Annotated in this window: 32 protein-coding genes; 26 read left to right on the top strand and 6 right to left on the bottom strand. The window is 32.3% G+C overall.

Translation table 11 applies throughout. The features are described 5' to 3' along the window. The first annotated feature begins 513 nt into the window (after window positions 1-513). Window positions 514-2,748 (top strand): FUSC family protein, encoded by a 2,235-nt coding sequence (locus AC13CQ_RS01740; RefSeq protein WP_456865557.1) that lies wholly within the window; start codon window positions 514-516, stop codon window positions 2,746-2,748. Window positions 2,749-3,764: 1,016 nt separating this feature from the next. On the opposite strand, the gene AC13CQ_RS01735 is transcribed toward AC13CQ_RS01740, so the two are convergent. Together AC13CQ_RS01735 and AC13CQ_RS01730 are read right to left on the bottom strand one after the other, a co-directional pair. Then, on the bottom strand, window positions 3,765-5,570 hold the full coding sequence (locus AC13CQ_RS01735; protein WP_474507166.1) for a TonB-dependent receptor: 1,806 nt from the start codon (window positions 5,568-5,570) through the stop codon (window positions 3,765-3,767). 10 nt (window positions 5,571-5,580) lie between these two features. Beyond that, window positions 5,581-8,604 (bottom strand): tetratricopeptide repeat protein, encoded by a 3,024-nt coding sequence (locus AC13CQ_RS01730; RefSeq protein WP_474507165.1) that lies wholly within the window; start codon window positions 8,602-8,604, stop codon window positions 5,581-5,583. A 447-nt stretch (window positions 8,605-9,051) separates the two neighbouring features. Here AC13CQ_RS01730 and AC13CQ_RS01725 point away from each other — a divergent pair, with 447 nt between their 5' ends. Next, window positions 9,052-9,735: a cell division ATP-binding protein FtsE gene (locus AC13CQ_RS01725; RefSeq protein ID WP_008612492.1), complete on the top strand. Its 684-nt coding sequence runs from the start codon at window positions 9,052-9,054 to the stop codon at window positions 9,733-9,735. 161 nt (window positions 9,736-9,896) lie between these two features. On the opposite strand, the gene AC13CQ_RS01720 is transcribed toward AC13CQ_RS01725, so the two are convergent. Continuing rightward, the gene (locus AC13CQ_RS01720) at window positions 9,897-10,130 is read right to left on the bottom strand and encodes a YgjV family protein (RefSeq protein WP_335589016.1); all 234 of its coding nucleotides are present in this window, start codon (window positions 10,128-10,130) and stop codon (window positions 9,897-9,899) included. Between the two features lie 182 nt (window positions 10,131-10,312). Between AC13CQ_RS01720 and ppgK the strand changes: the two genes are divergently transcribed. Continuing rightward, window positions 10,313-11,068, top strand: coding sequence for a polyphosphate--glucose phosphotransferase (ppgK, locus tag AC13CQ_RS01715; protein WP_008612490.1), 756 nt, complete (start codon window positions 10,313-10,315; stop codon window positions 11,066-11,068). Between the two features lie 173 nt (window positions 11,069-11,241). Here ppgK and typA read toward each other — a convergent pair whose 3' ends face one another. After that, window positions 11,242-13,047, bottom strand: a complete 1,806-nt coding sequence (gene typA / locus AC13CQ_RS01710; RefSeq protein ID WP_008612489.1) for a translational GTPase TypA — start codon at window positions 13,045-13,047, stop codon at window positions 11,242-11,244. A 333-nt stretch (window positions 13,048-13,380) separates the two neighbouring features. Between typA and kdsA the strand changes: the two genes are divergently transcribed. Further along, window positions 13,381-14,199 (top strand): 3-deoxy-8-phosphooctulonate synthase, encoded by an 819-nt coding sequence (gene kdsA / locus AC13CQ_RS01705; protein WP_335588673.1) that lies wholly within the window; start codon window positions 13,381-13,383, stop codon window positions 14,197-14,199. 72 nt (window positions 14,200-14,271) lie between these two features. Further along, window positions 14,272-15,462, top strand: a complete 1,191-nt coding sequence (locus AC13CQ_RS01700) for a mechanosensitive ion channel (protein ID WP_008612487.1) — start codon at window positions 14,272-14,274, stop codon at window positions 15,460-15,462. On the opposite strand, the gene AC13CQ_RS01695 is transcribed toward AC13CQ_RS01700, so the two are convergent. Continuing rightward, on the bottom strand, window positions 15,463-16,449 hold the full coding sequence (locus AC13CQ_RS01695; protein ID WP_008612486.1) for a helix-turn-helix transcriptional regulator: 987 nt from the start codon (window positions 16,447-16,449) through the stop codon (window positions 15,463-15,465). It lies immediately after the preceding gene. A gap of 82 nt (window positions 16,450-16,531) precedes the next feature. Between AC13CQ_RS01695 and AC13CQ_RS01690 the strand changes: the two genes are divergently transcribed. From AC13CQ_RS01690 to htpG, 11 genes are all read left to right on the top strand, one after another. Then, window positions 16,532-18,889 (top strand): TonB-dependent siderophore receptor, encoded by a 2,358-nt coding sequence (locus AC13CQ_RS01690; RefSeq protein WP_335588674.1) that lies wholly within the window; start codon window positions 16,532-16,534, stop codon window positions 18,887-18,889. Between the two features lie 201 nt (window positions 18,890-19,090). Then, on the top strand, window positions 19,091-21,544 hold the full coding sequence (locus AC13CQ_RS01685) for a TonB-dependent siderophore receptor (protein ID WP_474507164.1): 2,454 nt from the start codon (window positions 19,091-19,093) through the stop codon (window positions 21,542-21,544). Between the two features lie 11 nt (window positions 21,545-21,555). Further along, the gene (locus tag AC13CQ_RS01680; RefSeq protein ID WP_008612483.1) at window positions 21,556-22,272 is read left to right on the top strand and encodes a DUF4198 domain-containing protein; all 717 of its coding nucleotides are present in this window, start codon (window positions 21,556-21,558) and stop codon (window positions 22,270-22,272) included. Between the two features lie 87 nt (window positions 22,273-22,359). Beyond that, a complete protein-coding gene (locus tag AC13CQ_RS01675) occupies window positions 22,360-22,689 on the top strand; it encodes a DUF3325 family protein (RefSeq protein ID WP_474507163.1) in 330 nt (109 codons plus the stop codon). 4 nt (window positions 22,690-22,693) lie between these two features. Then, window positions 22,694-22,999: a hypothetical protein gene (locus AC13CQ_RS01670; protein WP_335588676.1), complete on the top strand. Its 306-nt coding sequence runs from the start codon at window positions 22,694-22,696 to the stop codon at window positions 22,997-22,999. A gap of 1 nt (window position 23,000) precedes the next feature. Beyond that, a complete protein-coding gene (locus tag AC13CQ_RS01665; RefSeq protein ID WP_474507162.1) occupies window positions 23,001-24,554 on the top strand; it encodes a PepSY-associated TM helix domain-containing protein in 1,554 nt (517 codons plus the stop codon). Between the two features lie 155 nt (window positions 24,555-24,709). Continuing rightward, complete coding sequence (locus tag AC13CQ_RS01660; protein WP_008612479.1) at window positions 24,710-25,366, top strand: hypothetical protein; 657 nt, start codon at window positions 24,710-24,712, stop codon at window positions 25,364-25,366. 181 nt (window positions 25,367-25,547) lie between these two features. Beyond that, the gene (locus AC13CQ_RS01655) at window positions 25,548-26,588 is read left to right on the top strand and encodes a DUF481 domain-containing protein (RefSeq protein WP_474507161.1); all 1,041 of its coding nucleotides are present in this window, start codon (window positions 25,548-25,550) and stop codon (window positions 26,586-26,588) included. A 34-nt stretch (window positions 26,589-26,622) separates the two neighbouring features. Then, on the top strand, window positions 26,623-27,240 hold the full coding sequence (locus AC13CQ_RS01650; protein ID WP_474507160.1) for a hypothetical protein: 618 nt from the start codon (window positions 26,623-26,625) through the stop codon (window positions 27,238-27,240). 149 nt (window positions 27,241-27,389) lie between these two features. Beyond that, on the top strand, window positions 27,390-27,992 hold the full coding sequence (locus tag AC13CQ_RS01645; protein WP_335588679.1) for an HdeD family acid-resistance protein: 603 nt from the start codon (window positions 27,390-27,392) through the stop codon (window positions 27,990-27,992). Between the two features lie 694 nt (window positions 27,993-28,686). Beyond that, window positions 28,687-30,570 (top strand): molecular chaperone HtpG, encoded by a 1,884-nt coding sequence (gene htpG / locus AC13CQ_RS01640; protein WP_337901197.1) that lies wholly within the window; start codon window positions 28,687-28,689, stop codon window positions 30,568-30,570. Window positions 30,571-30,765: 195 nt separating this feature from the next. On the opposite strand, the gene AC13CQ_RS01635 is transcribed toward htpG, so the two are convergent. Further along, window positions 30,766-31,293: a DUF4494 domain-containing protein gene (locus AC13CQ_RS01635; protein WP_474507159.1), complete on the bottom strand. Its 528-nt coding sequence runs from the start codon at window positions 31,291-31,293 to the stop codon at window positions 30,766-30,768. A 326-nt stretch (window positions 31,294-31,619) separates the two neighbouring features. On the opposite strand from AC13CQ_RS01635, the gene AC13CQ_RS01630 reads away from it, so the two are divergent. The 10 genes from AC13CQ_RS01630 (at window position 31,620) to AC13CQ_RS01585 (ending at window position 40,097) form a co-directional block, all read left to right on the top strand. After that, a complete protein-coding gene (locus AC13CQ_RS01630) occupies window positions 31,620-32,102 on the top strand; it encodes a hypothetical protein (RefSeq protein WP_008612473.1) in 483 nt (160 codons plus the stop codon). Between the two features lie 14 nt (window positions 32,103-32,116). After that, a complete protein-coding gene (gene rlmF, locus AC13CQ_RS01625) occupies window positions 32,117-33,064 on the top strand; it encodes a 23S rRNA (adenine(1618)-N(6))-methyltransferase RlmF (protein ID WP_474507158.1) in 948 nt (315 codons plus the stop codon). 414 nt (window positions 33,065-33,478) lie between these two features. Beyond that, window positions 33,479-34,258 (top strand): HipA family kinase, encoded by a 780-nt coding sequence (locus AC13CQ_RS01620; RefSeq protein ID WP_335588683.1) that lies wholly within the window; start codon window positions 33,479-33,481, stop codon window positions 34,256-34,258. Further along, window positions 34,248-34,634 carry a DUF3037 domain-containing protein gene (locus tag AC13CQ_RS01615; RefSeq protein WP_008612467.1) on the top strand — a complete coding sequence of 129 codons (387 nt, stop codon included), beginning with the start codon at window positions 34,248-34,250 and terminating at the stop codon, window positions 34,632-34,634. The genes AC13CQ_RS01620 and AC13CQ_RS01615 overlap by 11 nt, the downstream gene beginning before the upstream one ends. 112 nt (window positions 34,635-34,746) lie before the next feature. Then, window positions 34,747-35,481 carry a hypothetical protein gene (locus tag AC13CQ_RS01610; protein ID WP_157136664.1) on the top strand — a complete coding sequence of 245 codons (735 nt, stop codon included), beginning with the start codon at window positions 34,747-34,749 and terminating at the stop codon, window positions 35,479-35,481. A 13-nt stretch (window positions 35,482-35,494) separates the two neighbouring features. Further along, window positions 35,495-35,803, top strand: coding sequence for an antibiotic biosynthesis monooxygenase (locus AC13CQ_RS01605; RefSeq protein ID WP_474507572.1), 309 nt, complete (start codon window positions 35,495-35,497; stop codon window positions 35,801-35,803). Between the two features lie 526 nt (window positions 35,804-36,329). Beyond that, window positions 36,330-37,916, top strand: coding sequence for a ribosomal protection-like ABC-F family protein (gene abc-f, locus AC13CQ_RS01600; RefSeq protein ID WP_008612464.1), 1,587 nt, complete (start codon window positions 36,330-36,332; stop codon window positions 37,914-37,916). Between the two features lie 238 nt (window positions 37,917-38,154). Continuing rightward, window positions 38,155-38,991 (top strand): class D beta-lactamase, encoded by an 837-nt coding sequence (gene blaOXA / locus AC13CQ_RS01595; RefSeq protein ID WP_474507571.1) that lies wholly within the window; start codon window positions 38,155-38,157, stop codon window positions 38,989-38,991. Between the two features lie 161 nt (window positions 38,992-39,152). Continuing rightward, window positions 39,153-39,623 (top strand): hypothetical protein, encoded by a 471-nt coding sequence (locus AC13CQ_RS01590; protein WP_474507570.1) that lies wholly within the window; start codon window positions 39,153-39,155, stop codon window positions 39,621-39,623. 183 nt (window positions 39,624-39,806) lie between these two features. Then, window positions 39,807-40,097: a DUF3861 domain-containing protein gene (locus AC13CQ_RS01585; protein WP_474507569.1), complete on the top strand. Its 291-nt coding sequence runs from the start codon at window positions 39,807-39,809 to the stop codon at window positions 40,095-40,097. Window positions 40,098-40,680 lie beyond the last annotated feature (583 nt).

Here is a 40,680-nt window from a genome sequence, read left to right as displayed (position 1 = left end):
CACGCTAAATTTACCACTTTCAAAATCTGCAACAATAGATTTTTTATACGCTTCAGAAAACTTACGGGATTTCTTAATTAATTTTATAGTTGCTTTCATATAAATTGACTTTAAGTGGTCAACCTATATCAGGGAAGTACATACTTCCTACTTCGGACTTCGGACTTCGGACTTCGGGCTTTTCCAATCCTTCAATCTTTTCAATAAAAAGAAAAGTGCTCAGTAGGCGTACATTTTCAATCAAGAGTCAAGAATCAAGAGTCAAGAAAAATCTATATTCTTTTCTCTATATTCTATATTCTTCTCTTTAACTCATTAACTTTTTTACTTCCTACTTCGGACTTCCGACTCCCGACTTTTTCAATCCTTCAATCCTTCAATCTTTCAATCTTTAACTCATTAACTTTTCACTTTTTGACTCAACAGAAACAAGACCGCTTCGCTACAAGAAAACGACGTAAAAATTAAACTGCAAAAACTAATAATGTACCTTTGCAAAATAAGATGCATTGAATGGTACAGAAAGTTTTACAGTTTCTAAAAAGCTACAATTTTACAAAAGGATTAATAATAAGTACTACCGCTTTTAGCGCTGTTACTTTTTGTTATTTCTTTTTGAATATGACTATTGGAGCAGGCGTTGCATTTGGAGTTTTACTCGCTTCAGCAAGTGATATTCCCGGAAATAAAAAACACCATATTTACGGAATTTTTATTTCTTTATTCCTCGCCGTTCTTAGTTATGTAGTAATTCATCTTACTATTCCGTACCCTCTACTATTAATTCCATCATTGGCTATTTTAGTCTTTCTCAATTCGTATATTTCGGTATATGGTTTTAGAGCTTCTCTCATTGCTTTCTCTGGATTATTAGCGGTCTCTTTGAGCTTTGCCCACCCGCTCACTGGAATTGAAATTTTCTATAATGCACTTTATATTATTTGTGGCGGAATTTGGTATTTATTAATTTCTCTGATTTTTGAAAGTGTAAGAACTAAACAATATAGTGATGAGTTACTTACAGAATGCATGCAGCTTACTGCTGAATATTTAAGCACTCGTGTTGCACTTTTATCTGCTACAGATAGAGAGAATGCCCTAAATAGACAATTACGATTACAGAATGAGTTAAATGAAAAACACGAAACACTAAGAACTATTTTATTAAGGCAACGGCAGCGTTCTGGCTCTATGAAATCCAAACGCCAGCAGTTACTTCTTTTTATTGAACTTATAGACATTTTAGAGTTTGCCGTTGCAAATCCGCTTAACTATCAAAAATTTGATAATAGTAGTGATGCTTTTAAAAAGGTTGCTGTAGAAATAGCTACCACTATGGAAGCCGTAGCAAATAGACTTATAGAAATTTCCAACCACCGATTAAAAGGTAGAAAAATTTCTGAAAGCACAACAATTTCAAAACAATTAGAAGTTTCTAATGAAAAGATTGAAGAGCTAAAACTTCAATTAGACCTTAAAAAAAATAGAGAAGAGATATTAATCCTCAGAAATTTATACGACTATACAGAACGGCAGTTTCATAAAGTAAACACTATTGAGAATATTGTAAATAATAACTTGCATAACGAAATCTCTATTCTTAAAAGAACAGACCGCCTAAAATTTATTACCACACAAGATTATAGCTACAAAATACTGCTTGAAAACCTCACATTAAAATCGCCCATTTTCAAACATTCGTTGCGCTTGGTTGTAACAGTTTTAATTGGTTACACTATCGGAAGTTTTTTCGAACTCCAAAATGCATATTGGATTTTACTAACCATTATTGTTATTATGCGTCCTGGATATGTGCTTACCAAAGAACGATCACAACAACGTATTATTGGAACTTTAATTGGTGGCGCTATTGCAGTTGGAATTGTTTTGCTCACCAATAATTTAGGGGTTTACATTGCTGTTACTTTTGTTGCAATGACGCTATCCTTTACTTTTATTCAGCAAAACTATAAAGCATCGGCTGTATTTATTACACTTACCATTGTATTTGTTTATGCCATGCTATCTCCAGATGCTCTCACCATTATCAAATTTAGAGTTATTGATACGCTTATTGGGGCTATTATAGCAAGCATTACAAACTTAATTTTATGGCCGTCTTGGGAGAGCGAGAATATTACTAATTTAATTACTGATGCTGTTACCACCAATAAAAAATATTTACAAGAAGTAAAACACCTCTATCACGACAAAGAAACCGTAAAAACACCTTATAAAATTTCTAGAAAACATGCTTTTATTGCTATCGGGAATTTACATGCTGGCTTCCAAAGAATGACACAAGAACCAAAATGGAAACAGCAAAATTTAAATAAATTATATGAAATTGTAGTAACTCAAAACACGCTCTTATCTGCAACAGCATCATTGGGAACTTATATTCAAATTCATCATACCACAGATGCTTCCAAATATTTTGATGCTTATATGACCGCTATAGACAATCAATTAGCATGCAGTGAAGCTACCTTAAAAAATGAAACTTTTACAGAAATAGAAACCCTTAATTTAGAAGAAACTAAAAATTACCTCCAACAAGTTTTTGAAAGTTTATCGCAAAAAAGAAATAGTGAAATTGATGCAGGAATGCTAGAAATCAATTCCGAATTGAGAGAACAATTAAAAGAGGTTCGAATAATTTCTGAGCAACTTGAATGGCTCCATAATTTATCAAAAAACCTCCATACTGCTATTAATGGGTATATAGAGAGGGTTGAAAATTTGTAGAGTGGAAATGAGGAAGTAAAAAAGTCGGGAGACAGAAGGCAGTATTCAGTAGGCAGTTTTTCTTTGTAACATCATAACTCCATAACAGCATAACTTTTTAACTCAAAGATGCACAGCATGAGGCAGTAAGCATTAGGCGGTAGGCAGTTCAGTAGGCAAGGTAGTTTTTTCTTTGTAACATCGTAACTCCATAACAGCATAACTTTTTAACTCAAAGATGCAAAGGGCAGTAAGCATTAGGCGATAGGCGGTAGGCAGTTCAGTAGGCAAGGCAGTTTTTTTCTTTGTAACATCATAACTCCATAACAGCATAACTTTTTAACTCAAAGATGCAAAGGGACAAAGAGACAAAGTTGTAAATGTGTCAATTTGAAGATCTGGAAATGTGGATGTAAAAAAGTTGGGAGACCGAAGTCGGGAGACAGTAGGCAGTGTTCAGTAGGCAGTTTTTTCTTTGTAACATCATAACTCCATAACAGCATAACTTTTTGACTCAAAGATGTAAATGTGTTAATTTGAAGATTTGGAAATGTGGAAGTAAAAAAGTCGGAAGACAGTTTTTTCTTTGTAACATCGTAACTCCATAACAGCATAACTTTTTAACTCAAAGTGGCAAAGGGACAAAGTTGTGATTGTGTAAATTTTCAAATTCTTTAATCTTCCGACTTCGGACTTCGGACTTTTTCAATCAAGAATCAGGAATCAAGAGTCAAGAATGCAAAAAACCTATATTCTCTTCTCTTTATTCTTATTTCTTTCCAACTTCCGACTTCAGGCTTCGGACTTCGGACTTTTTCAATCAAGAATCAGGAATCAAGAATGCAAAAAATCTATATTCTCTTCTCTTTATTCTTGTTTCCTTCCAACTTCCGACTTCGGGCTTCGGACTTCAGACTTTTTCAATCAGGAATCAAGAGTCAAGAATACAAAAAGCCTATATTCTCTTCTCTATATTCTATATTCTTCTCTTTAACTCATTAACTTTTTTACTTCCTACTTCGGACATCCGACTCCTCCTACAAATCAAATTTATAAGCTGCTCCTGCTAAGATTTGAAATCCTTGTACAGGATAATTTACTAATCTATCGTATTGTGAGCCAGTTATATTATTTGCTTTAATAAAAGCAGACCACTGCTCTGTAATATCATAACCGATATTTGCATTTAAATCAAAATACCCATCTAAATTCCTAACTATAGGGCCTTCAGAAGGAAGTAAATTTGGCGAATTAATATAATCTTTTCTTTCTCCTATATAAAAAGCATTTACTCCAGCCGACCATTTTCCTTTAGCATAGTTTCCAAATAAGGATCCTTTAATTGTAGGTAAATTCCATGCCTCAGCTTCATCATCTGTAGAATAATCTGAAAATTGTCCATTAATCCCTAGGGTAAAATCGCGCGTTAAATCCACATTTATTTCACCAAAAACAGAAATAGTAGTAACATCATCATAAACCACTTCAAAAGAATTTCCAAAAGCATACCCCTCATCATTCACAATTCCGCTATCTGAACCTGTATTGTACGAGTTTGAACGATATAAATATTTATTATTTTCTTTGATATAAGACCCCTTGATATTATAACCAACATTAGGCAAAAAACGCCCTTTTAAACCAGCAAAACCATTGTACTTCTGGTCGGTTGGTATCATATTTATTGTTGGAGAAACATATGGATTCTCCTGAGCATACTCGTAATACGAATTCTGTTTCAAATCTCCTTTAATACCTCCATATGCCGCAACATATTCTTCCACAATGTCATAGGAAACATCTACTTCAGGATAGAAAAACACATCTCCATCACTATTTTCAAGATCCTGATTATAATAAACAGAGGCTCCTAAATTAATTGCCAATCTATCGGTTAAAATCTGAATGCTTGGTGTAACACCCCCAAATATATTACTGTAATTAATCTCGTCTGTATTTGCGTATTGACGATCAAAATTTCCTCCTACATAATCTACCTCTACATCCAAACTGAGTAGCTCCTCTCCTACTGGAAATTGAAATTTAGGTTTTAAAACTGCCCTGTTTTCTCCAGAGCTAAATCCATCCCAAAAACGACGGTAATAGATTTCTCCTCCTGTAAAATAAGAATCCACAAAATCCATATTCGCTCCTACAAATCCTGTATAATAGCTCTGTTTTTCGTCGATACTATTAATTTGAGTTTCGCTATATACCCCTTGCGGAATTCCGTACCAATTATAGATTTGATGTTTAAAGCCTCCATTTACACCCCAACTCATATAACGATCTCGCTGACGATAATACGCTTCTAAGGAAGTATTATAAAACTTATCATCTAAAACTACATTATCAATTCCTCCTTGAGAAGAATGATGATTCAACATCACATCTAAACTTTCGTCTCTACTAAAATCGTGACTCGTATAAAAGTCTAATTTAGCAGAATTGTAATTCCCAAGACCAAGCGATAAATACGAATTATACAAACGCTCTTTTACAGCTTTTTGAAGCCCCGTAGCCTTCCCCTTTGCAGGTGTAAAAGTAGAAGCTACTGGTACCGAAAAGATGTTATAAATAATTGTTTTTTTTGCAGTAGTTATAGAATCGTTTAGCGAAGGTTTTTCCTGAATTTTATTAGCATCAGAAATTGTTGGCGTATATGGTTTTACAACATTTACAACCTGTGTTCCTATGTTTTCATCTTGCTTTTCATCAGTTTCCTTTTCCTGCGCCATCACAGTATAACTGCTTGATAAAATGAGAAGTGCACTTATTATTAAATTCTTGCGCATTGTATGTCGTTGTATGTTATTATCTTTTTTTATTTGAATAGTTTGCATAAATCCTTACTTAATTTTGATTAGGATTAACAGAAGAGTTTCTTTCAGATTCCTTAGCTTTCATAATAGAAAGTTGTGTTTTTGCCTCTTCCACAATTGCTGGATATTGCGAAAAATTATCAATTACACTTTGCAAAATATAGGTTGCCTGAAAAGCATCGTCCATAGCAAAGAAATTCTTTGCCATAATAATTAAACCTTTTCCTCCTGTTTCTTTATACGCAGAGTAATCTTTTGCTAAACGCTGAGCCGACGCATTTGATGCCTCGTAATTTTTTTCTTTGTTTTTAAAATAAGCATCGTAATACAGTGCTTCCGCAGCTAATTCTCCTGTTGCTATTTTTTGAACTTCAGCATATGCCTTTTTCGCTTTTGTTTCATCTCCTGTAGCAATAGCAGAACGTGCAATCATGGTATAAGCATCACTTTTTATTCTATCATCTACTTTTGAAGTATTCAATACTTTTTCAGCATATGTAATAGTTTGCGGATAATTTTTCAGCTCATAACTCGCTTTCATAATATTAGATTGGGCAAAAATGATATTCTGCTGAAAATCTGCTCCTTCTTCTAATGTTTTTAATACGGAAATTGCTTTGTTATAATTTTTGTTTTCTAAATAAATCTCTCCTGCTCTAACGTAGGCTTCTTCTGAAAATTCATTTCGCTTTTCATTCACTATATATTCATAATGAGATAATGCCTTTTGTTTATCTCCGCTTTTGTAATAAAGTTGCGCTAGATAAAAATGCGACTTCAAAGCATTGGAACCCTGAGGGAATTCATTTAAATAATTTTCAAAACCTTTAATTGCTGAAGTAGATTTATTCTGAACATACTGGCGCTCGGCAGATTCAAAAGAAGCACTTTCCAATTCGCTCTCTGTTACATTTACAAAACCTAAACCTTTAACCCAAGAAGCATATTCTCCAACGCGACCTTCATCTACATAAACCTGTTTTGCCGTACTTACCGCCTGAAGTGCTTCTGGAGTGTTTGGATAGGTATTTACAACCGCTTTAAATTTTGATAAAGCCTTTTCATTCTGACCGCCATTATAATAAACTAAACCTTCTTTTAGCATTGCTTTTGGCACAAAAGAACTCATTCGGTACTCCGATGCTAATTTTGCATATGCTTCAATTCCCTTTTCTGTTTGGTTGCTATTTATAAAGGTATTTCCTAACTCATAATACGCATCATCTCTTAATGGAGAAGTTGGAAATTGATTCACAAACGCCTGTAATTCGCTTATCTTTTTCTCATTTCTATCTACAAAACCATAGCTTATAGCTTTTTGAAAATGCGCATAATCTGCATCTGCTCCGCCAAGTTCAATAGCTTTATTGTACGCTTCCATTGCTGGCCAATATTGACTATCGGCAAATTGACTATCGGCAAGTCGTAAGTAACTATCCTTTATTCTAGCTACATCTTCACTATTAGCATTAATATACTTTTTAAAATGAGTAGCGGCATTGCTATAATCTTTCTGTTTAAAATAAGTATATGCCAAATTATAGTTTAAATTCTTGTATTCTGGAGTCTGCAATGCCATTGTAGACTGTTCAAACTGCTTAAATCCTATAACCGCTTCCTCATAATTTTCTAACAAATAATCTACTTCTGCATTCCAAAAAGTAGCTCTCGCAGTAAAAAGTGGATCTTGTTGCTCTTTCTTAGATTTGCCAAAATATTCTTTTGCCTCTGTATAATTCCCTTCATTAAAAAGCTCTAATCCACGGTAAAACGCAACTTTCTGGTAGGTAGTTTTAGAACTGTAATTTTTATTACTTTCAAGCAATTCTAAAGCAGCATCATAATTTTTTGATGTAATGTAAGAATCCACTAATAGCTCTTGTATCTCTTGAGTATTTTCACTCTTTGGATATTCCTTTAAATAATTAGTAAGCACTAAAGGTGCGCTTTGATATGGATTCCCTATTTCATAACTCAACCGTGCATAATTTAAAAATGCATCTTTTTTAATCTGCTCATCATAAGGCATTTGAGAGGCATTTCTAAACGCATTTAATGCTTGTTGTTTCTTATCAGTCTTTAAATAACATTCCCCTAAATGGTAATATGCATTTTGCGCTACGGAATTACTTCCTTCTACAATTTTATTAAACTGATTAATAGCCAATTCATATTCTCCTTGCTTATAATAGGCATATCCTAGCTGATAAAAATCGGTGTTATTCCATTTACCGTTTTTCCCCTGATATTCTTTTAAGTATGGAATAGCGGCTTCATATTCTTTTTTATTGAAGTAACTCTCTCCAATAATTTTGTTTAATTCTGAAGCTTCATTTCTATCGGCGGTTGCCAACTGTTCTTTTCCTAAAGCAATAGCCTCATCAAATTTTCCAAGTTTAAAATTCATATCCGCTTGGTAATACGACAAATTCTTATTGAGCGCTTGGTCTCCAGATACTTGATCAAAATATTGATTAGCCTCATTATAATCATCGCCTTGATATGCCATATATCCAATATAATATTTGGCTTGAGAACCATACTTTTGAGAATTAGAAACCCGCTCTAAATATTCTCTAGCAGGGGCATATTTTTTTGCCACAAAAAGCGAATATCCTTTTTTAAAGTTAAATTCGTCTCGCTCTGCATTACTCATTGATTGCTCTTCAGCAAGATCATACCAACGCAGTGCATTAGAATATTTAGCCTGATTAAAATAATAATCGGCCACATCCATGTATGCAGAATTACGCTTTGTAGATGTAGGATAATTAGTTACAAATTCCTCCATCAACCTATCTGCTCCTAATTGATTTGTCCGAATGGCAGCATTGGCAATATAGTAAGCCGAGTTAGCCTCCGTTTCTTCATCAACAGTAGTTCTTTTTACATTTTGAAAAATTACCTGAGCGGTTTGATATTGTTTCTTATTATATAAATCTATAGCTTCATGATAATCCTTTTCGTTATACGTATAAACTTTCGATTCTTGTGCGTAAGAAAATGTACTTCCAAGTACAAAAAGCACGGCAAATCCTTTATTGGTTAGATTCATAAAAATTAGTTTAATCCCTTAAATCGGTTTAAGCAGCCAACAACAGTGTTGTTACTTGTTATTTTTTAATTTGTCTTTCTCCCTCAAAAACTCAGTTTGAGGAGATCCATCCCTTTAGTCAAAAATACATGAATGAACCTATTTATAACGCAGATTTTTTGTTATAATTATCCTAAAGGAAGAAATTATGCTTACAAGCTTTTTTCAGGAACTTTCTTACATTACTTATTAGATCTTTTAGCTATTCAATCAAAATAATTTAAGACTTGAACCGATAAAAATTACATATTATATTTACCTTTACACGAAGTTTTTCTTAATCAATTAACCTAAAAGGTAAGCTTTAAGGGTGTCAAAAGAAATAACTCAATCAATTTCAGCGTAAGTGTTGAAGCATTGCATCTCGATTATCGAGGATAACAAATATTAATTCTGAGAACTTAAAATATGAGTGAAGTAATTTTAGAGCTAAGAGACGTTGCTATTTATCAAAAAGAAAATTTGGTTTTAAGTGAAATCAATCTTAGTATTTCAGAAGGAGAATTTGTTTACTTAATCGGGAAAACTGGGAGTGGGAAAAGTAGTTTTATGAAAACACTTTATGGAGATCTTCCGCTAACCCAAGGGTCGGGAAACATTGTTGAATACGACCTTCGCACTTTAAAAGAAAAAGACATTCCTTTTTTAAGAAGAAAATTAGGAATTGTTTTTCAAGATTTTAAATTACTTCCAGACAGAACTATCAACGATAATTTATTATTTGTACTGAAAGCTACTGGATGGACAGATAAAAATAAAATAACTTCTAGAATAGACGAAGTCCTTACCAAAGTAGGAATGGCTACAAAAGGCTTTAAATTCCCGCATCAATTATCTGGAGGTGAGCAACAACGTGTAGCTATAGCAAGGGCTTTGCTAAACGACCCAGAGCTTATCCTTGCCGACGAGCCTACTGGAAACTTAGATCCGCAAACCAGTGTTGAAGTAATGAAGGTTCTACAGGATATCAATAAAAATGGACGAACTATTTTAATGGCTACCCACGATTATGCACTGCTCTTAAAATTCCCTTCTAAAACACTAAAATGCGACGGTAGCAAGGTATTTGAAGTAGTACAGAAGAATGTATAGTTATTAAGTCGGAAGTTTGTAAAGTAAAAAGTTAATGAGTTAAAGGAGACAAGAATAAAGAATCAAGATTTTTATTGTTTCTGGGGAAAAGTTACGTTGTTACTAACAAAAAACTGCATACTAAACACTGTTTACTGTTACTGCCAACTGAACACTACAAATCAACTTTTCACCTTCCTAACAAATAAATAATAGAAATTAACCCCTAAAATAGCTGCATTTGTAATAATTATTGGAATAGAAGGCAACATAATCCCATAGATTACAAAAAAAATACATCCTATAGAATTTACTATTCTGAGTTTGGTTATTTCTTTCATAAAAAAAGAAAGTAATATCCCTAATGAAGCCACATAACCTATTAATTCTGTGATAGATGTATCTATAAATTCCATATCTAATTTAACAAATTATTCCCCCTTTTACCTAATAAGCTAAAGACACATACTTTAACTTTTTATAATAAATATACCTTAAAAGTAGATTTATTTTTACAAAATATTCAAAAAACATGGAATAATTCTAACAATCTATTATTTTTACATCAAAAGCTATCATAATAAGAAAAATATAATAGATGGAAATTTTAGGTATAGACATTGGTGCATCTGGAATGAAAGGAGCCATTGTAGACATAGAAAAAGGCGAATTATTAACGGAGCGTTTCCGAATAGAAACTCCAAGGCCAGCCACCCCTGGCGCTATGGCTGCCGTAATAAAAAAGATTGTTGCTCATTTTAAATGGAACGGACCAGTAGGTTGCGGCTTCCCTACAGCTATTAAAAATGGTGTAGCTCTTACTGAAAGTAATCTACACAAGAAATGGGTAGGCGTAAATGCTGAAGAATTATTTGAAAACGAAACAGGACTCCCGTTTATAGTTGCCAATGATGCTGATGTGGCTGGAATTGCCGAAATGAATTTTGGTGCTGGAAAAGGTAAAAAAGGATTCGTTCTAATTATTACGGTAGGAACTGGCTTGGGGTGTGGTGCATTTTACAACGGACAATTAATTCCGAATTTTGAACTAGGACAGATGTACTACAAAAAATATAAAAATGTAGAAAAATATGCTGCCAACTCTGTTCGAAAGAATAAAAACATGAGTTTTAAAAAATGGGGTAAGCGTTTTAATAAATTCTTAAACTATGTTGATTTAATTCTTTGTCCTGATTTATTTATTATTGGCGGCGGAGGAAGTAAATATTTTGAAGAATTTGAAGAATATTTAGACATGAAAGTCCCTACTATTCAAGCTGAAACATTAAACGAAGCTGGAATTATTGGTGCCGCTTATGCAGCTAAAGAATTGGCTACTGAAAAATCTCAATAAACTGACTAAAGCAGCTATATGTTTTCAAAAAGCTTCTCGAAGTTTTATCTTCTTGATACTAAATACCTTTTTACAAAGTCAGAAAAACATTAAAGTATCATTCTAAAACAACAAAAAGCGGATAAAGATTTAATCTCTATCCGCTTCTTTATATAAATTTTTCGCTTTGCGAATTATCCTATTTGTTTTCCAAAACGCTTACGATCTGTTTCTTTTAAATAAATCTTACGGATACGCATAGTTTTTGGAGTTACCTCAACATACTCATCTTTTTGAATGTATTCTAAAGCTTCTTCCAAAGAGAATTTTATTGCAGGAACAATTTTCGCTTTATCATCTGCTCCAGAAGAACGTACGTTAGATAATTTTTTAGTCTTAGTAATATTAACGGTCATATCATCACTACGAGAGTTTTCACCTACAACCTGTCCTTCATAAATTTCCTCATTTGGATCTACAAAGAATTTCCCTCTATCTTGTAATTTATCAATAGAATAAGGAATTGCTTTTCCATTCTCCATAGAAATCAAAGACCCATTATTTCTTCCAGGAATTTCCCCTTTATATGGTTGATATTCTAAGAAACGGTGATTCATAATAGCCTCTCCAGCAGTAGCAGTAAGCAATTGGTTACGTAACCCAATAATACCTCTTGAAGGAATATTAAATACAATATTCATTCGGTCTCCTTTAGGTTCCATACTTAACATTTCCCCTTTACGAAGCGTTACCATTTCTACAGCTTTTCCAGAAACACTTTCTGGTAAATCTATAGTCAACTCTTCAATTGGCTCACATTTTGCACCATCAATTTCCTTGATAATAACCTGTGGCTGACCAATTTGCAGCTCATAACCTTCTCTACGCATGGTTTCAATCAAAACTGAAAGGTGTAATACCCCACGCCCGAAAACTAAGAATTTATCCGCACTATCAGTTTCATTAACTCTAAGCGCTAAGTTCTTTTCTAATTCCTTATTTAAACGATCTTTAATATGACGAGATGTTACAAATTTACCATCTTTCCCAAAGAAAGGAGAGTCGTTAATTGTAAACAACATACTCATTGTAGGCTCATCAATAGCAATGGTTTTTAAACCTTCAGGGTTTTCAAAATCGGCTACAGTATCTCCAATTTCAAAACCTTCTAATCCAACAATTGCACAGATATCTCCTGTTTGTATTTCGTCTACTTTTATACGTCCAAGACCTTCAAAAACATGAAGTTCTTTAATTTTATTTTTCACTACAGAACCATCACGTTTTACCAACGAAATGTTTTGCCCTGCTTTTAATTCTCCTCTAGTTAAACGCCCAATAGCAATACGCCCAGTAAAGCTAGAGAAATCTAGAGATGTAATAAGCATTTGCGTATTTCCTTCTGGTAATTTTGGAGCTGGGATATGCTCAATAACCATATCCAACAATGGCTCTATGTTTTCTGTTTGATTTTTCCAATCGGTACTCATCCAGTTATTTTTAGCTGAACCATAAACCGTTGGGAAATCTAACTGCCACTCCTCTGCCCCTAATTCGAACATTAGATCGAATACTTTTTCATGAACTTCTTCTGGCGTACAGTTTTCTTTATCTACTTTATTAACAACCACACATGGCTTTAAGCCTAAATCGATTGCTTTTTGTAGTACAAAACGCGTTTGCGGCATTGGCCCTTCAAAAGCATCTACTAAAAGTAAAACCCCATCGGCCATATTTAAAACACGCTCTACCTCACCACCAAAATCGGCGTGACCAGGAGTATCGATAATATTAATTTTTGTGTCCTTATAAATAACAGATACATTTTTAGACGTAATGGTAATTCCACGCTCACGCTCTAAATCGTTATTATCAAGAATTAAATCTCCTGTATTTTCGTTTTCACGAAATAACTGACAGTGATACATTATTTTATCAACCAACGTAGTTTTTCCGTGGTCAACGTGCGCAATAATTGCTATGTTTTTAATAGAAGTCATATTATACCCTCGCTTTTAAGGGCGCAAAGGTAATGTATATTTATTTTAGATGAAGCATAAAATCAAAAATATTTAATTATTTGATTATTAACTCATTACAATCGTTTTAACAAATTCCCATCGTATCTATAACCAGCAAAGTATCAATGCTTTATTCTAAATAAAGAGAATCTCATTAATCTTTAATTAATCAGCAAACAAATTATTTCATAAAAGAGTATCTTTGTTTTATAATTCTTATTGAAATGAAACATCCATGTCTAAATTTTAGACACACATTGAAATGATTATTTGGATGTTCCATGTGACCGTTAAAAACAATAAAATAAACACATGAAATTAGAGAACATTCCACAGATAAAACATATAAATAGCAACAATTTCTTTTTATTGGCAGGTCCATGTGCTATTGAAGGAGAAGAAATGGCAATGCGAATTGCAGAAAAAGCAGTTGCTATTACCGATAAACTCCAAATTCCATACGTTTTTAAAGGAAGTTTCAAAAAAGCTAATCGTAGTCGTATTGACTCTTTCACGGGAATTGGCGATGAAAAAGCACTTAAAATACTAAGAAAAGTTTCTGAAACTTTTAATGTGCCCACAGTTACAGATATTCATGAAATAAGTGATGCTGAAATGGCCGCCGAATATGTGGATGTTTTACAAATTCCAGCTTTTTTAGTGCGCCAAACCGATTTGGTAGTTGCTGCTGCCAATACAGGAAAAACCATCAACTTAAAAAAAGGACAATTTATGAGTCCTGAAAGCATGCAGCATGCCGTACAAAAAGTATTAGATTGCGGCAATGAACAAGCTGTAATTACAGACCGCGGAACTATGTTTGGATACCAAGACATGATTGTAGATTTTAGAGGCATCCCAACCATGAAACAATATGCGCCTGTTGTATTAGATGTTACACACTCTCTACAACAACCTAACCAAAGCAGTGGCGTAACAGGAGGACGTCCAGAAATGATTGGAACTATTGCAAAAGCTGGAATTGCAGCAGGTGTAAATGGTTTATTTATGGAAACTCATTTTGACCCTGCAAATGCAAAAAGTGACGGAGCAAATATGCTCCATTTAGACTTACTAGAAAACCTCTTAAATCAATTAGTTGCTATTAGACAGACCATAAATAATTTTTAAAATAATAGTATATTTAACTTGAAATAGAATATATTTTCTGCTATATTGTCAATTAATTAAAAAATAATTGACATGAGAGAAACTATACACTTAATTACTGAGAAAATTTTAAGTTTCATGCCCAGTATTCTGGGAGCCATAATCGTTTTATTTATTGGATGGTTAATTGCTCGTGGAGTAAAAGCTGTTGTTATAAAAATACTAAAGAAAACTTCTTTGGATGAAAAAATTCTGAGTAAAACTGACCTCGGCAATACCAACATTTTTTTAGGCAATATATTTTATTATGTTATCATGATTATTGTAATTATGGTGGTACTGGAACTACTAGGCGTAAGTCAAGTACTTACTCCGCTTGAAAATATGGTAGCCGAAATTTTAAGTTTTATTCCGAGTATTATTGCAGGATTCCTAATTGCTTTTGCCGGTTACTTATTAGCAAAATTCGTTTCAAACCTTATCAATTTAGGAGGATCATTTCTTGATAAATTGATAGATAAAACAGGATTTAAAGACACAGAAATGCTTGTTAATATTGTTCAAAAAGTAATCTTTATTTTAATTTTTGTACCCTTTTTAATTCAAGCTTTCCATGCATTAAATATTAAATCCATATCGGAACCTGCTAATAACATTTTATTAAAATTTACCAATTTAATCGGAGAAGTATTAGTAGCATCTGCCATTCTAGTTCTTTTTATTTGGGGAGGAAAATACCTTACCAACCTTATTGAAGATTTACTTAAAAGCTTAAAACTTGACAGCCTATCAGAAAAAATTCAGCTGCATAAAATCATAGGAGAAAAACAATCATTAGCAAAAATAGTATCTAATGTTTGTTACTTTTTTATTGTTTTCTTCGGAATTATTACTGCTGTAGAAATTTTACAATTAGACCATCTTACCTATATTTTAAATGAGATTCTAACCCTTACTGGACAAATTATTTTTGGCCTTTTAATTCTAGCCATTGGTAATTACATCTCGTTGCTTATTTATAATATGGTTTCAAAATCAAACAATAATAATTTTATTGCTGGAATTGTTAGAGCTGCATCTTTAGCATTATTCATTACCATTTCCTTAAGAGCCATGGGCATAGCTAACGAAATTGTAGAAATTGCCTTTACTTTTATTATTGGAGCATTGGCAGTAACAGTTGCTTTAAGTTATGGGCTTGGAGGAAGAGAAGCTGCAGGCGAACATTTTAAGGAAATTCTTCAAAAAATGAAATCTAAATCTCCTTCAAACAAAGAGGAATAACTACAAACTACTCCTATATTTTTTAGGGGTTTTCTTATAAAAACGCTTAAATGCCGCACTAAAATGTGTGGCATTTTTGTATCCAATTTTTTCAGCTATTTCATAAATTGGAAGTTGTGTTGCTATTAATAAATCGGAAGCTTTATTCATCTTCTCTTTTGTATAATACTCATTAATAGCGCACCCAAAAACTCTTTTAAATTCCTTTTTAAAAACATATTCATTAAGTGCTAAAACCCTCGACATCTCTTTAATAGAATAATTTTTATCGATATTTTCTTCCATCAATTGCTTAGCCGCATATAATTTCTTTAAAATCTTATCCTGACTCGTTCCAACTTTTGCTACAACACCATTTTTGTAGCGCTCTATTTGTATTGCTAATAACTCAATAACTTTAGACTCTAAATACAAACGCCTACTAATACCATTCATTTCGGTCTCTTGCATACTCATTAAAATAGACAATATATTATTGGCTATGGGCTGGATTATATTTGTATCTGTAAAAGAGTTAAAAACCGATATATCTGTAATTCCTCGCTTTTTTAAATACGTTATCGGAATTGTAATTCTAATTTCCCTAAAAGGCTTTCCTCCTGTTAAACGGACATAGCCTTTAAACTGCTCAATTCTAGAAGTATAGCATTCCTGACTTTCATTTAAAATATCAGTATTCCCTCGTAATGAAATAATTTTTTCTCCATCAATTAAATAAGACATTTGTAAAACATCCTCTTGATATTCATCATAAAAAACAAGATCTCTTTCAAGCTCTATATTGCTAGCATGTATAGAAACTCCATCTATTTTTGTATATAAAATAGACCCCTTTCCATATTTAGGATGTAATTTATATTCTGAATATTCATAATCAAATTCGTTTTCCGATAAAGAACTGAAAGCAATTATATCCTTAAAGCCCTTTTCTTCTTTTAAAAGATTGATTAATTCACAATTAATAAAATCACGTCTTTTTTTTTCCATATCGCGTCACTAATGCTGCGTTTGCTTTTCTAAATTTGCCTTCAACTTTATTTAGACCAAATATAAATAACTAATCTAAAAGATGAAACATCTATTTACCATTTTATTCATAGCACTCTCAATGCTTTCCTATGCACAAGAAGGAAACATTAAAGGAAAAGTTACCACAGAAAATGGCACTCCAATTTCTATGGCAAATATAATGCTCAAAAATACTAACAAAGGGACAGAAACCAACTACAATGGTGCTTTTAATTTAAAAGCTATAGCTGCAGGAAATTATATCCTAGTGGCAAAATACATTGGTTTTGTTAGTAAAGAAATTGAAGTAAACGTTCAAAACGACAACACTACACAGCTAGGAACAATTGTTCTTCAAGAATCTACAGAAGCCTTAGATGAAGTAGTTGTAAATGGAAACGGGCATGCAGATTTCCTAGTAAAACAACCATCTTCTTCCCTCCGTTTAAAGACAGAAGTTTTGGATTTACCTCAAAACATTCAAATAATTAGCAATCAACTAATCAAGAATCAAAACTTAATTAGTATGATGGAAAATGTTACTAGAAACGTGAGTGGAGCTCAAATGATAGAACATTGGGGAACTTTTGCACGTATTAATATGCGTGGATTTAAGCTTCCTGCTTTTAGAAATGGAATGAATGTAGAGTTGCCTTGGGGACCATTATCTGAAGATATGTCTATGGTGCAAAACATAGAATTTGTTAAAGGTCCTGCTGGATTTATGTTATCTGCTGGAGAGCCTGGAGGTTTTTACAATGTTGTTACTAAAAAACCTGTAAAAGAGAGCATTAACGAAATATCTTTTACTGCTGGAAGCTTTAATAGTTATAGAGGCACTTTTGATTCTGGTGGTTCTTTAACTACAGACGGAAAACTACAATACCGTTTGAATGGAATGTATGAGAATAACGAGTCTTTTAGAGAGTACGAAGAAAGTAGTCGATTAAGTATCGTGCCTTCTCTTAAATATGAAATTTCTGATAAAACATCTGTTACTACTGAATTTACTTACCAAGAGTCTGATCAAATAACTGGAGCAGCATACATATTTGCCCCAGTAGAAGATGGTTTTGGAAGTTTAGACCAAGATTTTACTTTTTTAGATGAAGATTTCCCACAATCTGAAATAGTAGAATTAAGCATTTTAGCAAATGTAACACATAACTTTAACGACAAATGGTCAATCCAAGGGCAATATATGTATATGGATTATACGGTAGAAGGATCTTCAGCTTGGCCTACTTCTGTTCCTGGAAATGGCGATTTCTACAGAGGTGTTTCTATTTGGGATGCCGTAAGTACTAACGAATTAGCCCAAGTTTATTTTAACGGAGAGTTTAATACAGGAAGTATTAAGCACAAAGTAATGGGAGGTTTTGATTATAGATATTTACAATATTGGGCCGATTGGGGACAAGGAGGTACTTTTGATGTAAATGGTCCTTTTAATATCTACAACCCTGTATATGGAAATGCAGTATATCCTGAATTTGATAGAACGCAATCTGTAAAAGAAAGAGGGAAAGGAAACTACCAAGGAAATAAATACAATGCGTTTTATTTACAAGATGAATTATGGATGTTTAAAGACCGTCTTCGTTTAACTCTAGCAGCACGCTATAACGATGCTTCTATTTTTGCTTACGGAAGTCAAAGTCAAGATGCTAAAATAACTCCTAGAATAGGTCTAAATTTCGAAATATTACCTGGATTTACAGCTTACGGTTTGTATGATGAGGCTTTCACTCCACAATACGGACAAAGCTATGACAATAAGAAATTCGATCCATTAGAATCCTCAGATATTGAAGGAGGATTGAAAAAAGAATGGTTTAATGGTAATCTTAACACAAGCTTTTCGGTATATCAAATTACTAAAAACAATTATTTAGTTCAAGATATAGAACATACAGATGAAAATGGAAACTACAGATTCTCAACACAAACAGGACAAGTGCAGTCTAAAGGTTTTGAATTTGATATGCAAGGACAGATTTCTCCTGCTATTAACGTAGTATTAAATTACGCAAATACTAATGTAGAGATTACAAAAGATACCGATCCTACAAATATAGGAACTCGCGTTGCAGGACACGCAAAACACATTACCAATGGATGGGTAAATTATACCTTCCAACCCGGAACTGCATTACAAGGATTTGGAGCTTCTCTTGGATACCAGTATCAAGTAGATCGTGCTACATGGGCATGGGCTGCCGATAATGAATCTGAATTACCTAACTATTTTAGAATGGATGGGGGCTTATTCTGGACTAATGATCATTTTAGAGTGAATTTGAATATTAATAATATTTTAGACGAATATCTATATTCTGGTTCCGCGTATGCAGATTACCTGTATTGGCAAAGTGAACCAGGCATAAACGGAAGAATAACTATTGCTTATAGGTTCTAAAAAATAATTCTAAAGCCATATTTTAAGAATCTATATCTAGCTACTACATCAGTATACCAATATCGGTTTTAAAAGATTATTAATATCATAATTAATAAAATCACGTCTTTTTTTATCCATATCGCGTCACTAATGATGTAGTAGCTTTTTTAAATTTGCGGTCTAGTTTATTTAGACCAAATACAAATAATAATTGAATACATGAAAAATATAGTTACTATACTATTCTTAACTATTACCTCTTTTGTTTTTGCTCAACAAGGGCAAATTAAAGGGCAAGTAATTTCCAACAGCGGGGAAGTTATTCCTGGCGCAAATATAATTTTAACAGGAACAAATATTGGAATTAACACAGATGAATCTGGTTATTTTGAAATTGAAAACGTTCCAGCAAAAAGATATAAAATAAAAGTATCCTATATTGGGTTTAGAACCACTTCAAAAGATATTCGTGTTTACAACAACCAAACTACCAATATAGGTACTATTGAAATTATTGAAAAGAGTGAAGAGCTTGGAGAAGTAGTTTTAGAAGGATATAAAAAGAATAAATTTTACAGATCAGAAAGCACTGTTGTCTCTAAACTTCCTCTAAAAGACATTGAAAACCCACAAGTATACAATACCGTTTCGAGCAAGTTATTAAACGAACAAGTTATTACAAATTTTGAAGATGCGTTAAAAAATGCACCTGGTATATACAAACTTTGGGAATCTACAGGTCGTGGTGGCGATGGTGGCGGTTATTACTCTTTAAGAGGTTTTGCGGTACAACCAACCATGATGAATGGATTACCTAGTTTAACCAACGGAACTATGGATCCTGCAAATATTGAAAATGTAGAAATTATAAAAGGCCCATCGGGTACTTTATATGGGAGTAGTTTAATTTCTTATGGTGGATTAATAAATGTAAACACAAAGCGTCCACATTTTGACGGATTTGGAGGAAGTATTTCTTATACTGGAGGAAGCTATGGATTAAACCGTGTTACTGCAGACATCAATACTTTATTAAATGAAGAAGAAACTGTAGCGCTTCGTATTAATACTGCCTATCATACCCAAAATAGTTTTCAGGATGCAGGCTTAAAAAAATCTATATATGTAGCTCCATCTCTAGCTTACAAAGCAAACGACCGATTGACTTTCAATATCAACACTGAATTTTACAGTGGAGAAAACACTAACCAAACTATGTTATTTCTAGATAGAGGTGCAGAATTAAGGGTGCATAATATTGATGAATTAGGCTATGATAATAACCGTTCTTACACCAGTAACGATTTAACAATTAAAAACCCTACGTTTAGTGTTCAAGGGGAAATGCGTTACAAATTGAGCGATAATTGGACTTCACAAACAGCTATATCGAGTTCGAGTGCAAAATCTGATGGATATTATTCCTATTTATATGAAATAACAAATACCGTAGATCAAGTTTCTCCAATTAACGATGGGATTATCCTTTCTCGTTATACAAGCAAACAAAATTCAGAAAAAACAGGAGTAGATATCCAACAAAACTTTATTGGAGAATTCAATTTAGGAAACTTGAAAAACAAAATGGTTGCAGGATTGGATTATTACAATCAACGTATTATTAACAATAGTACAGGGTATGCAAACCAAGGATTTGTTTATATAGGTACTAATAATGACGAGTTTGCTGCTGTTGCTCCTGCTCTTCACCAACAATTTGGAACTCCAATGAATGATGGTTTTGTTGACGATACAGGTATTTTAACACAAGCTGGTGCAGATGCTAGTATTGCTACATTAGGAAATCCAAGCGCTCAATACAGCGAGACGAAACAAGAAATATACAGTGCATATGTTTCTGATGTTATTTACTTTCTGCCTCAGTTATCTGCAATGGCTAGTTTAAGACTTGATCATTTCTCTAATGATGCACACGAACAAACTGCGCTGTCTCCTAAATTCGGATTAATTTACCAACCAATCTTAGACAAGGTTTCAATTTTTGCTAATTACATGAATGGATTTAGCAATGTTGCTCCAAGAATTGTTCAAGATGGAGAAACAACTACAACACTAAGTTTTGATCCTGAAAAAGCAAATCAATTTGAAGTTGGAACAAAACTAAGTCTATTTGAAAACAAGCTTGCCGCCACTTTAAGTTACTATGATATAAAAGTAAGTAACATTGTTTTAAGCACAAGTCCTACCACCTACTCTCAGGGAGGAGAACAGTACAGTAAAGGTTTTGAAACAAGTATTACTGCCAACCCTATTGAAGGATTAAATATCATTGCTGGTTATAGCTATAACGACAGTAAAGTTACCGAAGGTGCGGAAGATTTTGTTAATAAACGACCAGAACAAGCAGGACCTCAAAATTTGGCTAACTTATGGGCTAGCTACCATTTTTACAATGGTTCTTTAAAAGGTTTTGGTGCAGGTTTTGGAGGAAACTATGCTAGTGATAATATGATTTTTAACAGAAACTTAGCCGGTACATTTACAGTTCCTGAACATACAGTTTTAAATGCGTCTATATTTTACGAAGTAAAAGACTTTAGCATTACTCTTAAATTAAACAATATTGCAAACGAAGAATATTACACTGGTTGGTCTACTGTGAGTCCGCAAATGCCAAGATCATTCTCTGCAAACTTTACTTATAACTTTTAATTAAATATACCATGAAAAAAATAATAGCAATCGCAATTTTCTTACTTGCAACTACCAATACTTTTGCACATTACCTTTGGATTGAAACAAATACCAATGGAGAATTAGGAAAAGAACAAGAAGTAAAAGTACACTTTGGTGAATATACGTATGGCGTTATTGAAAAAGTTGAAGGAGACGCCTTTTCAAATGTAAATAAATTTACTGTTTGGTTAGTTTCTCCATCTGGAGTAAAAACTCCTTTGGAAACTTCAGCTAAAGAAACTTTTTACTTAACCGCTTTTACTCCTACAGAAGAAGGAACTTACACCATCCTTTTAAATAACAATGAAGTTGACGTAATTGATTATACGCAGTACGACTTCGGAATTTTTAAAACTCATTATCATTCTGTAGCTAATGTAAACGTAGGAAACAACAGCAACGACACTGCAGCGCAAAATGAAGAAGGAATTACCGTAAAAAGAATAGCTTCTAATGATGAAGAAGTAAAACTTCAGGTGCTTTATAAAAATAAGCCTTTGGCAAAAAATGAAGTAACCGTTTTTGTTTCAGACCAATGGTCTAAAACTTTACATAGTGATGAAGAAGGATATATTTCTTTCAAACAACCATGGGATACAAAATACATTTTAGAAACTACCTACAAAGAAGAAGTTCCTGGCTCTTATAATGGAGAGGATTACCAATTTGTATGGCATTGTGCTACCTATTGTATTCCAGAATAACCATATTTGACTTAGCAAAAACAACTCTGAATTACCCTCAGAGTTGTCTTTGTTTACACCAAAAAACAAACCATAAATAATAAACCAATGACTACTTTAACTATTTTATTTATTTTTTTAGGGTTTTACACACTATATAGCAGTTCTAAAAGAGCAGCTTTAAATAATTCCAAAATTGACCTTTGGATACAACAGCGCTATAAACCTCTAAAGTTAACAGGTGTATTTTTGCTATTAATAGGGTTAGGATTATCTATTCTAACGGAAGGGTTTGCAACTGGTACATTTTTATGGTTTATTGTTTTAATGACACTTGGTAGCTTAGTTATTTTATTAACTCCATTAAAACTTATGACCTACAAAACTCTTTTAGTGGTTTTTGTTTGCACTTTGGTAATAGAAAATTTTATTATTTAAACTTATGCCAGCTAATAAAAAATATTTAACGAGCTCTCCATGGCAACGTTTGGCTAAAATATCTGCAGGTTTTATTGGCGGCTATATGGTTACCATTACTTTTCATTTAGCATTAGCAGTCTGGTTAAACCACGTCAATGTAATGATCTCTTCAACTTTCACAGGGTTCATCCTTTGGGCTACCTTAATGATAGTAGCTTTTCTAGCTAAAAATGGCTTGAAAATATGGGCACTATACCTCTTATTGAGCGGAGTATTTTATGCAATCCTGTATTTAGGAAAAATATATAACCCTATTATTCAACCATAAAATGAACAAGCGTTCCTATAATATATTTTTTCATTTACATACTATTAGTGGTATTATTATTAGTGCCGCTCTGTTTGTTATTTTCTTTACTGGTTCATTTTCTTTTTTTAGAGATGAAATTGCCAACTGGCAAAAAAATGAAGAAGTTACTCCTATAGAAACTGGAATTACCTTAAATATTGATAAGGTTATAGATTCCATAGAAAAAAATTACACGCTCTACGGAAGAGATCTCGAAATAGGAAAGCATTATAACGAACGTAGGCTAGATATTAATATGTCGGCTTCCAAAGATTCCTTAGCTACAGAAAATGCAAAAACGGGAGCTTTCTTTTATCTAGACACCAAAACATTTAATACTTATAATTATATAGAATCTTATACCTTAGGGGAGTTTTTATATCGTTTGCACTTTTTTGCTCAGATCCCCTACCCTTTTGGATATTACCTTTCTGGATTTATTGCTTTCTTTTTTCTATTTGCAATTATAACAGGCGTCCTTATTCATTGGGATAAAATTGTTTCCAATTTTTACATCTTCAGACCAAAAACAAAACTTAAAACAATTTGGACAGATGCACACACTGCATTAGGATTAATTGGGCTTCCTTTTCAATTTGTATATGCAGTTACTGGAGCCTTTTTTATGCTGAGTTTACTCATGGCGGCACCTAGTGTTATGCTTCTTTATGATGGAAATCAACAAAAATTATATGAAGACCTAGAATATTTTGACAAACCTGTTCCTCTTGCTTATAAAGAATTAGAAACAGTTCCTTCCGTAGAAAAATACATAGAACAAACAAGGCAAAAATGGAACAATTTCAATATTTCTCATGTTCATATTTATAACTTTGGAGATGCAGACATGAGAATTGCTGTTGAAGGAGAGTTAGACAGGAATAAGAAATTTACTGGAAACGGCAAAATAATATACCAAGCAACTAATGGAGAGGTTCTTGCAGAGAAAAATCCGTTTACAGATACTTCTTATTTGGATGGGGTGAAAAACATAATGTATCGTTTGCATTATGGAGATTATGGTGGTTTTTCTATTAGGATTATTAGTTTTATTTTGGGGCTTATTTCTTGTTTTGTAATTATCTCTGGAGTACTAATTTGGCTAGTTGCTAGAGATAAAAAAAATGTTCCAGAGAAAAAGCGAAAATTCAATACTGCCTTAGTAAATATTTATTTGGCTATCAGTATGGCTATGTATCCAATTACAGCATTAACATTTATTGCAGTAAAAGCTTTTGGTCCTGTTGATCAAGCTTTTATTTATCAGTTCTATTTTATTGGATGGCTTATAATTTCTCTAAGTTTTATTTTTAGAAAGAGTCTTTATTTTACTAATAAATACGCCTTACTTTCTGGAAGTATTATAGGTTTTTTCGTACCCATAACAAATGGAATTGTAACAGGGAACTGGTTTTGGTTAGCATATAATAACGGACAATTTCAGTCTTTCTTTATTGATGTTTTTTGGTTAATTCTTGCAATAATTACGCTATTAGTAACATTTAAGATTAAGAAAAAAGAAACATCACATTAAAAATAATGGAACTCTAAAAGTAAGTTTCAAAAAAACTGAATGCATTTTTTGAAGATAATTTCATATCTTCATGTAAGAAAAGTAATAACTATTCATCATTTTAAATTTAGTATTTTAGAAAAAATAAATCTAAATTAGCATAAAAATTATTCGTTATGAACAAAAAATTTATCGTTCCAATTTTAGCGCTTGTATTAGTATATGCTTGTGGAACTACTACAGACATTACAGCTTCTTGGGCAAATAAAGAAGCTTTTGCTACTAAACAATATAAAAGTGTTTTTATAGCAGCTATTACAGGAAACGTTCCTAATAAAACAATTATTGAAAATGAATTAGGATTTCAAATGACCCAAAGAGGAATTACAGCCACTAAAAGTCATGATGTATTTCCTGGAACTTTTACAAAAGATAACAAACCTTCAAAAGAAGTTTTATTAGATGGAATTAAAGCATCTAAAAGTGAAGCTATTTTAACGGTAACACTACGTCATGAAGAAGATGAAACTAGATATGTTCAAGGTTCTACTAATGCGTATGGTTTATACAACCCAATGGGATATGGTTACTACGGAAACTTCTACGGGTACTATAACTATGCATATGGTTTTGGATACGACCCAGGATATTATACAACAGATAAAGTTTACTACATTGAAACAAATATTTATGATGCGCAAAGCCAAGAGTTAATCTGGTCTGCACAATCAAAAACATACAATCCTAATAACATTGAAGATTTTACAAAAGGGTACACCGATGCTATTGTAGGAAGATTACAAAAAGATGGAATCCTTGCTAAGTTGAAATAACTTTTTTAAAAAACAATACAATATAAAAACGGTTATGGTAATTAATTACCATAACCGTTTTTTACATTTAAAAATATCTGCTATATTTATAGTACCGTAGAAAAAAAGAATCTTTTCTCGGTAAAATTCTTTCCCCCTCCCTATCCATAAAAGGTAAATTAATTTAATTTTTATTGAAAATATGCATACAACTAACCATATGCTTATAAAATTTTTAATCGCTTTTTCTGTTTTTATAAGTTTTCAAATCAGTTACGCTCAAACGTCAGACACCCTTGCGCTAGACAATGGGGATATTATTGTTGGAGAAATTAAAGAAATGAAAAATGGAGTGCTTTCTATAGAAACAGATTATAGCGACAGCGATTTTACAATTAAATGGATTAAGGTTAAAAAAATAAGTAGTAGCCAATATTATTTAGTAACACTTAACAATGGTGTAAGACTTAATACAGATCTTCATACAAAAGCAAAAGATACTGGGGTTGTAGATCTAACAAGTATCAACGAAAAAGTAACTGTAAATATTAGTGATATTGTTTATATAAAAGCAATAAAAACCAGTTTTTTCTCAAGACTTAGCGCTTCTCTTTCGGTTGGTTACAACTTTACAAAAAGCAATAATTTGAGTCAGTTTACAGTTCGAAGTACCCTCGGTTATATTGCCGATACATGGGGAGCTAATGCAAGCTATAATTCTGTGGTAAGTAAACAAGATAGTGTTCCAGAAACTAATCGTACCGATGCAAATATTGGTGCCAAATATTTCCTGAAAAATGATTGGTTTTTGTCATTATCTGGTGATTTCTTATCAAACGACGAACAAAAATTGGACTTACGAACCACTATTAAAGGGGGTGCTGGTAAATATTTTATTCATTCCAATAGAGTATATTTTGGAGCTGGAACTGGTTTAGCATGGAACAACGAACGTTTTTCGGACGAATTTAATACGGAAAGAAATAGTTTAGAGGCCTATTTAGGGTTAGAATTAAACATGTTTGATTTTGATGATATTAGCTTGTATACTAATCTAGTTGCCTACCCTAGTTTAACCGAATCTGGAAGGTTAAGAACCGATTTTACTTTAGATCTTAAATATGATTTACCTTATGAATTTTTTATAAAACTAGGATTTACTCACAACTTTGATAGCAAACCTATTGAAAGTGCTGCCAAAGTGGATTATATTTTTCAAACCACTTTTGGTTGGGAATTATAAAAGTTAGCGTTTAAGTTATAACACTCCGTAAACCATGAAAAAATTACATTTTTTAAAAGCCTTAAAAAAGAGTTATTTTATCTTTTTTGTATTTACAATGATTGCAGTTGGTGTAAATGCTCAAGAAACAGAAAATGGAAATCAGTCTGAAGAAGAGTTAGAATTTAATGCAGAGGAAGCTTTTGAAGAGTCTGAAGAATTTAAAAGAAATAAACTGGCTTTATTTTTAGGGTATAGTTGGATTCCTCAAGGAGAAGATGAAGACACCGGAGAAAAAGAAACAATCTTTGTTCCATCAATTGGTTTTTCTTACGAGTACTGGTTTACAGAAAAATGGGGTATTGGAACCTACAACGATATTGAAATTGTAAAATATAAAGTAGAGAAAGATGATGAAAACGCAGAGTTAGAAAGAGAGAATGCATTATCATTAGCGGTTGGAGCTGTGTACGAAATACTCCCTAAATGGACTGCCATAGCTGGTGGTGGTCTTGATATCGATAAAAACGAAACTTTACCAATTCTACATCTAGCTACAGAATATGTTATTCTTGAAAAAGACTCCAAAGAACTCTCTATTAGTTTCTCATACAATAACAAAAAATATTATGATACCTTTTCGATAGGATTAGTATACGGAAAGAAGTTTTAACTATAAAAATCAACTACCTTTAGGCAAGCCTACGAGGTATTCAAAGGAAAATAATTTAATCTATTTCGACGTAGAGCCCTTCGTAAACTCTGGATAGGCTTTGAAGAATAAAACCCTCAATGAGGGATTAACACTAAAAACAAGTACTCATGCTTAGATCTCTTACAAAAAACTGGTGGGCGTTGGCTATAAAAGGACTAATTCTAGTTATTTTTGCTATTCTTATTTTTATGAACCCTGTTATTTCTGCAACAGGACTTGCCATTTGGTTTGCTATCTTAATGATTGCCGATGGAATCTTTACCATCCTTGCTGCTTTTGCTAGTTGGAAGGAACGAGAAGATAAATGGCTTATTCTTTTAGAAGGAGCTATTAGCCTATTTCTTGGTATTATTTTATTAAACATGCCGGGGCTTACCCTTTTAATTGTAGGGTTTACTGTAGCTTTTTGGTTCATTTTTGGAGGAATTAGCAGAATAGCTATGGGAATTCAAGTCCGTAAAGAAATTGAAGGTGAAGGATGGATTATCCTTGGAGGAACACTCTCTGTAATTTTTGGACTTATTATTGCTTCTTCCCCACTTTTAGGAATAAGTTATATTATGTGGATTATTGCCTTTGCTGCTCTTTTAATAGGAATTGTAATGATTATTATTGCTTTTAAATTAAGAAAAGGAAGTAAATGGCTTAAAGACAAAGTGGAAGATTTTAAAGAAGAAATAGACGAGACCAAACAAAAATTAAGAGATTAAGCCTACAAATACATTAGTATACATCTTAATAAAACCAAACTACAATCAACTACCTCTAGGCAAGCCTATGAGGTATTAAAAGGAAAATAGTTTAATATATTTTTGACTTAAAATTGGTTTATAATTATTGTTGTCCGATAAATGCGGGCAGCGTTTATTGCATTCCACCTATATCAAGGGTTAATAAAGGTTTTTAAAATAACCCCCTTGCTATTAAGAAAAATGAATAAAAGGAGGAGTTTACTAATGTTATTTATTTAAACTACTCATTTTATAATAGTTAAGATTTAGTCTTTGTTCTTTTCTCTTACAGCGAAGCGGTCTTGTATTTTTAATCGAACATTAATGATTTATAATAAAATGTAGGTTTTTATACCATATTTAGGTACATATAAAAAAGCGCATAACCATAAAACTGTTATGCGCTCTTAAACAACCTAACCAATTATAAAAATCTATATATGGAGGATGTTAATCTTCTTTTTCATAGCGATTCATCCCATATTTTTCTCTCACTAAGATAACAAACGTTTAACAATAAACACTAATCGTTAAACAAAATATTTTGTTAAAATTAGTATCGCGCTCCAAGGAAGAACAAATTAAATCGCTGTCATCTTGTCACTGTTAATCAATTGGTATTTTTTTTGACTATTAAGAATTAGAAATTAATTCATAAAAAAATACTTTACCTATGACAACTGGAAATATCAATGTGTCTGTTGAAAATATTTTTCCGCTGATAAAAAAGTTTTTATACAGCGACCATGAAATCTTTTTAAGAGAGCTTATCTCCAATGCTACCGATGCAACTCTTAAATTAAAGCACCTTACTAATATAGGAGAAGCGCCTGGCGTAGAATATGGAAATCCTATCATTGAAGTAAAGATAGATAAAGAGGCTAAAAAACTTCATATTATTGATCAAGGATTAGGAATGACAGCCGAAGAAGTACAAAAATACATCAATGAAGTAGCCTTTTCTGGAGCTGAAGAATTTTTAGATAAATATAAAGATTCTGCTAAAGACAGCGGAATTATTGGTCATTTTGGACTCGGTTTCTATTCTGCATTTATGGTTGCAGATACCGTTGAAATTATTACTAAATCATACAAAGATGAGCCTGCTGCTCATTGGAGTTGTGATGGTTCTCCGAAATATTCTTTAGAAGAAACTGACAAAAAAGTACGTGGTACAGAGATCATTCTTCATATAAACGAAGATTCATTAGAATTTTTAGAAGAAGGAAAAATTAATGAACTCCTTACCAAATACAATAAATTCATGCCTGTTCCAATTAAATTTGGAACCCGTGAAGAAACAAATACTGTAGGAGAAGGAGACGATGCTAAGGAGGAAAAAACTACGGTAGATAATATCGTTAACAATCCGGATCCAGCTTGGACAAAACAACCTGCAGATCTTTCTCCAGAAGAATATAAAAACTTCTACCGTGAGTTGTATCCAATGCAATTTGAGGAGCCTTTATTCCATATTCATTTAAATGTAGATTATCCGTTTAACCTTACGGGAATTTTATATTTCCCTAAGCTTTCTAACGATATGACGATGCAGAAAGATAAAATTCAACTGTATCAAAACCAAGTATTCGTAACAGATAATGTAGAAGGAATTGTTCCTGAATTTTTAACCATGCTTAAAGGAGTTATTGACTCTCCAGATATTCCATTAAACGTTTCGCGTTCGTATTTACAAGCCGACGGAAATGTTAAGAAAATATCTAGCTATATTACTCGTAAAGTAGCCGATAAATTGAAATCTCTTTTCAATGAAAATCGTGAAGATTTCGAGAAAAAATGGAACGATATTAAGATAGTTATCGAATACGGAATGCTTTCTGAAGATAAATTCTTTGAAAAAGCAGATAAATTTGCGCTTTACCCAACGGTAGACAACACTTATTTTACGTTTGAAGAACTTCAAGAGAAAATAAAAGAAAACCAGACAGATAAAGATGGAAAGTTAGTAATTCTTTATGCTAGCAATAAAGACGCACAGCACACCTACATTAACGAAGCAAAAGAGCGTGGGTATGAAGTGTTATTATTAGACTCTCCAATTGTTTCACATTTAATTCAGAAATTAGAAACTTCAAAAGAAAATATCTCTTTTACTCGTGTAGATTCAGATTCTTTAGATAATTTAATCAAAAAAGACGAAGAGAAAATTTCTAAACTTTCAGATGAAGAAAAGGAATCTCTAAAAACTGTTTTAGATGAAGTTGTTCCGAAAGAAAAATTTACGGTACAACTGGAAGCCTTAGATAGCAAAGCTTCTCCATTTACTATTACGCAACCAGAATTTATGCGTAGAATGAAAGAAATGAGTGCTACTGGAGGTGGCGGAATGTTTGGAATGGGCAATATGCCAGAAATGTACAACTTGGTGGTAAATACAAACCATGAACTTGTTAACGACATTTTGAATACCAAAACAAAAGCAAAACAAGAACGCTTAATTAAGCAATCTTTAGACTTAGCAAGACTTTCTCAAGGATTGCTTAAAGGAGAAGAGCTTACCAATTTTGTAAAACGTAGCTACGAAATGATAAAATAAGCATCTAGAATTATACAGAAAAAGGCTTCTTAAATTAATTTTTTAGAAGCCTTTTTTTTATACCTTTTTTATAATCAACTACCTAAAGGCAAGCCCAAAAGGTATTTAATTAAAAGAAACAAATCTAACTTATTTACACGCAGAGCACCTCTATAAACTCAGGACAGGGCTGGAGAGTTAGACCCCTAGGAGGGATTAAATTTTTTCTACTTCTACTCCCTCCTCTTCTTCTACAAGTACAGAAGCTTTAATTTTATTAAACTCTTCTACGCTAGCCAAATCTTCTTCTTCTCCAGAAAAATAAGGAAATACATCCATTATAGGCGACTCAGAAATAGCTGGAATTGTATAATCTCCCATTGTATTTTTCATGGCAGTTACTGTGTTATCGTAAGCTTCTTTTACATCATTTGCCTGTACTAGCAAATAAATATTTGTTTTACGCTCTTTCCCACTCTCTTCATCATAAGCAACCAAAGCTACCTTCGACTTAAACCAACGGTCGGAATTTTCAAAAGGGTGAATTTCGGCATAATTAGCTACTTTTATATTTGTTATTTTAAACTCATCACTAATATAAGCCGACATCTCTTCATTTATTCTCGACTCTGCTTCTGTGTAAGAAACGGCATCTATCAAATAAGGTTCGGTAACCATTTTTTGAACTCCTGTGTCGTTTGTTTTTCTGTACTTTACTTTGCATTCGTACCAAGTTGCACTCATAATATATCTTTTTTTTCGAAGTCAAATATAGCCGTTACCATAAAATAGAATTAGCAATTCTTACAATAGATATCCACAATTTAAAGGCAATTTCTTCAAGGTATTGATTTAAAGAATATTGAAGATTTTTTTTAATGAATCAACTACCTCGAGGCAAGCCTACGAGGTATTCAAAGGAAAAATATTTTAATCCATTTCGACGTAGAATGTCGGGGAATAAAACCCTCAATGAGGGATTCAAAATAATAACCATTGAAATAACATTACTATTTATTTAATATTATTTATTTTACAACTCTCAAAGAAGAATTTTATAAATAGGAAACATGAAAATAGTATCGACTTCTGCCAAAGGTAATTTCAATTTAATAGTTCAAAACAATACTATTACCGAATTAAAATATAGCAACTGGTTTTCGGAAAATGCTACAGCTACACTACATAGTCATACTATTACATTAAAGCCTAAAAATATATGGACTAGTAGAATTAATATTTTTAAAAATGAAGAGGCTATTGGGGATATCACCTTTAATTTAAAAGGTTACATTATTATAAAACTTACAAACAATGAGGAGGAAATTAATTACATATTGAAAAATAATTCTTTGTGGAAATTAAAATTTGAAGTTTTTAATGCAAGTAACGAACTACAATTTTCTTTAAAGTCTGAGAATAAATGGACTAAATTAAACTACGATTACGAAATTGAAGAGATAAACTTTGATCAACAAACAAATTTTGAAGAACTTGCCCTTTATTGTGGTTATGCTGCAAATCTGTATCTTGCAATCATTAGCGCAGTATAAACTTATAACTAAAGATGTCTTCAGGTACTGATAAAAAATCTAAACTTCACCCCAGAAATAAGAATAGAAATCTATACAATTTAGAGTCGTTAATACAATGCAAACCTTCTTTAGCAAACTATATAAAACCTAATAAAGCTGGTAATCCAAGTATTGACTTTTCTAATCCTGAGGCTGTAAAAATCCTCAACAAAGCCTTACTCCACTATTATTATGGAGTTGAATACTGGGAATTTCCAGATGCTAATTTATGCCCGCCAATTCCTGGGAGAGTTGATTACCTGCATTATATTGCCGATTTACTAAGAGTTAATAATTCAGGAGAAATTCCGAAAAATAATATTACTTGTCTAGATATTGGGATGGGAGCCAGTTGCATCTACCCTATTTTAGGAGTTACCGAATATGACTGGAATTTTATTGGGAGTGATATTGCGGAGAAATCTATTGCCAACGCAAAAAATATTATAGCTTCAAACCCTCAATTAAAAGGGAAAATTGAATGCAGATTACAAAATAACCCAACGCAAATCTTTAAAGGGATAATAGCTACAAATGAAAAAATAGATGTTACCATTAGTAATCCACCTTTTCATGCATCTAAAGAAGACGCTTTAAAAGGAACCCGACGAAAAATTAAAAATCTCTCAGGAAAAAAAGAGAAAAATCCTGACCTAAATTTTGCTGGAATTAGTAACGAACTTATCTATAAAGGGGGAGAATTTGCCTTTATCGGCAACATGATAAAAGAAAGTATGATGTTTCAAAACAACTGTCTTTGGTTTACTACTTTAGTTTCCAAAGAATCCAATTTAAAAGGAATTTACAAGCTTTTAGACAAAGCAAAAGTAGCAGAATTTAAAACTATTAAAATGGGTACAGGCAACAAAATAAGTCGCATAGTAGCATGGACATTCCTCTCCACAGAAGCTCAAAATCAATGGCGTGTTTCGAGAAAGTAGGCAGTTTTTTCTTTAAAAGGTTCAAAGGTGCAGAGAGGCAAAGTTGTGATTGTGCTAATTTGAAGATTTGAAAATGTGAGAAAAAAAGTCGGGAGTCTGAAGACAGAATGCAGTGTTCAATGTTCAAGGCGTACATTTTCAATCAAAGAGTCAGGAATCAAGAGTCAAGAATGCAAAAACCTATTCTATACTCTTTATTCTTGTTTCCTTCCAACTTCCAACTCCCGACTTCGGACTTCTGACTTTTTCAATCTTTCAATCCTTCAATATTTAAATCTTTAAATCTTAACCTTCCAACTCCTTCCCTGTTTTTTTTACGTAACATCGTAACTTCATAACAACATAACTTTTTTACTTTACAAACTTTCAACTTTCAACTTCCAAAACTTCCGACTCAAATATGTAAATTTGAAAATGAGTAAAATTGAAATTCGTACTGTAGATGTACTTCAATACATAAAGCCCTTACGAGAGGGTGGATCGCTTCCTGCTATTGTAAAAGCAGATGATGATTTCCTGTATGTACTAAAATTTAGAGGCGCAGGGCAGGGAAAAAAGGCCCTCATTGCCGAATTGCTAGGTGGAGAAATAGCACGTGCTATTGGCTTAAAAGTCCCTGAACTAGTTTTTATGAATCTTGATGATTCGTTTAGTAAAACCGAACCCGATGAAGAGATTCAAGACTTACTAAAATTTAGTGTTGGTTTAAATTTGGGACTTCACTTTTTATCTACCGCTATTACTTACGATCCTCTCGTTCCTATTTCTGATGAAATGACAGTTTCTAAAATAGTGCTTTTGGACAGTATTATTAGCAATATAGATCGTACTCATAAAAACACCAATCTATTAAATTGGAATAAAGAATTGTGGCTTATAGACCATGGTGCCAGTTTTTATTTTCATCATAATTGGCAACAATGGGAAAATCATCTTACCAGAACTTTCCCACTTATAAAAGACCACGTACTTTTGGAGCGTGCTACTATGCTTGAAGTAGCATCCGAAGAAATAAAAAAACTATTAACCGAAGAAAAAATTAAAGAAATTGTATCTCTAATTCCTGAAGACTGGTTGTTAAGCGAGTCTGATACATTAACTCCAAACGAAATGAGAGTAGCTTATATTAAATTTATAACTACTAAACTTTCCAAAATTGATTCATTAGTAAAAGAGGCGAACGATGCAAGATAGAGTAAAATATGAATATGCAATTATTAGAGTTGTTCCAAAAGTAGAACGGGAAGAATTCTTTAATGTTGGGGTCATACTTTTTTCGAAAAGTAAAAAATACCTACAAGTAAAATACCATATTGACACGAATAAATTAAAGGCTTTTTCTGAAGAATTGGATGTCAATTTCCTTGAAGATTATCTAAAATCGTGGGAACTTATTTGTCAAGGGGCTCCTGCTGGGGGTGCTATTGGAAAGTTAGAAATATCCGATAGATTCCGTTGGCTTGTTGCTTCTAGAAGTACTATTATTCAAAGCTCCAAACCACATCCAGGACTATGTAACGCCAACCCTCAAGAAGTTTTACAAGATATTTTTGAGAAGTATGTGTTGTAGGCATGAAGGCAGTAGGCTTTAGGCTTTAGGCTTTAGGCTTTAGGCTTTAGGCTTTAGGCTTTAGGCTTTAGGCTTTAGGCAAAAAAATAAAATTACTTTTTAAATGAAAACTATGCGAAATAGAATTATTACCTCCCTATTTATAATTTTACTTATAGCTTGTTCTAAAAACCAATCAGTAGAAAAAAGCAATAACAAATGGTCTAAAACTAAAAGGCTTAAACATATAAACAATACTAAAGACTCTATGACTTGGGATATGGAAATGCTTGAAAATGACAAGCAATTGATTGAAATTGGAGATTTCGGCCCATTTGAATTAGGAGCTTATCCAGTTCCAAAGTACAGCTTATTAGGAGAGGAAAGCTTTAAAGGATTGGGTAATAAATCGGGAGTGTTTAAATTAAAAGACAAAACACTCTTAATGAACAGTTTTTTTATTGGGCAAAATGAACTGAATAAAAACAGATTAAACAACAAAAAAGATGAAATATTTTTTCAAATAATTGTTTTAACCGACACAATCAACAACAACAACCAGAGCCTTGTTTTATCAAGAAATCATCCTGATTATCTAGGACAGGGATTTTTCAAAACAAAAAATAACAGAATTGACTATTTGGCATTTAAAACAGCAGATAATACAGCATATGCAATTATAAACACAAAACTTTTTGATTTGAATTTTGGAAAAACAGTACTAGTTACTCCTCAAAAAGACAAAACACTAAGATTTTTACAACTAGCATCTCCAGAATTAATTTCTGATTCAATCACAAAATATACAAATGACTTAATAAAAGAGAATGCAATATCTCGATTTCTATTAAAAAGTAATAACATCTAAGAAAGCAATTACAATGAAAAAAACATATTGCGTTCTAGTTCGTTTCGAAATACAGAAAGATGATTTTCAATGTCTAATTTCACTAATTAAGATTTTTTTTGCAACAGAGGTAAGTCCTTCCCCTGGTTTTATATCTTCTCAAATTATTACCAATGAAGATAAAAGCACTGTAATTAATTATGCTACTTGGGAATCAAAAGAAGAATTTGAAAAATTTGCTCAAGAAATTGTTTCTAAATCTAAAATTTCAAAAAAAATAGAAGTTTTCAAACCAGTTCGAGAGACATTTTATGAGTACGAATTTTTACCAAAAAGAAAATGATATTTTTTGACATTTCATTTAGTTGAACTAATAAACATAGTATCTAATAAATTATATAAATGTTAGGAGTTCTATCTTTTCTAGACAAGTTGAATCTTATAGTATGTTTAATACAACTAATCAGTAATTTAGACATTTCATACAAAACTGTATATTTTGAATAGAACAATTGTCCAGATAGCGTAAAAGTTGAAAACAACTTTTTAAATTCAGATTTTCAGTTTATTCCTACAAATGAATTTGCTAATCCAGGTGCAAAAATTAGAGAATTCAATACTACACTCCTACTTTCCATTTCTAATGAATCTACATTTAATTATACAATTTGTCTGAGTGCTACTTACGACTCTCACATTGTGGTTTTTAATTTTGCAATAGATAGAGAATGGCATTATAAAAAAAATAATTTGTAAATTTGATGCCTTAATTAAAAACAATATGTGAAAAATAATTTCTTTCAAACTATTTAAAGAAAACAAGCTGCAATACGGTTTGTTTCATTATTTAATCTTTAAAGAAAGAAATTATGTTGACTATACAACAACTTTCATATACACATCCCAACAAAGATTTGCTGTTTTCAGAAATTAATCTCACAGTAAATGCCCAAGAAAAGATAGCTTTAATCGGTAACAACGGAACAGGAAAATCAACATTACTAAAAATAGTTGCTGGAGAATTACAATATGCAGAAGGACATTTACAAATAGAATCCGAGCCTTATTATATTCCTCAGATTTTTGGACAATACAATCATTTAACAATTGCTGAAGCATTACGGATTCATAAAAAATTAAATGCTTTTCGAGAAATTTTAAATGGAAATACTTCTGAAGAAAATTTCAACATATTGAATGATGATTGGACAATTGAAGACCGCTACAAAGAAGCATTAAAATATTGGAATATCAGTGATTTAAACATATCATCACCTATAAAATCTTTAAGTGGCGGACAAAAAACAAAAGTTTTTCTCGCAGGTATTCTAATCCATCAACCAAAATTTATTTTACTCGATGAGCCCAGCAATCATTTAGATGCTACAGGGAGGCAACTTTTATATAATTTTATTCAGTCTACAAAAAGTACTTTGGTTATTGTTAGCCATGACAGAAAATTATTAAACCTTTTAAATAAAGTTGCCGAATTAAGTAAGAATGCTATTAAAGTATATGGTGGAAACTATGAATTTTATACAGCGCAAAAACAGATAGAAAACAATGCTTTAAGTAATAATATTCAGAGTAAAGAAAAAGCATTAAAAAAAGCCAAAGAAAAGGAAAGAGAAACATTGGAGCGTCAACAAAAGTTAGACAGGCGAGGAAAAGGCAAACAGGAGAAATCTGGGGTTTCCCGAATTATGATGAATACTTTGCGAAACAATGCTGAAAATAGTACCTCAAAAATGAAAGGAATTCATGCTGAAAAAGTTGATGGTATTTCTAAAGAATTGCAAAACTTTCGTTCAACATTATCCGATATTGATAAAATGAAATTTGGCTTTGAAGATTCATCTTTACACAAAGGAAAAATTTTGTTTACAGCAACTAATATCAATTTTAAATACAATACAAATAAGCTTTGGGAGAAAGATCTCAATTTCCAAATAATTAGTGGTGAACGCATTGCTCTGAAAGGAAAAAACGGCTCAGGAAAAACAACGCTAATCAAATTGATTTTAGGAACGCTAGAAACTCAATTAGGAAACATCAAAAGAGCAGAAAATAGTTCGGTTTATATAGATCAAGATTATTCTTTGCTTGATAATAAATTGAACGTCTTCGAGCAATCTCAACAATTCAATTCGTCTACTTTACAAGAACACGAGATAAAAATAAGACTCAACCGATTTTTATTTACTAAAAACGAATGGGACAAACCTATTAGCGCTTTAAGTGGCGGAGAAAGAATGCGATTAATGATTTGTTGTTTGACAATTAGCAATCGATCACCCGATATAATTATCCTTGATGAGCCTACGAATAACCTTGATCTTCAAAATATAGAAATTCTAACAGCTGCAATTAATGAGTATCAAGGTACATTGATTATTGTCTCGCACGATGAAACACTTTTAGAACAAATAAATATAAATCGGATAATTAAACTTTGAAAAGGAATAATTTAAATAAATTGACCGTCAAATCTAAAAGCTAATTAAGAATTTATAATAACTAGTATAAAACCTTTTTCTTCATTAATTTTGAAAAGGAATGATTAAGTAAACTACCTCGGGGCAAGCACTTCGGTAAACTCAGGACAGACTTTGGAACATTCAAATTTCGATTATCGAGTAAAGCAATAGGTAACTAAAGTTCAGTATTTTTCAACCCTATCACCATTATAAAAAAATGAAATTACTTTATATTCTATCAGCGTTCATCCTCTTTCTTTCTTGTACAGATAAGAAGAAATCTTCTAATACAAATAATAATTCTGCTGAACGTGAGGTTATAATTCCAGAATTTCAAACTATTATCGATTCGGCTGCTATTAAAGGTTCCATTGTAATCTACGATCTTAAGGAGGACAAATATTATTCTAATGATTTTAAATGGGCAAAAAAAGGAAAATTACCAGCTTCTACCTTCAAAATCCCCAATTCAATCATAGCAATAGAAACGGGTGTTGTTGAAAATGATAGTACTCTTTTTGAATGGAACGGAGAAGAAAGATTTCTTAAAAGCTGGGAGCAAGATTTAATTTTCAAAGAGGCCTTTCATTATTCATGCGTACCTTGCTATCAAGAAGTAGCGAGAGAAATTGGGGCTAAAAGAATGTCCGAGTATCTAAAGAAATTTGAATATGGAGCTATAAAAGTTGATGCTACAAACATTGATTCTTTCTGGCTAGAAGGAGAATCGCGAATTAATCAGTTTGAACAAATAGACTTTTTAAAAAGGTTTTATCAATCTAAACTCCCTATTTCTAAGCGGACAGAGTCGATTATAAAACAAATGATAGTTATGGAGACTAACAACCACTATAAAATTAGTGGTAAAACAGGCTGGTCTATTAGTAATGGAAACAATAATGGTTGGTTTGTTGGATATGTGGAAGTTCAAAACAACAGCTATTTTTTTGCAACAAATGTAGCGCCTAAACAACAGTTTAATATGGATCTGTTTCCAAGCATTAGAAAAGAGGTAACTTATACAGCATTAAAACAAATGAAAATAATAAAGTAAACTATAAACGGGAGTATTTCTTACAGATAAATGTGGGAAAAGCTTAGAAAAAAATAAAAGTTTATAGTACATTATTTCCCTATTCGTTCAAAAATCCCGATATTTAGTATTCAATTAACTACCTCGGGACAAATCCGCGAGGGATTTAAAAATCAATCAATTTGAAAATTAAAAGTCTACTAGTTCTAGCCATATTATTTTTTTCAATCTCATGTTCTTCTGATGATAATATCAATAAAAATAAGGAAGTTGATTTATCTCAATTTGATGATTATGAACTTGCCTTCAATGTTGAATCTACGGGCGCCGATTTACCCTATGAATTTGAAGCTACTTTTATTACAACAGATGAGAAAGACCAGCTACAGGAAAAAGTATTAACTTATTCTGGTATAAATTGTTGTGATGAAACCATTACTGTTGATTCGAGAATGGTAAAAGAATACAAAGTAGTAGGAATAAAAATTACTCCTATTTCCGATAATATAAGTTTAATTAGCACAAAACTCACAAAAATATCTGGTCAAGATACAGTAGTAGATAAATTGGAAAAGGTTAATAATTCAGTAGGAAACACCTTATCTCTTACGTTTGATTTTACCACCAACACTTGGGTCGCAAATGAAGAATAATTATAGCAAACACCTCTCCTATTCTAAAAAATAATCTGAAATAAGAAATTACCTACTAAATGGGTATCTTTGAAGAAATAAGGTTAAAGTCTTGTAATTAATAGTACATAAACAATCTATTAAAGCGTTTAAATTTTCTTAAAAAGATATCAAAAACTCCATTAATTGTTTAAATATTAAATGATGAAAAAAACAAACAAGTATTCTTTAAAACTAACTCAGCTTCAAACAACCAATGATGATAAAAAACAGGATAAATCCTTGGAAATAGAATTTGAAAATCATGACGAAATCTTTCATATTATAGAGCTTATAAAAGAGAAAAATCTATTTGAAAACGAGAATCAATCTATAGAATTTGCTATCGGTCTAAAACTCTTTACAGAAGTAATGCTTAAAAATAGAAAGAATGAACTTTTTTCTGAGCTCTCCCCAGAAATTCAAAAGTTCATGAAGAAATTAAAAAGTAGTTAGGTAGTAGGCAGTTTTTTTTATCGTAACATCGTAACATCGTAACTTCATAACAGCGTAATTTTTTAACTCAAAGATTCAAAGGTGCAGAGAGACAAAGTTGTAAATGTGAAAAAAAAGTCTGAAGTCGGAAGTCTGAAGACAGAAGACAGATGCAGTGTTCAATGTTCAATGTTCAATGTTCAATAAGCAGTTTTTTTCTTTGTAACAGCGTAACTCCATAACAGCGTAATTTTTTAACTCAAAGATTCAAAGGTTCAGAGAGGCAAAGTTGTAAATGTGCTAATTTGATGATTTGGAAATGTGAGAAAAAAGTCTAAAGCCTGAAGACAGAAGTCGGGAGTGTTCAGTTGGCAGTTACAGTGTGCAGTTTTTTTCATCGTAACATCGTAACTTCATAACAGCGTAACTTTTTACTTCGGGCTTCGGACTTCCAACTTCTCTCTTTTCAATCAAGAGTCAAGAATCAAGAGTCAAGAATGCAAAAATCTATTCTATGCTCTTTATTCTTGCTTCCTTCCAACTCCCGACTTCGGACTTCGGTTTTCTGACTTTTTCAATCTTTCAATCCTACAATCTTTCAATC

It is taken from the genome of Galbibacter sp. L-19, assembly GCF_056857615.1.
This window is presented reverse-complemented; position numbering and strand designations above follow the sequence as displayed.

Bases quoted from the DNA above. Each gene is read 5' to 3' on its own strand.
- AC13CQ_RS01740 (WP_456865557.1), top strand. From the start codon at position 514: ATGGTACAGAAAGTTTTACAGTTTCTAAAAAGCTACAATTTTACAAAA.
- AC13CQ_RS01735 (WP_474507166.1), bottom strand. From the start codon at position 5,570: ATGCAAACTATTCAAATAAAAAAAGATAATAACATACAACGACATACA.
- AC13CQ_RS01730 (WP_474507165.1), bottom strand. From the start codon at position 8,604: ATGAATCTAACCAATAAAGGATTTGCCGTGCTTTTTGTACTTGGAAGT.
- AC13CQ_RS01725 (WP_008612492.1), top strand. From the start codon at position 9,052: ATGAGTGAAGTAATTTTAGAGCTAAGAGACGTTGCTATTTATCAAAAA.
- AC13CQ_RS01720 (WP_335589016.1), bottom strand. From the start codon at position 10,130: ATGGAATTTATAGATACATCTATCACAGAATTAATAGGTTATGTGGCT.
- ppgK (WP_008612490.1), top strand. From the start codon at position 10,313: ATGGAAATTTTAGGTATAGACATTGGTGCATCTGGAATGAAAGGAGCC.
- typA (WP_008612489.1), bottom strand. From the start codon at position 13,047: ATGACTTCTATTAAAAACATAGCAATTATTGCGCACGTTGACCACGGA.
- kdsA (WP_335588673.1), top strand. From the start codon at position 13,381: ATGAAATTAGAGAACATTCCACAGATAAAACATATAAATAGCAACAAT.
- AC13CQ_RS01700 (WP_008612487.1), top strand. From the start codon at position 14,272: ATGAGAGAAACTATACACTTAATTACTGAGAAAATTTTAAGTTTCATG.
- AC13CQ_RS01695 (WP_008612486.1), bottom strand. From the start codon at position 16,449: ATGGAAAAAAAAAGACGTGATTTTATTAATTGTGAATTAATCAATCTT.
- AC13CQ_RS01690 (WP_335588674.1), top strand. From the start codon at position 16,532: ATGAAACATCTATTTACCATTTTATTCATAGCACTCTCAATGCTTTCC.
- AC13CQ_RS01685 (WP_474507164.1), top strand. From the start codon at position 19,091: ATGAAAAATATAGTTACTATACTATTCTTAACTATTACCTCTTTTGTT.
- AC13CQ_RS01680 (WP_008612483.1), top strand. From the start codon at position 21,556: ATGAAAAAAATAATAGCAATCGCAATTTTCTTACTTGCAACTACCAAT.
- AC13CQ_RS01675 (WP_474507163.1), top strand. From the start codon at position 22,360: ATGACTACTTTAACTATTTTATTTATTTTTTTAGGGTTTTACACACTA.
- AC13CQ_RS01670 (WP_335588676.1), top strand. From the start codon at position 22,694: ATGCCAGCTAATAAAAAATATTTAACGAGCTCTCCATGGCAACGTTTG.
- AC13CQ_RS01665 (WP_474507162.1), top strand. From the start codon at position 23,001: ATGAACAAGCGTTCCTATAATATATTTTTTCATTTACATACTATTAGT.
- AC13CQ_RS01660 (WP_008612479.1), top strand. From the start codon at position 24,710: ATGAACAAAAAATTTATCGTTCCAATTTTAGCGCTTGTATTAGTATAT.
- AC13CQ_RS01655 (WP_474507161.1), top strand. From the start codon at position 25,548: ATGCATACAACTAACCATATGCTTATAAAATTTTTAATCGCTTTTTCT.
- AC13CQ_RS01650 (WP_474507160.1), top strand. From the start codon at position 26,623: ATGAAAAAATTACATTTTTTAAAAGCCTTAAAAAAGAGTTATTTTATC.
- AC13CQ_RS01645 (WP_335588679.1), top strand. From the start codon at position 27,390: ATGCTTAGATCTCTTACAAAAAACTGGTGGGCGTTGGCTATAAAAGGA.
- htpG (WP_337901197.1), top strand. From the start codon at position 28,687: ATGACAACTGGAAATATCAATGTGTCTGTTGAAAATATTTTTCCGCTG.
- AC13CQ_RS01635 (WP_474507159.1), bottom strand. From the start codon at position 31,293: ATGAGTGCAACTTGGTACGAATGCAAAGTAAAGTACAGAAAAACAAAC.
- AC13CQ_RS01630 (WP_008612473.1), top strand. From the start codon at position 31,620: ATGAAAATAGTATCGACTTCTGCCAAAGGTAATTTCAATTTAATAGTT.
- rlmF (WP_474507158.1), top strand. From the start codon at position 32,117: ATGTCTTCAGGTACTGATAAAAAATCTAAACTTCACCCCAGAAATAAG.
- AC13CQ_RS01620 (WP_335588683.1), top strand. From the start codon at position 33,479: ATGAGTAAAATTGAAATTCGTACTGTAGATGTACTTCAATACATAAAG.
- AC13CQ_RS01615 (WP_008612467.1), top strand. From the start codon at position 34,248: ATGCAAGATAGAGTAAAATATGAATATGCAATTATTAGAGTTGTTCCA.
- AC13CQ_RS01610 (WP_157136664.1), top strand. From the start codon at position 34,747: ATGCGAAATAGAATTATTACCTCCCTATTTATAATTTTACTTATAGCT.
- AC13CQ_RS01605 (WP_474507572.1), top strand. From the start codon at position 35,495: ATGAAAAAAACATATTGCGTTCTAGTTCGTTTCGAAATACAGAAAGAT.
- abc-f (WP_008612464.1), top strand. From the start codon at position 36,330: ATGTTGACTATACAACAACTTTCATATACACATCCCAACAAAGATTTG.
- blaOXA (WP_474507571.1), top strand. From the start codon at position 38,155: ATGAAATTACTTTATATTCTATCAGCGTTCATCCTCTTTCTTTCTTGT.
- AC13CQ_RS01585 (WP_474507569.1), top strand. From the start codon at position 39,807: ATGAAAAAAACAAACAAGTATTCTTTAAAACTAACTCAGCTTCAAACA.